The organism is Metabacillus sp. B2-18 (genome assembly GCF_021117275.1).
Lineage (GTDB): Bacteria > Bacillota > Bacilli > Bacillales > Bacillaceae > Metabacillus.
In genome coordinates, this window is record NZ_CP088245.1 from 3,381,103 (window position 1) to 3,438,773 (window position 57,671).

Annotated in this window: 63 protein-coding genes and 1 tRNA gene (1 of these 64 running past the window's edge); 9 read left to right on the plus strand and 55 right to left on the minus strand. The window is 33.7% G+C overall.

Annotated features, from left to right (window positions below; all coding sequences use genetic code 11):
* The 9 genes from LPC09_RS17205 to galU form a co-directional block, all read right to left on the minus strand.
* Positions 1–1,185, minus strand: partial view of a hypothetical protein gene (locus tag LPC09_RS17205; RefSeq protein ID WP_098797443.1) — the 5' portion only. 270 nt of this gene lie to the left of the window's left edge; only the first 1,185 of its 1,455 coding nucleotides appear in the window; it begins with the start codon at positions 1,183–1,185; its stop codon lies beyond the left edge, outside the window.
* A 295-nt stretch (positions 1,186–1,480) separates the two neighbouring features.
* Positions 1,481–2,239 carry an IS21-like element helper ATPase IstB gene (gene istB, locus LPC09_RS17210; protein WP_231307495.1) on the minus strand — a complete coding sequence of 253 codons (759 nt, stop codon included), beginning with the start codon at positions 2,237–2,239 and terminating at the stop codon, positions 1,481–1,483.
* Between the two features lies 1 nt (position 2,240).
* Positions 2,241–3,755, minus strand: a complete 1,515-nt coding sequence (gene istA, locus LPC09_RS17215; RefSeq protein ID WP_231307496.1) for an IS21 family transposase — start codon at positions 3,753–3,755, stop codon at positions 2,241–2,243.
* A 104-nt stretch (positions 3,756–3,859) separates the two neighbouring features.
* Positions 3,860–4,876: a glycosyltransferase family 4 protein gene (locus LPC09_RS17220; protein WP_231307878.1), complete on the minus strand. Its 1,017-nt coding sequence runs from the start codon at positions 4,874–4,876 to the stop codon at positions 3,860–3,862.
* A gap of 49 nt (positions 4,877–4,925) precedes the next feature.
* On the minus strand, positions 4,926–5,411 hold the full coding sequence (gene pssE / locus LPC09_RS17225; protein ID WP_098797445.1) for a PssE/Cps14G family polysaccharide biosynthesis glycosyltransferase: 486 nt from the start codon (positions 5,409–5,411) through the stop codon (positions 4,926–4,928).
* Positions 5,408–5,866 carry a PssD/Cps14F family polysaccharide biosynthesis glycosyltransferase gene (gene pssD / locus LPC09_RS17230; RefSeq protein ID WP_231307879.1) on the minus strand — a complete coding sequence of 153 codons (459 nt, stop codon included), beginning with the start codon at positions 5,864–5,866 and terminating at the stop codon, positions 5,408–5,410. The genes pssE and pssD overlap by 4 nt, the downstream gene beginning before the upstream one ends.
* 78 nt (positions 5,867–5,944) lie before the next feature.
* Positions 5,945–6,985 (minus strand): endo-1,4-beta-xylanase, encoded by a 1,041-nt coding sequence (locus tag LPC09_RS17235; RefSeq protein WP_231307880.1) that lies wholly within the window; start codon positions 6,983–6,985, stop codon positions 5,945–5,947.
* A gap of 144 nt (positions 6,986–7,129) precedes the next feature.
* A complete protein-coding gene (locus LPC09_RS17240; protein ID WP_442919995.1) occupies positions 7,130–7,798 on the minus strand; it encodes a sugar transferase in 669 nt (222 codons plus the stop codon).
* Between the two features lie 15 nt (positions 7,799–7,813).
* Positions 7,814–8,698 (minus strand): UTP--glucose-1-phosphate uridylyltransferase GalU, encoded by an 885-nt coding sequence (galU, locus tag LPC09_RS17245; RefSeq protein WP_098797447.1) that lies wholly within the window; start codon positions 8,696–8,698, stop codon positions 7,814–7,816.
* 164 nt (positions 8,699–8,862) lie between these two features.
* Between galU and LPC09_RS17250 the strand changes: the two genes are divergently transcribed.
* Entirely contained in the window at positions 8,863–10,302 is a 1,440-nt protein-coding gene (locus LPC09_RS17250; protein ID WP_098795475.1) for a DDE-type integrase/transposase/recombinase, read from the plus strand.
* A gap of 395 nt (positions 10,303–10,697) precedes the next feature.
* On the opposite strand, the gene LPC09_RS17255 is transcribed toward LPC09_RS17250, so the two are convergent.
* From LPC09_RS17255 to LPC09_RS17320, 14 genes are all read right to left on the minus strand, one after another.
* Positions 10,698–11,762 carry a glycosyltransferase family protein gene (locus LPC09_RS17255; RefSeq protein WP_098797448.1) on the minus strand — a complete coding sequence of 355 codons (1,065 nt, stop codon included), beginning with the start codon at positions 11,760–11,762 and terminating at the stop codon, positions 10,698–10,700.
* Positions 11,763–11,802: 40 nt separating this feature from the next.
* The gene (locus LPC09_RS17260) at positions 11,803–13,080 is read right to left on the minus strand and encodes an O-antigen translocase (RefSeq protein WP_098797457.1); all 1,278 of its coding nucleotides are present in this window, start codon (positions 13,078–13,080) and stop codon (positions 11,803–11,805) included.
* Positions 13,081–13,115: 35 nt separating this feature from the next.
* Positions 13,116–14,429, minus strand: a complete 1,314-nt coding sequence (locus LPC09_RS17265; RefSeq protein ID WP_231307881.1) for a type III PLP-dependent enzyme domain-containing protein — start codon at positions 14,427–14,429, stop codon at positions 13,116–13,118.
* Positions 14,422–15,639, minus strand: coding sequence for an ATP-grasp domain-containing protein (locus tag LPC09_RS17270; RefSeq protein ID WP_098797449.1), 1,218 nt, complete (start codon positions 15,637–15,639; stop codon positions 14,422–14,424). The genes LPC09_RS17265 and LPC09_RS17270 overlap by 8 nt, the downstream gene beginning before the upstream one ends.
* 91 nt (positions 15,640–15,730) lie before the next feature.
* Positions 15,731–16,831, minus strand: coding sequence for a DegT/DnrJ/EryC1/StrS family aminotransferase (locus LPC09_RS17275; RefSeq protein ID WP_098797450.1), 1,101 nt, complete (start codon positions 16,829–16,831; stop codon positions 15,731–15,733).
* Positions 16,832–16,875: 44 nt separating this feature from the next.
* The gene (locus tag LPC09_RS17280; protein ID WP_098797451.1) at positions 16,876–17,835 is read right to left on the minus strand and encodes a GNAT family N-acetyltransferase; all 960 of its coding nucleotides are present in this window, start codon (positions 17,833–17,835) and stop codon (positions 16,876–16,878) included.
* Positions 17,836–17,839: 4 nt separating this feature from the next.
* A complete protein-coding gene (locus LPC09_RS17285) occupies positions 17,840–18,259 on the minus strand; it encodes a sugar 3,4-ketoisomerase (protein ID WP_098797452.1) in 420 nt (139 codons plus the stop codon).
* Positions 18,244–19,287, minus strand: a complete 1,044-nt coding sequence (gene rfbB / locus LPC09_RS17290) for a dTDP-glucose 4,6-dehydratase (RefSeq protein ID WP_098797453.1) — start codon at positions 19,285–19,287, stop codon at positions 18,244–18,246. The genes LPC09_RS17285 and rfbB overlap by 16 nt, the downstream gene beginning before the upstream one ends.
* The gene (gene rfbA / locus LPC09_RS17295) at positions 19,284–20,186 is read right to left on the minus strand and encodes a glucose-1-phosphate thymidylyltransferase RfbA (RefSeq protein WP_098797454.1); all 903 of its coding nucleotides are present in this window, start codon (positions 20,184–20,186) and stop codon (positions 19,284–19,286) included. The genes rfbB and rfbA overlap by 4 nt, the downstream gene beginning before the upstream one ends.
* A 306-nt stretch (positions 20,187–20,492) precedes the next feature.
* The gene (locus LPC09_RS17300) at positions 20,493–21,632 is read right to left on the minus strand and encodes an IS110 family RNA-guided transposase (RefSeq protein WP_231307882.1); all 1,140 of its coding nucleotides are present in this window, start codon (positions 21,630–21,632) and stop codon (positions 20,493–20,495) included.
* Between the two features lie 260 nt (positions 21,633–21,892).
* A complete protein-coding gene (locus LPC09_RS17305; RefSeq protein ID WP_231307883.1) occupies positions 21,893–22,552 on the minus strand; it encodes an acetyltransferase in 660 nt (219 codons plus the stop codon).
* Positions 22,553–22,619: 67 nt separating this feature from the next.
* Complete coding sequence (locus LPC09_RS17310) at positions 22,620–23,318, minus strand: CpsD/CapB family tyrosine-protein kinase (protein WP_442919996.1); 699 nt, start codon at positions 23,316–23,318, stop codon at positions 22,620–22,622.
* Complete coding sequence (locus tag LPC09_RS17315) at positions 23,287–24,018, minus strand: YveK family protein (protein WP_098799163.1); 732 nt, start codon at positions 24,016–24,018, stop codon at positions 23,287–23,289. The genes LPC09_RS17310 and LPC09_RS17315 overlap by 32 nt, the downstream gene beginning before the upstream one ends.
* Before the next feature lie 935 nt (positions 24,019–24,953).
* A complete protein-coding gene (locus tag LPC09_RS17320; protein WP_098799162.1) occupies positions 24,954–25,166 on the minus strand; it encodes a hypothetical protein in 213 nt (70 codons plus the stop codon).
* 126 nt (positions 25,167–25,292) lie between these two features.
* Between LPC09_RS17320 and LPC09_RS17325 the strand changes: the two genes are divergently transcribed.
* A complete protein-coding gene (locus tag LPC09_RS17325; protein WP_121662817.1) occupies positions 25,293–25,607 on the plus strand; it encodes a DUF3889 domain-containing protein in 315 nt (104 codons plus the stop codon).
* A 149-nt stretch (positions 25,608–25,756) separates the two neighbouring features.
* Here LPC09_RS17325 and LPC09_RS17330 read toward each other — a convergent pair whose 3' ends face one another.
* Genes LPC09_RS17330 through comGA form a run of 9 tightly spaced genes read right to left on the minus strand, consistent with a single transcriptional unit; the run spans position 25,757 to position 30,506 of the window.
* Positions 25,757–25,951, minus strand: coding sequence for a YqzE family protein (locus tag LPC09_RS17330; protein ID WP_231307885.1), 195 nt, complete (start codon positions 25,949–25,951; stop codon positions 25,757–25,759).
* 52 nt (positions 25,952–26,003) lie between these two features.
* Positions 26,004–26,501, minus strand: coding sequence for a shikimate kinase (locus tag LPC09_RS17335; RefSeq protein ID WP_231307886.1), 498 nt, complete (start codon positions 26,499–26,501; stop codon positions 26,004–26,006).
* Positions 26,502–26,542: 41 nt separating this feature from the next.
* Complete coding sequence (comGG, locus tag LPC09_RS17340) at positions 26,543–26,923, minus strand: competence type IV pilus minor pilin ComGG (RefSeq protein WP_231307887.1); 381 nt, start codon at positions 26,921–26,923, stop codon at positions 26,543–26,545.
* On the minus strand, positions 26,920–27,423 hold the full coding sequence (comGF, locus tag LPC09_RS17345) for a competence type IV pilus minor pilin ComGF (protein WP_269217398.1): 504 nt from the start codon (positions 27,421–27,423) through the stop codon (positions 26,920–26,922). Before comGF ends, comGG begins: the two co-directional genes overlap by 4 nt.
* Positions 27,347–27,694, minus strand: a complete 348-nt coding sequence (gene comGE / locus LPC09_RS17350) for a competence type IV pilus minor pilin ComGE (protein WP_231307888.1) — start codon at positions 27,692–27,694, stop codon at positions 27,347–27,349. The genes comGF and comGE overlap by 77 nt, the downstream gene beginning before the upstream one ends.
* The gene (gene comGD, locus LPC09_RS17355; protein WP_231307889.1) at positions 27,660–28,115 is read right to left on the minus strand and encodes a competence type IV pilus minor pilin ComGD; all 456 of its coding nucleotides are present in this window, start codon (positions 28,113–28,115) and stop codon (positions 27,660–27,662) included. Before comGD ends, comGE begins: the two co-directional genes overlap by 35 nt.
* The gene (gene comGC / locus LPC09_RS17360; RefSeq protein ID WP_231307890.1) at positions 28,090–28,404 is read right to left on the minus strand and encodes a competence type IV pilus major pilin ComGC; all 315 of its coding nucleotides are present in this window, start codon (positions 28,402–28,404) and stop codon (positions 28,090–28,092) included. Before comGC ends, comGD begins: the two co-directional genes overlap by 26 nt.
* 10 nt (positions 28,405–28,414) lie before the next feature.
* Positions 28,415–29,449: a competence type IV pilus assembly protein ComGB gene (gene comGB, locus LPC09_RS17365; RefSeq protein ID WP_231307891.1), complete on the minus strand. Its 1,035-nt coding sequence runs from the start codon at positions 29,447–29,449 to the stop codon at positions 28,415–28,417.
* Complete coding sequence (gene comGA / locus LPC09_RS17370; protein ID WP_231307892.1) at positions 29,439–30,506, minus strand: competence type IV pilus ATPase ComGA; 1,068 nt, start codon at positions 30,504–30,506, stop codon at positions 29,439–29,441. The genes comGB and comGA overlap by 11 nt, the downstream gene beginning before the upstream one ends.
* A 567-nt stretch (positions 30,507–31,073) precedes the next feature.
* On the opposite strand from comGA, the gene LPC09_RS17375 reads away from it, so the two are divergent.
* Positions 31,074–31,145: transfer RNA gene (locus LPC09_RS17375), tRNA-Gln, on the plus strand.
* A gap of 44 nt (positions 31,146–31,189) precedes the next feature.
* Here the strand turns inward: LPC09_RS17375 and LPC09_RS17380 are convergent.
* The gene (locus tag LPC09_RS17380; protein WP_098799529.1) at positions 31,190–31,570 is read right to left on the minus strand and encodes a Spx/MgsR family RNA polymerase-binding regulatory protein; all 381 of its coding nucleotides are present in this window, start codon (positions 31,568–31,570) and stop codon (positions 31,190–31,192) included.
* A 342-nt stretch (positions 31,571–31,912) separates the two neighbouring features.
* Here LPC09_RS17380 and LPC09_RS17385 point away from each other — a divergent pair, with 342 nt between their 5' ends.
* On the plus strand, positions 31,913–32,161 hold the full coding sequence (locus LPC09_RS17385) for a DUF2626 domain-containing protein (RefSeq protein ID WP_098799530.1): 249 nt from the start codon (positions 31,913–31,915) through the stop codon (positions 32,159–32,161).
* 64 nt (positions 32,162–32,225) lie between these two features.
* On the opposite strand, the gene LPC09_RS17390 is transcribed toward LPC09_RS17385, so the two are convergent.
* Complete coding sequence (locus LPC09_RS17390) at positions 32,226–32,858, minus strand: MBL fold metallo-hydrolase (protein ID WP_231307893.1); 633 nt, start codon at positions 32,856–32,858, stop codon at positions 32,226–32,228.
* A gap of 251 nt (positions 32,859–33,109) precedes the next feature.
* Between LPC09_RS17390 and LPC09_RS17395 the strand changes: the two genes are divergently transcribed.
* The gene (locus tag LPC09_RS17395; RefSeq protein WP_098799532.1) at positions 33,110–33,283 is read left to right on the plus strand and encodes a DUF2759 domain-containing protein; all 174 of its coding nucleotides are present in this window, start codon (positions 33,110–33,112) and stop codon (positions 33,281–33,283) included.
* A 59-nt stretch (positions 33,284–33,342) separates the two neighbouring features.
* Here the strand turns inward: LPC09_RS17395 and LPC09_RS17400 are convergent, their stop codons facing one another.
* The 6 genes from LPC09_RS17400 to LPC09_RS17425 form a co-directional block, all read right to left on the minus strand.
* Positions 33,343–33,651, minus strand: a complete 309-nt coding sequence (locus LPC09_RS17400) for an MTH1187 family thiamine-binding protein (RefSeq protein ID WP_098799533.1) — start codon at positions 33,649–33,651, stop codon at positions 33,343–33,345.
* A 14-nt stretch (positions 33,652–33,665) separates the two neighbouring features.
* Positions 33,666–34,796: a YqgU-like beta propeller domain-containing protein gene (locus tag LPC09_RS17405; protein WP_098799534.1), complete on the minus strand. Its 1,131-nt coding sequence runs from the start codon at positions 34,794–34,796 to the stop codon at positions 33,666–33,668.
* A gap of 212 nt (positions 34,797–35,008) precedes the next feature.
* Positions 35,009–36,106, minus strand: a complete 1,098-nt coding sequence (locus LPC09_RS17410; protein ID WP_231307894.1) for a M14 family metallopeptidase — start codon at positions 36,104–36,106, stop codon at positions 35,009–35,011.
* A gap of 138 nt (positions 36,107–36,244) precedes the next feature.
* Positions 36,245–38,149, minus strand: coding sequence for an LTA synthase family protein (locus tag LPC09_RS17415; RefSeq protein ID WP_098799536.1), 1,905 nt, complete (start codon positions 38,147–38,149; stop codon positions 36,245–36,247).
* A gap of 403 nt (positions 38,150–38,552) precedes the next feature.
* A complete protein-coding gene (locus tag LPC09_RS17420) occupies positions 38,553–39,509 on the minus strand; it encodes an ROK family glucokinase (protein ID WP_231307895.1) in 957 nt (318 codons plus the stop codon).
* 59 nt (positions 39,510–39,568) lie between these two features.
* On the minus strand, positions 39,569–39,802 hold the full coding sequence (locus LPC09_RS17425) for a YqgQ family protein (RefSeq protein WP_098799538.1): 234 nt from the start codon (positions 39,800–39,802) through the stop codon (positions 39,569–39,571).
* 337 nt (positions 39,803–40,139) lie between these two features.
* Between LPC09_RS17425 and LPC09_RS17430 the strand changes: the two genes are divergently transcribed.
* On the plus strand, positions 40,140–41,570 hold the full coding sequence (locus tag LPC09_RS17430; RefSeq protein WP_231307896.1) for a carbon starvation CstA family protein: 1,431 nt from the start codon (positions 40,140–40,142) through the stop codon (positions 41,568–41,570).
* Between the two features lie 34 nt (positions 41,571–41,604).
* Here LPC09_RS17430 and LPC09_RS17435 read toward each other — a convergent pair whose 3' ends face one another.
* The gene (locus LPC09_RS17435; protein ID WP_098799540.1) at positions 41,605–43,068 is read right to left on the minus strand and encodes a spore germination protein; all 1,464 of its coding nucleotides are present in this window, start codon (positions 43,066–43,068) and stop codon (positions 41,605–41,607) included.
* 159 nt (positions 43,069–43,227) lie between these two features.
* Here LPC09_RS17435 and LPC09_RS17440 point away from each other — a divergent pair, with 159 nt between their 5' ends.
* Positions 43,228–44,097 (plus strand): hypothetical protein, encoded by an 870-nt coding sequence (locus LPC09_RS17440; RefSeq protein ID WP_098799541.1) that lies wholly within the window; start codon positions 43,228–43,230, stop codon positions 44,095–44,097.
* On the opposite strand, the gene LPC09_RS17445 is transcribed toward LPC09_RS17440, so the two are convergent.
* The 8 genes from LPC09_RS17445 to LPC09_RS17480 all read right to left on the minus strand — a co-directional run bounded on the left by LPC09_RS17445 (position 44,094) and on the right by LPC09_RS17480 (position 50,374).
* The gene (locus LPC09_RS17445) at positions 44,094–45,632 is read right to left on the minus strand and encodes a rhomboid family protein (RefSeq protein WP_098799542.1); all 1,539 of its coding nucleotides are present in this window, start codon (positions 45,630–45,632) and stop codon (positions 44,094–44,096) included. The two genes, LPC09_RS17440 and LPC09_RS17445, sit on opposite strands and share 4 nt — an antisense overlap.
* A gap of 166 nt (positions 45,633–45,798) precedes the next feature.
* Positions 45,799–45,966 carry a hypothetical protein gene (locus tag LPC09_RS17450; RefSeq protein ID WP_098799543.1) on the minus strand — a complete coding sequence of 56 codons (168 nt, stop codon included), beginning with the start codon at positions 45,964–45,966 and terminating at the stop codon, positions 45,799–45,801.
* A gap of 43 nt (positions 45,967–46,009) precedes the next feature.
* The gene (locus LPC09_RS17455) at positions 46,010–46,945 is read right to left on the minus strand and encodes an L-lactate dehydrogenase (protein WP_231307897.1); all 936 of its coding nucleotides are present in this window, start codon (positions 46,943–46,945) and stop codon (positions 46,010–46,012) included.
* 27 nt (positions 46,946–46,972) lie between these two features.
* On the minus strand, positions 46,973–47,800 hold the full coding sequence (locus LPC09_RS17460; protein ID WP_331275785.1) for a DUF92 domain-containing protein: 828 nt from the start codon (positions 47,798–47,800) through the stop codon (positions 46,973–46,975).
* Positions 47,751–48,308, minus strand: a complete 558-nt coding sequence (locus tag LPC09_RS17465; RefSeq protein ID WP_255301703.1) for a 5-formyltetrahydrofolate cyclo-ligase — start codon at positions 48,306–48,308, stop codon at positions 47,751–47,753. The genes LPC09_RS17460 and LPC09_RS17465 overlap by 50 nt, the downstream gene beginning before the upstream one ends.
* A gap of 177 nt (positions 48,309–48,485) precedes the next feature.
* Positions 48,486–48,635 carry a 50S ribosomal protein L33 gene (gene rpmG / locus LPC09_RS17470; protein WP_026558749.1) on the minus strand — a complete coding sequence of 50 codons (150 nt, stop codon included), beginning with the start codon at positions 48,633–48,635 and terminating at the stop codon, positions 48,486–48,488.
* A 97-nt stretch (positions 48,636–48,732) separates the two neighbouring features.
* Positions 48,733–49,917, minus strand: a complete 1,185-nt coding sequence (locus tag LPC09_RS17475) for a glycosyltransferase family 4 protein (protein WP_098799547.1) — start codon at positions 49,915–49,917, stop codon at positions 48,733–48,735.
* The gene (locus tag LPC09_RS17480) at positions 49,904–50,374 is read right to left on the minus strand and encodes a hypothetical protein (protein WP_098799548.1); all 471 of its coding nucleotides are present in this window, start codon (positions 50,372–50,374) and stop codon (positions 49,904–49,906) included. The genes LPC09_RS17475 and LPC09_RS17480 overlap by 14 nt, the downstream gene beginning before the upstream one ends.
* 177 nt (positions 50,375–50,551) lie before the next feature.
* Here LPC09_RS17480 and LPC09_RS17485 point away from each other — a divergent pair, with 177 nt between their 5' ends.
* Together LPC09_RS17485 and LPC09_RS17490 are read left to right on the plus strand one after the other, a co-directional pair.
* Positions 50,552–50,911 carry a hypothetical protein gene (locus LPC09_RS17485; protein WP_098799549.1) on the plus strand — a complete coding sequence of 120 codons (360 nt, stop codon included), beginning with the start codon at positions 50,552–50,554 and terminating at the stop codon, positions 50,909–50,911.
* A complete protein-coding gene (locus tag LPC09_RS17490) occupies positions 50,908–51,423 on the plus strand; it encodes an endolytic transglycosylase MltG (RefSeq protein ID WP_098799550.1) in 516 nt (171 codons plus the stop codon). Before LPC09_RS17485 ends, LPC09_RS17490 begins: the two co-directional genes overlap by 4 nt.
* Positions 51,424–51,467: 44 nt before the next feature.
* Here the strand turns inward: LPC09_RS17490 and phoU are convergent, their stop codons facing one another.
* The 6 genes from phoU to LPC09_RS17520 form a co-directional block, all read right to left on the minus strand.
* The gene (gene phoU, locus LPC09_RS17495) at positions 51,468–52,127 is read right to left on the minus strand and encodes a phosphate signaling complex protein PhoU (protein WP_231307899.1); all 660 of its coding nucleotides are present in this window, start codon (positions 52,125–52,127) and stop codon (positions 51,468–51,470) included.
* 118 nt (positions 52,128–52,245) lie between these two features.
* Positions 52,246–53,073 carry a phosphate ABC transporter ATP-binding protein PstB gene (gene pstB / locus LPC09_RS17500; protein WP_098799552.1) on the minus strand — a complete coding sequence of 276 codons (828 nt, stop codon included), beginning with the start codon at positions 53,071–53,073 and terminating at the stop codon, positions 52,246–52,248.
* Positions 53,074–53,094: 21 nt separating this feature from the next.
* Entirely contained in the window at positions 53,095–53,979 is an 885-nt protein-coding gene (gene pstA / locus LPC09_RS17505; RefSeq protein ID WP_098799553.1) for a phosphate ABC transporter permease PstA, read from the minus strand.
* Position 53,980: 1 nt separating this feature from the next.
* Positions 53,981–54,886, minus strand: coding sequence for a phosphate ABC transporter permease subunit PstC (gene pstC, locus LPC09_RS17510; RefSeq protein WP_098799559.1), 906 nt, complete (start codon positions 54,884–54,886; stop codon positions 53,981–53,983).
* A gap of 166 nt (positions 54,887–55,052) precedes the next feature.
* On the minus strand, positions 55,053–56,042 hold the full coding sequence (locus tag LPC09_RS17515) for a PstS family phosphate ABC transporter substrate-binding protein (protein ID WP_098799554.1): 990 nt from the start codon (positions 56,040–56,042) through the stop codon (positions 55,053–55,055).
* 219 nt (positions 56,043–56,261) lie between these two features.
* Complete coding sequence (locus LPC09_RS17520) at positions 56,262–57,551, minus strand: MFS transporter (RefSeq protein ID WP_098799555.1); 1,290 nt, start codon at positions 57,549–57,551, stop codon at positions 56,262–56,264.
* Positions 57,552–57,671: the final 120 nt, after the last annotated feature.

Here is a 57,671-nt window from a genome sequence, read left to right on the forward strand (position 1 = left end):
TGTTCCTAAATGAGAAAGATCCCATGCTGAAATTCCTGATAACATTGCATAGTAAATCCCACCAGCACCAACCCCATTACCAAGGGGATACTCATAAGAAGATATTAAAGGTAAAATAAAACCATTAAAATGGACAATAGCACTTGACCTAAAATCAATATTATAAGCAACGATAAAACAGACAGTTAAAACAATTAATAAAGGTAAAATAAAAATTTTAGGCTTTAATTTGATTGAGTAAAGAAAAAACACCCAAACAAGAACTATGCTGTATATACCTAAAGCCCCTTTACCTAATGTAAGAAAAAGTCCGAGCAATAAAAAAGCCCTGATAAAAATAAGTGAATTATTCCTTTTTAACATTAAAGAACAGCACAGTGCTACTAAAATAAAATAACTGAAGTTTATAACATCATAGAATATTGAAAACATCCTAGGTACAACAAAATTACCTAGTGGTGTACTCCAATTAGGTAATCCCCCCTGTACACCCTTTGCTTGTAGAACAATGTCGATATTCATCCATTCATTCCAAATATATGAATCCAAGTCAAATAAATTGAAAATAAAGCCTATGAAAACAGTAAAAACACCTAGTGCAATGATAAATTTAATTAACTTATATAAATCTTGTAAATTATTCTTTAATCCATAATAGATCAACCTGCCAATAAAGTAGCTAATAAATAGAATTGTAAATTGCCTTAAATAAAAAAGTTTACTTTCTAATGTTGGACTACTTGAAAGAACAAAACTTAAGGCGATAACTAGAAACAAAGGATAAATAACCTTTTCAAAACTTAAAAGTTTAATATTATTCTTATATTTTAAAAAAAGTAAGACAAGAACAATACTTGCAAATAGTTCTTTATAAACTAAAAGAAGCTTTATGTTGCTACCGTTATCTTGATAATCTGTAAAGTTATTACCCAATCCTATTAATATATTCTGAAAGACAATACAAAATACTAAATGATAAAGAAGATACACAGGCTTGTTTAAATAAAATATGGTAAACAAGGAAAAAAGCAAGCTAGATAATATTAGAATAGTATAGGTTAATTTCACCTCATGCAAATTTGCAATTAAGCAAAAGAGAACAGTATGTAACAAAAGAAAAAGCAAATAGATTGAAGTTTCATATTGATTACTTTCTCCTTTCATATCAATCGTCAATTGGGACACTCGCTTACCTCCTCTTTATTTAGGATAGCCATTTTCAATTGAAAAGCTGCAAATTTCTATTAAAATTTTTATCATTTAACATAATTTCAAAAATCCCCTGATTTCTTACACAGTCAAACTGAATGATTAGCTAGAAAGGTAGTTGTTTTTGTCAATATTAATTTGAGCCAGAGTGATCACTTCAAAAGTGAGCCACTTTATCATTTCTAGCCCCCATTACTGGGAGGGATTGGGTGTTTGGAGGTCTTGCCCCGAGGAGGGGCAAGACCTCCAAACACCTCGCGTTCACTCCTGGTTATGCTTTAGTTTCTCCATTTTGTTTCATACTTTGTCTAAATCGATAGGATTCTCCGTTCAGTAAGTGGATGTGTGATCGATGGGTGAGTCGATCGAGAAGGGCAGCTGTCATTTTTTCATCTCCGAAAAGACTAGTCCACTCCGTAAATTCAAGATTGGTAGTAATAATAACGCTTGCACGTTCATACCTACTTGAGAAAAATTGAAATAGGAGCTCTGATCCAATTTTTGAAAAAGGTACATACCCTAGCTCATCTACGATGATCACATCAAATTTGAGCCACTTCTTTTCTAAAGCACCGAGTTTATGCTCGTCATTCGCCATCAGTAATTCTTCTACTAATTTAGACGCTGTAATGAACTTGGTTTTATAACCATTCTTTATCATCTCAATACCGAGTCCTGTAGCTAGATGGGTCTTTCCAGTACCACTATTTCCGAGAAAGAGAATGTTTTCCTTTTTCTCAACGAATTCACCTTTAGCTAGTGTTAAAAAACGATTTCGATTTAGACTAGGCATTAAACTGAAATCATAGGTATCCAAGGTTTTCTGGACTGGAAAGTTTGCTTGTTTTAGTCGCCTCTGTTTTTGATTTTCATCTCTCATTTCTATCTCTACTTCAAGTAAGGCTAACAAATACTCTTCATAGCTAAGGTTACGTTCTTCAGCTTCTCTTGCGAGAGAGCGATACTGTTTGTGAATGGTAGGCATTCTAAGCTGCTTGGTTAAATGATCCACTAGTAATTCTGTTGTCATCTTACTGACCTCCTGTTAATTGTCCATATTGAGCTACATTCGATTTTTTAACTTTATAATCTACTAGATTAGTAGGCGTTTTCTCTTTCGAAAGGTCATGGATTTTGACGTTTGCGTTTGTCAGTTTTTGAATTATTTCATGAACCACTTCATACCTAAATATCTGCGTTTGTTCCGCCTGTTGTAAAGCTTGCGTGAGTTTCTCCATTCCTATCTCCCGATGGAGAAGGAGTAGACGAATAAACTTTCGATCTCCTGCAGCACCTTCTTGTTCACGCATCTTTTGATGGAAACGCCTGAACACTTCTGGTACTTTAGAAGATTGAAAGGCACGGGCATCTCTGACAGCACGTGGTTTCTTTAATAGAGCTTCTAGATAATGATCTAAAACGGTAACCATTTGATTTCTCTCATAGGAACGAGAATGTTCCGCGATCACTTGATTTTGAGCCACAACGATCACACGATCCACAAAAATTTTTGCCCACACAGCTTGACCGACATAGCTACATGGAACAGAGTATTGGTTGGTATCAACGGTTATTAAAGATGTTTTATTTACTTGGCATGAAACAAGCCTACACGCCTCAAAACGGTTCTCTGGCAATGGGTGAAGCTGTTGTTTCTCCTTTTCCCACATAGCTAAAACTGTTTCTTTTGAGTAAGGTACCATTCGTCTATCAGCCTCTTGTAGGCACCATTCTGAAAGGTATTCATTTAATTCCTCTAACGATTGGACTTCTGGTTTAGGTACAAGGGCATTTCTTCTTATATAACCTACTGTCCCTTCAATGCGTCCTTTTTCGTTTCCAGATCGTACATTACAAAATTCTGCTTTGAATAAATAATGAGCCTGGAGAGCGATAAAAGATTCTTGTTCGAGGCGATCACGCCCCTGAAGAATTTTAAGTACAGCTGTTTTTAAATTATCGAAGAGTCCTTCAGTTGGAACGCCTCCAAAAAACTCAAACGCATGAACAAAACCATCTAAGAAAGCTTCTTGTTTTTCATTTAGATAAGCTCTTACAAATCGTAGGCGGCTTGCCGAAAGCTGAATGCAAAAGAGGTAAACACGTTGCGTTCGACCCTGTAGAATAATGTCCGCCTCTCCCCAGTCGAATTGGAATTGGTGGCCGAGTTGAAAATCAAGTGGAATGAAGACTTCCTGTAGTTTCTTTTTACGTTTGGCAACGATTTTTCGAATATTGGATGCGGAACCTTTGAAATCATACTCGTCTTCTAGTCGATTGAAGATTCTCGCAGCTGTATGTTTTTGTTTTCCCCAGCTCTTTAGATCTTCCTCAAGCCATTGATCGATAATCGGCAATACTCGCTTTGTTTCATCAGAATACTGCTTTGTACCATAGACCTTTTGGCGTTGAATGGTTGTAGGAGCTACATTTTGTTTTAAGTATTTACTAACGGTGTTTCTTGAAATACCAAGTTTTTCTGCAATTTGTCTTTGTGATAATCCTTCAACCTCTTTTAAAAATTTGATACGATGAAATTGAGCCATATTGATCATCCTTTTGTTCCTCTTCTCTGATTGATAGTTTGGTCACTTACAATCATAAAAGAGGTTAATTAAATTGGAAATCGTGTGGCTCATTTTTTATGTGATCAAACTATTGAAAAGTGGCTCAAATCTAATTTATCAAATACACTATTATTTATCTCAAACTTCTTAATATTTTGTTGATCGTTCAATAAACAGATTATACTGTTTGCTATGGCTTCTATATCACCCGCTTTCACTAGTAAACCGTTTTCTCCCTTAACTACTGACGAGATCGAACCTACATCCGTAGAGACTACTGGCAATCCATAGCTCATAGCTTCCAGGATTGACATAGGCATCCCCTCATTGTAAGAAGGTAAAACAAAAATTATACTCTTGCGATAGATTTCATTGATTTTTACTTGATCTGAAATCCACCCCGGTATTTCAAACATATCTTCTAGATTTAATTCTTCTATTTTCTTCTTAACTCTCTCAACTTCCCCGTCACCAGCAATTAAAAATTTATATTTTGGGTCCACTTTACCTTTAATTCTTAAAGAAGCTTCTATCAAATCATAAGTTCCTTTTCTTTGAGAAAGGATTCCCATTGTGGTAATATATATTTTTTCATTTGAATATTCAGTACTTTTAGGGAATACTGCATTTTCAAAAGAAACAACCTTTGTTTGACTAATGGATTGATAGTATTCTTTCCAGAGTTCACCGAGAGCAAGAATTATTGTAGCTTTATTCAAAGTATCCCTAATCTCTTTTTTCTTAAAATCAGAATTGTTATTATAAAAGTCTTTAAATTGAGAGCCATGCATGTGAAGTATTATAGGTATATTTTTATATTTTAAAAGCTGTATTATATATTTTTTACGAATGAAGCTTCCCTTATAGGACATATGAATATGGGCCACATTATATTGCTGATTTATAAAGCTCAACTTTATAAATAGCTTAATAAATTGAAGAACAAAATAACATATATTTAAAAAATGATTACTTCCATAATAAGTAGGGAAATATTCGAGATCAACCTTTTGAGATAATCCAGCTTCAAAATAGTTTCTTACAACACGGGTTATTCCCCCATTTACTCGTAAATGAGAACCAATCATAATTACTTTCATATATATACTTCCCCTTTTCAATTTTAATAAATAATACTGCTCTTAATTATCAAGTAATTCTTTGCAAGAACTTTTCTATTATGCTAATTATATTTTTTGTATTTGATTCGTATTTCCTAAATTTCAAATTTTCAACTTGTTTTATCGCACTTTCGATATCGGTTATATCAGAAACTGCATAGATTATTTTTGAATTAGAGAACTGTTCTAATATTTCAGACTGATGATTATCTACATGCTCCCCAAATTCTTTTTTTCTAGGAACACCTATTACAACTTTCCCCTTTTTGACAGCAGTTATAATGGAGCCCGTCCCCCCATGTGTAATAATGATAGAACTCTTATCAATCATTTGCATAAATTCATCTTTATTAAGAAATGGTTTAAATGAATAGTAGTTTGGCTCGTATGTTGAATAGCCGATTTGGGCAAAAATTTCATCAGATTTAAGGACCTTTTTCTGAATTAAATGGTCTATCTCTTCTAATAGTCTATTAAATTGAAATTTCTGTGAACCAACAGTAACAAATATCAATAGATGCCCCCTCCATAAATTGCATTTGGATAAAATTCCTTCAAGTCTTCCCATTGAATGATAACTAAATCCGCAATCTTTGACATAATTTTTCCTGTTATCGTGGGAGTGCTAATTTTAGAGAAAGATTCTATAAAAATCACTTTAGTTTTAAAGAGTTTTGATATTAAGCAGATAGGGATAGTAGCTAAAGCACCCGTAGAGATTATAACCTCAGGCTTCTCTTTCCATAATATAATTAAAGATTTGATAATTAATATCAATAACTTAGCAACAAATAAAATCTCATGCCTATTAATTTGAGTTACATTATAAACCTTTATATTATTTGAATTAAATGTATATTTTGTTTTTTCAGTTAAGATAAAACTTTTATAACTATTCATTATTGGATAAAGCATCATTAGTTGCTCTAGATGTCCACCTGAAGATGCAGCAAAACATATTTTCACCATTCATCCCTCTTTCAACTGACAAGTAAAAAAGTCTCCCTAAAAAACTTAAGAGACGTTTCTAAATAATGCCAACTCACATTATTTTTTCAATTTTCCATATATTGATTTATAACTTAGCTTTTGCTCATAATCTCTATCAAAAAGCAACGGGGCATCTGGTTGCCCTGAATATTCTGGAATCCATGAATATTTATCAGTCACTCCCCAAGTTACCATTGCAGTACAATTAGAATACAGGAGACAGACATCTAAGATTTTTGAATACATCTCTGCTTGCTGCTGCAGCCTTTTTTTATAGGGTTTATCGCTATTTTGAATTGCTATATCCAATTCTGTAATATGAACTTCTAATCCTATGAGTTTATATCTATTAATATTCTCCTTAATCTTTTCCTCGTCTTTTGGGGACATGATGTCGGAGTGCATTTGAAATCCAACTCCGTCAATCGGCACTCCTCTTTTCATAAAATCTTCCAACATTCTAAAAATTGCATTCGACTTTTGATTTATCCCTTCATTACTATAATCATTATAAAATAGAAGAGCATTAGGATCAGCGTCATGAGCCCACCGAAAGGCTAATTCAATATACTCCGGTCCGATTGTTTGTAACCATATATTGTTCCTTAGTGTTCCATCATCATTAAATGCTTCATTTACAACATCCCAAGCATAAATTTTGCCTCCATAATGTTTTACAACTGTTTGAATATGATTTTTTAATATTAGAGAGAGTTCTTCCTTTGAATATTTTTCTTTACTAAGCCAGTCGGGGTTACTATGATGCCATACTAACGTATGACCTCTAACTTTCATGTCGTTTTCTTCAGCAAAATTCACCATTAGGTCTGGCAAAGAAAAATCATATGTATTTCTTTGTGGATGAATTCTTGAAAACTTCATATCATTTTCAATCGTTAACAAATTAAATTCATTTTTGAGTATGGTTTTATATTTGTCGTCATGTAAAAAAGGAGATGCTGAAACAGAGGCTCCTATTAAAAAATTTCTCTTGTCTGCCACCTCTCGTAAATAATGATTTTTTTCTCCATAAAGATACAAACAAAAGCATCCTGTAACAAATAATAAAATGAACAACAAAAACTTTCTAATTCTCAATAAAACACTCCCTTTTTTCTTCCGCTCCTTTTTACATAATTGATTAATATTTCTAACTATGAAATTCATGAGACTAATTAACCATAATCAGTTTCGTTAAGTGTTTCACTTATTTTTTTGAAGACAAAAATTATTATAAGACTACTAAAATGCACTATTAGGTGAAAAAATAACTTTTACCGTCTTACATATGATTTTCATGTCATTAATACAGGATCTTTCTTCCACATATTTCAAATCAAGTTCTACCATTTCTTTAAATCCTAGATCATTTCTTCCACTTACTTGCCAGAGCCCAGTACAACCTGGTTTTACCATCAACCTTTGTTTATCATATAATGAATATTCCTTAACTTCACGTGGAAGAGGTGGACGGGAGCTCATTTCACCCTTTAGTACATTTAATAATTGTGGAAATTCATCCATACTTGTTTTGCGAATGTATTTTCCAACTTTTGTAATACGGGGATCTTTCTTCATTTTAAACATGGCTCCTGACACTTCATTTAATAAGAGCAAATCTTCTAACCTCTCTTCTGCATCAGTTACCATTGATCTAAATTTATACATATAAAATTCTTTTTCATCTTTTCCTACTCTAACTTGTTTAAAAATTACTGGACCTTTTGGGTCTTCCATTTTAATCCAAATTGCAATTATCAAAAAAAGTGGAGATAATATAATAATCCCTAATAATGAACCAAAAATATCTGATAATCTCTTCATTATTAAATAGTGTACTTTAGAATTTACCTGACTGACTGTTAATAACTGATCAGGAATAGCTTTCTGCTTAACTGATGATCCCTCCAAAAAACAGCCTCCTCCTTACAAGCTAAATTCTTTCAACACTTTTTTTTGATTTTCTAAAAAGTGTATCACTTGGTCCTTGATTGTCTCATCCTTTAAAGCAAATTCAATAGTCGTTAAAATAAACCCTAACTTTTCTCCTACATCATATCGTTTCCCCTCAAAATCATAGGCAAAAACTCTCTGAATTTCATTTAACTTTTGTATTGCATCGGTTAACTGAATTTCTCCTCCTGCTCCTTTCTCTTGCTTTTCTAAAAACATAAATATTTCTGGAGTTAAAACGTAGCGACCCATAATTGCTAAGTTGGATGGAGCAGTTCCTGTCACCGGCTTTTCAACAAAATTATGAATCTCATAGCGCCTCCCTATCTGGTTACTAGGATCAACAATACCATAACGATGTGTCTCGCTTTCATGAACAGTCTGTACACCGATAACAGATGATAGAGTCTTTTCATATTCATTTATTAATTGTCTTAAACAAGGAGTTTCAGCTTGAATAATATCATCTCCTAACAAGACAGCAAATGGTTCATTTCCAATAAACTTTCTTGCACACCACACTGCATGACCTAATCCCTTCGGTTCTTTTTGACGAATATAGTGAATCTCTACTTTAGAAGGTGCTTGGACTTTCTCTAGCAGGTCAAATTTATGCTTTTCTATTAAATTATTTTCAAGTTCAAATGCATTATCAAAGTGATCTTCAATTGCACGTTTTCCTTTACCTGTTACGATAATGATATCCTCGATCCCTGATGCAACAGCCTCTTCAACAATATATTGAATTGTTGGTTTATCTACTATTGGCAACATCTCCTTTGGCATAGCTTTTGTTACAGGGAGAAATCTTGTACCAAGTCCAGCTGCTGGTATAATTGCTTTACGTACCTTTTTCATTTTTCCACCTCTCTAAATTGTTACGTATTGTCAAAACTTCTATAAGAAATAGGTTATAAAATATCTCCATAGAGGGCTTTATAGGCAAAAAAATTGCCACCCCCTAAATTCTTTGGATAATTGAGGTTACCACACACCCAACAACCAAGAATGGAAGTGACAATTTGTACCCTCAAATTATAACCTATTTATTAACTTTTATAAACTATCAAGAACAACTCATTCGAACATTGCTTACTTTATTGATTGGTAAAAGCATGTTCGATAAACCTACTGAACAGCCCGTAAATAAACCTTATCGAAAACTTCAAGTGGATGACCTTCCGGTCATTGAAGTTCTAGAACAGCTTGATTATCGAGTTCTTCTTAGTGAATATCTAGAGAAGAACGGGAAAGCTCTCAAACCTGTTCAAAGGCGTAAGAATGCAAAAGTTTCCGTACCTAAAGCCATGAACTGTCCAAAGTGTGGTGCTCCATCGGATTATCTTTATGCCAACAATGGAGATAAAGGTCAGTATCAATGCAAGGTGTGTACAGAACTTTTCAGTGAAAAGAACCGTTACTCTAAGGAGGCCATCCTGAAGTGTCCTCATTGTTCCAAGACTCTCGAGAAAATAAAAGAAAGAAAAGATTTTCACGTGTTTAAGTGCAAGAACAATGACTGTTCTTATTATCAAAAGAAGCTCAATGGGATGACTTCAAAAGAAAAGAAAAGGTTCAAAAAGGACCCTCAAGCATTTAAATTGAGATACATTTTCCGTCAGTTTTATATCGATTTCCAGCCGTTATCTAAGGAATCACCAGAACTGCCGGCCGTGGACTTATCAAAGATTTATGCATCCCCACATACATTAGGATTGATCCTAACCTATCATGTAAACTATGGCCTTTCGGCCCGTAAAACAGCTGCGATTATGCAGGACGTACACGGAGTGATGATTTCACATCAGACTGTATTGAACTACGAAAATAGCGTAGCTTTATTACTTAAACCTTATGTGGATCACTATCCCTATGAACTTTCAGACCAATTCTGCGGTGATGAAACGTATATCAGAGTAAACGGTCGATGGCATTATTTATTTTTCTTTTTTGACGCCGTGAAAAAGATTATTCTTTCGTATCCGGTGTCGCCTAATCGAGACACAGCAACAGCCATTCGAGCAATTGATGAGGTCTTAATCAAGATGAAAGAGATTCCAGAAAATCTGACCTTTGTGGTAGACGGGAATCCAATCTATCTTTTAGCCCAACATTTCTTCGCTCAACATGAGATTTTATTCGATGTGAAGCAGGTCATTGGATTAACCAATGAGGACCCTGTTTCAACCGAATATAGACCAATGAAACAAATAATTGAGAGACTTAACCGCACCTTTAAGGGCAATTATCGCTCCACTCATGGATTCGGCTCTGAACATGGTTCCATTTCATACGTCACCTTATTTACGGCCTACTTTAACTTTTTGCGTCCGCATGCCGCCTTAGAAGGAAAAGTGCCCGTAGTGAATCCAGAACTCAAGGGGCTTCCAACAATGCCAGCACGTTGGACAAAGCTCATTGGATTAGCACAACAATGGATAGTAGAACAAAGACAAGCCTAACTTTTTGTTTAGCTGAGCCCTTAAGCTAATTCAGCAATCGGCGGAGCGAACTCTTGACAAACCGAACTTGCCAATGGTTTAAAATGGAAACAACCAAGGGCTTATTTGGTATGCCTTCTTTTGTTCCCTTCGCCCTTGTTAAACAATCCACAAACCATTGGCGTGTTTGTCAAGAGAGATTGCGGCGCATCTCCATCCAGTAAATAGGAGAGAAGCTAACCCTTTAGGTAGTTTTCATAAATCTTTTGACACTACCAATTGTTAATCACCTAACCCTAAGTTAAAAAGAACAAAAAACGTTCATAATAAAGAACGTTTGAGCTAAAAAAATTTTCTTCTTTAATAAATATGAGAAATTTCTTTGATCCCTCTTCTCATTATGACTATTAGTATGTTTAACTTGACCAGGCTTGTAAATACTGTTTTGCAATTCTCTTATACCCATGTACTTCTTCAACGTACATTCTAGATTCATAACCTAGTTGGGCCAAGTTTTGCCTGTTATTCAATAAATATTCAAACTGACTAATAATTTGCTCAACATCCGGAGTTATATTGAAAACTGGGGATGATTGTACATTTAATTCTTGTAAAGCCTCTGGTTCCGCTCCACTCATTACAATTTTCCCTTTCGCCATCGAATATAAAGCATTCATACCATAGGTATATGCCTTACATTGATCAATCACGACATTTGATTTAGATATTACCTCTAAATATTCATTTAATGGTAAAAAGTCGGCATAAATCATTGTGACGTCATCTGGATATCTCTCTTGAAAAATCTTCATAGCTTTTACAATTGCATCTGTTCCTTTAACTTTAGGTCTGTTTGAAGCATGATAAAAAACCAATTTATTTTTTAGTGCGTTTTCATTATACTGAATTTTATCCGTGTTAATGGGCAAGGGTATAGTATTTTTAATTTTATTTGAATAGGGACCATTTCTATAACTCTCTGCATATTCCCACATTATAGGAATAATTCCATCCTGTTTACTAATAAACTTATGTTGCAAAATGAAGTCAAGTAGCGTTGTATGCTTTAATTTTGACTTTCTGAAATTTTCATATGATAAATACTCATCATAAGGTGAATATTTCATTTTCCCAGAAAAAAGAAATTTAAAAACCTCCACGTCGTCTCCTGCAGCTAAACAAAAGGTTTTTTTGTTGTTTTTATAAATTGATCCATATAACAAATTTGCTAATCTATGTGATAAATACGGATTGATAAATTGAACAATATCATATCCTCTCAAACTCTTTAAGATTTTATTTAGTTCGAAAAAACGAACAACTTTATTTTGAGATTTCCATGTTATGGATATATCACTATCAATATTTTTGTCTCCATCTCCACCTGAAACTACTAATGCTTCATGACCTAGTTCCACTAAACCTTCTTTTAAATTTTTATGAACCCCACTATATTCTCCCAACAATAGAATCTTACTCACGAAAACCACCTCCGAAAAAACTAAACAGATATTTACCCAATTAAGCGGTTTGTTTTAACTTTGAGTCATCTAAAACAAAAAGGGTTTTTGAAAACATCACAATCATTAAAACCATGTACGTAAAATAATTTAATGCATGAGCCTGTGTTACACCAATTAACCCATTCATATGAGTAAACAATACGGTCATTCCATAAAAATTCAATGCAAACAGTATCTCAGTAATAATAAATGTCTTAGTCATTGCTTTAGCAACCATTAAAAAAGACAATGTCCAACTTGCCATTTTAAAAAAATCTCCGATCAATTGGAACAGAAACAATGTTCTCATTTTAATAAATTCCGGAGTGAAAAGTACAACTATAATAAAATCTCTTAAAAAATATATTAATAGAGCTGAAGTAAAGACAAATGGTAAAATAATTTTATAACCAGATAATATCTCTTCTCTTATTTCGTTTTGCATTTGTAACTCTGATAACCTAGGCAGATAGTAAGTAGAGAAAGCAGTTGTTAATATCATTAAATACATTGTTGATATCATCCAAACTGATTGCCAATAACCAGCCTCTTCAATTGAAAAAGTATCTACTAAATAGTTTCTAATTAAGATTTGCGTAATTGTCACAGAAATCACTGAAACAATAGTCATTAAGGAGAATTTTAATAACCTTCGATAGTGTTTTTTTTCTACTACCTTAACAAATTGGAACTTAAATTCTACTTTTATTAGTGCAAGTGGTACTGTGATAAGTAAAATTATACCTTGGACAATAATCATTGACAGAAGAGCACCATATAATCCGTAACAAATGGTTAATAATGACGTTATTATAAGCGATAAAAGACTACTTGAGATATTTATAAAAATGAACAACTTTATTTTTTTTAGACCATTTATAATTGACAAGAACACCGTATTTAAGTTGATGAAAATCAATGTAATTCCTAGAAGCATAAATATTTTTTCATACTCTTCTGACTTTAAGATCCATGTTGAGAAATACGGACCTCCAAAAAAAATAATTCCTCCGACTATAATTGAAAATATAATTGTGATAATAAACCCTGCATTAATAACATCATTCCGTCTTTTATCATCACTTTCATTATATTCCGCTACATACTTTGTTACACCTGAGTTAATTGCCCCGTTTCCAATTGTGGTAACAAGAACAAGAAAATTTTGGAATTGACCTATTAAAGCAATTCCTGCTGGGCCAACATAACTCGCAATAATTTTATTAATTATTAAACTAGATAACATTTTAAAAATTGTTGATATTCCGGAAAGTAAACTAGTTTTTAGAAAGTTCATATTTTTACCTAATTTCTTATTAAAAATTATATTGCCTAGAAGCAATAAATTTCTTCATTAAAAAATTGTCTGAATGTCTCTTTTCTCCTCACTACACACATGTCGTTTTGATCGTATGCTAGAATAGCAGGTCTTTCTTTTATAAAGGGAGGATTAAACACAATTGTGTATGCTCCTACATTATCAAACATAATATAATCGTCCCTCTGTGGAATCTCTCCTATACAATTAGTAGCTAAGTAATCTTGCTCCATGCATGTATATCCAACAATATTATATTTTTGTTTACTGGGGTTATCTATCTTCTGTTGTTTTAAAATCTTCATTGGGAGATTCTTTTGATGTAACGTCGGTTTTATATTATGTGCACTACCATCAACTAAAACAAATACCTTATCTCTAATTTTTTTCACATCAATTACTCTAGTTACAAATACAAAAGCATTAGCAACCATAGATATTCCAGGTTCTAGAATCAATGTTGGTTTATTTTGATAATGACTAAATTCTTCATTCATGATCGCCCCCACTGCTTCAGCATATTCATCAAAAGTTGGTGCATGTTCTCTAAGAGATTTAGGAACCTCCCCAGAAATACCTCCGCCAATGTCTATATATTCTATATCAGTTAAATTATTTTCTTTTGCTGCTTTACACAGTCCTTGGGTAATTTTTGAATAAGTCTCAACACTTCTCTGTCTAGTGGAGAAATGAGCATGCAATCCCACAATTTTAACATTCTTCAATTGAGTTATTTCATTTATAGCATATTTTAAATTCCCATTTTCCACGCATATTCCAAATCTACTAATTTTATAATCATCTGTATGCAAATTAATACTGTTTTCCCAAATGTCAAAGTTTATTCGCAACCCTATTTTAACCTGTTTATTGGGGTTTCTATCACAATACTCTTTCACAAAATTAAATTCATAAATAGAATCTAAATTCACTTTACTTTCATTCTCTAAAGCATAATCGATATCCTCTTGACTTTTTAAGGGACCATTAAATACTATTCTTTTTGGATCAATTCCTATTTTTATAGCTAAGTCATATTCTAATCTTGAAACTACTTCGGAGTAGGCGCCACATCTTGATAATTCTTTACATAGATAAGGGAGATAGTTCGTTTTGTAAGAATATGCAATAATAAAATTATCATATTTTTTTTTAAAAGCATTATGAATTTTTTTGTAGTTTTCTTGGAGCTTTTTTACATCTAAAATAAAAAAAGATGAACCATAATCTTTCCTGAATTCAAATGACTTATCTACATTAAACAAATAATCTTCTATAGTAGTTTGAAATTCTAATTCTTTATTCTCATTTGTAGTTAAACTATACATAAATCTCCTCCTCAACTTGAACATTAATATATCGACCCATATTATGCATTTTATATCTTTGTTCTTCTAAAGAATCAAACTTTATAAAAATAAAACCAATTGCTTTATTTCCACTATTAAAAATGTCTATCTCGTCACCTTTATCTTTGTAAATGACTTTATATATAATTTTTTCTTTTATCTCATCAGAAAAATTAATATTTACTAATTTTCCTTTTTTTAGTGAGTGAATTGTATATGTAGAATAGTACCCCTCTTTTGGTGGTATAAAATTAAAACTCATTTCCTCATGATTACCTAATGCAGTTTCAACTGTTGCTTTTATAAAATCTATCCCAGTAATTGCTTTTAAAAATTCTGGAATTAAGTTCCCTCCATTCCTAGGGCCGATTTCTATGAAATAAACTTTATCGTTTTTCCCAAGTAACACTTCAAGATTCAAAGCACCATATTTTATATCTAACAATTTTAATATTCTGTTGAGTTCTTCACATACTATTTCCACTTTCTCTTGATTTATTAAAATAGGATAACTTTTCCCAACAGGAACATATGGATTTACCTCTGTATTTCTATGACAGTTTAAGAATCCACAGAATTCTAATTTTCCATCTTTGACAAATACATCTCCGCCAATTTGATAATCATGACTTCTTTCAATATACTCTTCAATGATTACTTCTTTTGATTTTGAATGAAAAGCTGCATTTTTAAAGGCACCTTCACATTCTTCTATTGAATCAATTCGAGATATCCCTTTACTCCCCGAAGAATCAATGGGTTTTACCATTAAAGGAAAATTAAATTGTTCTAGACCCTTCTTTGCTTCTTCGACTGTTTTATAGCTTTCTGCCTTTGGACAATGAAAACCATTTTTTTTTAAAAATTTTCTAAATAAGTCCTTTTGGACAAGAGTTAATACCGATTCAAACGGATTAGAAGGTAGATCCAATTTGTTTGCTACGTATGCAGCTGTTAAAGCGGCAGCATCACTAATATAGCCAATAATTCCGTCAATATGATTATCCTTAGCAACTTTCAAGACAGCTTCTTTATTATCTGTACTAACACAATGATACTCTTGTGAAAAGGGAATACCAGGGTTATCTGGAAGATAATCACAAAGTATAATGTAATATCCCTTCTCTTTAGCATATCTAATAACCGGTAATTGCTGTATAGAACCACCTAGAAACAAAATCTTTTTCATGGATTTGGCACCTCTAGTATCGAAAATTTTTAGCAACCTTATTTTAGATTGTTATAGACATTACAAAAGTTAGTTTTTACTTATTAATTATCTAGCTTAATTGAAAAGTATTAATAACTTCCACTATCCGCATTGTATCTTCTTTTGTTTGAACCGGAGAGATAGGTAAGCTTAGTACCTCATTATGAATTTGTTCCGAAATAGTATAACTGAGATCATTCCACTCCCTATAGGCTAATTGCTTATAAGGAGGAATAGGATAATGAATCAATGTTTGTATTTTTTGTTCTGTTAAGTACTTTTGAAGCTCTTCTCTTTCCTTGGTCCTTATGACAAACAAATGCCAAACATGAGATAACCCATCACTGTTTACAATCATTGGTAATGTGATATTTTTATTTTTTATATGTTCCATATAGTAGGATGCAATTTCTCTCCGTTTTTCATTATCATGATCTAAAGACTTCAGCTTCACACGCAAAATGGCCGCTTGAATTTCATCTAAGCGACTGTTTACTCCTTTATGAAGGTTTTCATATTTTACGTAAGAACCATAATTTCTTAATGCTCTGATTTTCTCAGCCAACTGAGAATCATTCGTAGTAATAGCACCACCATCTCCCAAAGCACCTAAATTCTTTCCAGGATAAAAGCTGAAACCAGCAGCATCTCCTAAATTCCCTGTTCTCTTGTTATGATAAACAGCTCCATGAGCTTGAGCAGCATCTTCTATTACTTTTAAATTATATTTTTTCGCAAGATGATTAATAGCTTCCATATTAGCCGCTTGCCCATATAAATGAACAGCCATGATTGCTTTTGTTCTCGATGTGATTTTTGCCTCTATTTTATCTGGATCCAGATTATAACTTTTTATATCGGGTTCAACTAATACTGGGATAGCTCCGTTAGCAGAAATAGATAAAATAGAAGCAATGTATGTATTTGAAGGAACAATCACTTGATCCCCAGAGCCAATTTCATATGCTCTTAAGATAAGTGTTAAAGCATCTAGTCCGTTGGCTACCCCAATACAATATTTTGTTCCACAGTACTCGGCAAACTCTTTTTCAAACAGTTCTAATTCCTCTCCAAGAATATACCAGCCACTGTTTATTACTTTATTGACGGCCTTCTCAATCTCAATTTGATAACTATTATTGACTGCTTTTAAATCTAAAAAGGTTAGCATTTTATATCTCCTTTATTTAACTAAGCTTAAATAATAACTCAATATCAATTAAGGTCATATTCAAAATATTGATAGACAACACCTCTTGCTCCAAAGCCTTGCTTTTGAAAGCTTAAACCTTCATTTAAAAAAAATCCCTGTTTTTCAACGGAAGTACCAAAGTCAAAATATCTAACATTTGAATATCTTTGATTTATTAAATAATCAAACAAAAAATCTAATGCAGAAATTTCTTTTCCTGATTGGTTTGCTGAAATATATTGCACATGAGCTACATTTTCAGTAATGTACATCAGGACTCCTGCCACGCATTCACCTTCCATATATACACTATAAAGCTCAATATTTTCTTTGAAGCGATTCTTTAGTTGAATTATTTCATTTAAAGTGTGTACAGGCTTTGTGTCATGTCTATATTCTAAATTTTCAGTTAATACTCTCCAAAAATCCTCGTAAGAATAGTCTTTTTTAATTTCTAAATTCCATTTTTTCGCTTTCTTTATACCTCTTTTTCTTAAAGTACTGAAAGGCAAGCAATTCTCCATTAGAATAGCTGATGAAATTCCACAACCAGTTAATTTAGCATTATGTCGAAACAAAGCATATTCATCCTCCTGAGCTGGTATACTCGAGTAGATATAAGGTATAGCTTTGTAAAATACTTTTTTTATATTTTTTTCTTCTCTTAAATATTGATTGAACCTATTAAAATAGATCATTACATCTTCTAGTTTTGTTTCAGGAAGTATTAAAAGCCCACCATACGTCAAGCCTTTGTGACTGTAAAAAAAATCCCCTTCTACATTACCGGGTAAAATCGCAACTATTTTATTTTTGGCATTTTTTAATATTAATGAACAATCATTAAACCTATCTAAGTGATAATGCATGTATTCTATCTTATGAAGAAATGTACCATTTTTTGACCTTTCAACAAAAGCATTCCAATCTTCTTTATCCTTTTCTTCAAACTCTTTAATAAATACCTCTTCCGAATTAATCAATTTATCATCCCTCAAAAACCTTATGTGTATTTTCAATCATCTGTAAAAAAACACCATAATCTCGAATATAATCAGCTTCATCATAATAGTCACTTGCTAGCACCATTAACACGCAATCCTCTGAAAAGTCATACATTTCACGCCACACCATTTTATTTACAATTAGTCCTTGGCTAGATTTATTTAACAGATGCTCCATTTTGGTTTCTCCATTATCTAGAACAACTCTACATGAACCACTCGTGCAAATAAGTACCTGCTTTAATTCTCTATGAGCATGAAACCCTCTTGGCAAATCATTGATGGTGTTGTAAATGTAATAAACTCTTTTTATTTCAAAGGGTATATTTTTAAGTGCTTCTAATGAAATTAACGAACCTCTATTATCTCCAATCACCGTAAAATTAATTAAGCAGTTGTCCATCTTCTTACTCCTGACTCAGTATATTTTTTGATATACCAATCCATTGTCTTTATTATACCGATATCAAAGGTATCTCTTGGTTTCCATCCGAGATCCTCTTCTATTTTGCTTGAATCAATTGCATATCGAAAATCATGTCCTGGTCGGTCTTGAACAAATTCAATTAAGTCTTTGTAACTACTTGTTTTCGGCATTATCCTATCAAGGTACAGGCAAATTGTATAGGCAATTTCCAGGTTGGTTCGCTCATTTTTACCACCAATTAAATACGTTTCTCCAGTCTTTCCTTTATGAAAGACAAGATCTATTGCTCTACAATGATCTTCTACGTAAAGCCAATCCCTAATATTTTGTCCATCCCCGTAAATAGGTAGCGGTTCTCCTTGTAAAGCTTTTCGAATCAGCGTAGGAATTAGCTTTTCATCATGTTGTTTCGGACCATAATTATTAGAACAATTAGATGTCACTACATTCATTCCATAAGTATGAAAATAACTTCTTACAATCATATCTGAACTGGCTTTACTTGCACTATAAGGACTGTTAGGAGCAAATGGTGTTCTTTCAGTAAAATATCCATCAGACCCTAAAGTACCATATACTTCATCTGTAGATATATGATGAAACCTTGATCGATCATAACCTTCTTTATATATAGATGTGTTTAACATCCAATGACTTCTTGCAGCTTCTAATAAATTAAGTGTTCCTAGTACATTTGTTTCTGTAAATGCAATAGGATTATTTATTGAATTGTCTACATGAGACTCTGCTGCAAAGTGTATGACATTTTGGATATCATAGTGTTTAAACAAATCTAGTAAAAACGACTGATTCCTAATGTCCCCTTTAATAAATTCATAGCGTTCATGTAATTGAATTTCTTGGAGATTCATAATATTACCTGCGTATGTTAACGCATCTAGATTAATAACATGATAATTGGGATATTTTTCTAATAAATAAGCGATAAAGTTTGAGCCAATAAATCCCGCTCCACCTGTAACTAATATATTATCTTTTTTCATAGGATACCAACCAGATTCCAAGTTGATTGCTTTGTTTCATTAGCAATATTCCATAAATAATTACCATATTCAGTTTTATTTAGTTGCCTTGCGAGATCAATCAGTTCTAATCTGTCAATATAACCCATTCGGTAAGAGATTTCTTCTAAACATGCCACTTTAAAACCTTGTCTCTTTTCAACTGTTTCAATAAAAAGCGAGGCCTCTAATAAAGAATTATGTGTTCCTGTATCCAACCAAGCAAAACCTCTACCTAACAATTCTACCTTTAATCTATTATTTTTCAGATAATACTTATTAATGTCAGTTATTTCTAATTCCCCCCGTATTGAAGGTGAAATGTTTTTTGCAATTTCCACTACCTCATTATCATAAAAATATAATCCTGTTACTGCAAAATCTGACTTTGGATTCTCGGGTTTTTCCTCAATGGATATGGCATTAAAATCTTGATCAAATTCCACTACACCAAAACGCTCAGGATCTTTTACGCGATAACCAAATACAGTTGCACCCTCTTTACGACTTGCAGCCCTTTGTAAAACAGCTGTAAAACCAGGACCAAAATAAATATTGTCACCAAGAATTAGTGCCACACTCTCTTTAGCAATAAACTCTTCTCCAATGATAAAGGCTTCAGCTAAGCCGTTAGGCTCCTTCTGAATTTTATATGTTAAGTTAATACCTAAAGAGCTACCATCTCCAAGTAACTGTATGAATCTTGGCAGATCTTCAGGGGTCGAAATAATTAATATTTCTTTTATGCCTGCTAACATTAAAACGGAAAGTGGGTAGTAAATCATTGGTTTATCAAATATAGGAAGCATTTGTTTCGAAATCGCTCTTGTAAGCGGGTACAATCTTGTGCCACTTCCACCTGCTAAAATAATTCCTTTCAATTCAAATCACCACTCTTTTTTATTTAGAATCCTAAACTACCATGTTTAATGAAGAATTTTATATCCTTAAATTAATACTTCCCAATAAATTAGTATAAGCAGAAAAGATGAGGTAAAACTATTTTATTATTAATTAACGTAAACAAATTCCTATTTTGTTCAGTCTTTTTTTCTGTGAAAATAAATTACTTGTTTAAACTTGATCAACTTTGATTAAGCTATAGATAATTAAATTTGGCAATAGGAAAGCAGAGCTACCGTACCTTACGGTTTCTCGTTTAACTTTTCTATTTTTTGTCTATAATGCTAATTTGAAGTTAACTCCTGGTAGGGTTCTTTGTTCTGAAGCATATGATAGACAATCGTAAGCATTCGATGCCCTATGGCAACGAGTGCTTTTTTCTTTCCTCTTCTCGCAGCCAACGACCAATATTTGATTCCCAACCTTTTATTACGACTCCTTGAAACAGCCCATGCAGCTTCGCACAATGCAGATTTAATATGTGGATTTCCTCTAACCGTTCTTGTACTTTTTCTTTTTCCTGCACTTTCATGATTTCCAGGTGACAACCCTGCCCATGAAGCGAGATGTTTAGAAGTTGGAAACTGTCCCATATCTACTCCAATTTCTGCAATGATGACTGCTGCTGTATCTTTTTTAATACCCGGCATTGTGATTAGAAGTTGAACCTCTTCCTGATAATCTAGTAAAATTTCATCGATCCTTTTCTCAATATCGGATATTAACGTTTCTAGATAGGTAATATGCATCCAGGATTGTTTAATTAGAAAAAGTTGATGGTCATTTAATGTACCGAATAATGAATCAGTAATCAATTGTTTTTTATGAGCCATTCTTCCATGTATCTTTTTTTCAACTTCTTCCTGATCAATAAAACCTTCAAATATTAGTTGTTCTAAGAGTTTCCTTCCTGAAACACCAAATACATCTGAAATAACTGTACTTAATTTAATGTTTGAAGTCTCTAACACTTTTTGAATTCGGTTCTTCTCAGATGTCATGTGCCCAATCCATTTCTTTCTAAGCCGTGTCAAATCTCGTAGATTTCGAAAGTCTTCTGGAGGGACAAAGCTTTTTTCAATTAGTCCATGTCTTAATAATTTGGCTATCCATTCTGCGTCCGAAACATCTGTCTTCCGACCTGGAACGTTTTTAATTCTTTGTGCATTAGCCAAAGTAATGTCAAAAAAATCTTCTAAGATGTTGTAAACTGGTTTCCAATAAACTCCCGTACTTTCCATTGCAATATGAGTAACTTCTTTTTCTTCTAACCATTTAAGAAGACGAAATAAATCCTTGGTTAAAGTTGGGAAAGTTTCAATCACTTTTTCCATATCAGTTTCTGAATCACCTAGTAATACACAAGCAACAATGGTTTCTGAGTGAACATCCAAACCGGCACAACATTTGTGTAAAGTCTCCACTTTATTCACCTTCGATAAGATTATTCCACAAACAGTGGAATGAATTTGAAATTAGACATTTTTCTGTTCGTAGTCATCTCTTAGAAAGAGAGCTAACAATAGGTTGTACACCAAATTCATTCCAACAGTTTTATTTACAGGGTAAAACCACCAATAAAAGACACGTTATATACTCACTGTTTGTGGTATCTACATTATGGGAGAGGGGAACCATTTTCATTCCTAGGTTGAGAGCGAAAGATCATAATTGTTTTATTTGCTTAAATACTAATTTGATTACTCTTTAACTTAGACAATTTAGAATAGTTAGCTTTATACAAATCATGTTGATTTGTATTCCTATTAATGTAACATCCTGCTCCAATTAACGTATAATTAGCAATTACTAACCCATCACGTAATGTAGCATTAACACCGATAAAACAGTTATCTCTAATAGTAACATTTCCACTAATTACTACATGTGAAGTAATAAAATTATTATTTCCTATTTCTGTATGATGTCCAATATGATTTCCACTCCACAAGACATTATTTTCACCAATTTCTACAAAAGGCTGAATATTATTATTTTCAAGTATAAAACAATGTTCACCTACCTTGACATTACTAGAAATATTGGCTTTAGTACTTATATAGCTCGCTAAACGAAACCCTTTTTCCTTCGCTTCTTTAATTTTACTCTCTCTAACCTCATTCATCTTTGTATAGGTTAAAGCAGCAAAAAAATAAACATCATCAGTAGATAATTGATTTTCGATGTTCTCGAAATTGTATACTGGGAGTCCACAATATTCATTACAACCAATGTACCCTGCATCCACCGTAAATCCCACTACTTCATAATCTGAATCCATTGTAAAAAAATAATGAGCTAACTCTGCTGTCTTCCCGGTTCCAAAGATAACCAACTTCTTCATAAATTCCCCCCCTAAATTATCTGTAAAGTAAAGATACATATTTGAGGCTAAATTGCTGATTTTTTGATTAATTGTACCTTCCATAGTAATTAGTCTCAGTATACTTAACTCCATTTTCGACGACACCAATCAATCGAGATTCAGCTTTTTCTAAAAGCTCTTTTGCTTTTTGTGCTTTATCTTTCTTAGTCTTTCCACGTTTCACCACCATAACAATACCATCACATTTATTTGCAATAATTTGCGGATCTGTAACAGTAATAACGGGTGGTGTATCAATAACAACGTAATCGAAAGTCGCTTTTAGTTCTTTGATTACTGACTCCATAGCCTTTGAGTCTAATAGTTCTGAAGGGTTCGGAGGAATGGGACCACATGTTAATATGTCAAGGTCTGGAACGTAGGTGCTACTAATTGCACCATTTAAGCTGATTTTCTTTGTTAATACACTTGTTAACCCATCGATATTACTAGAATTAAAAGTAAAATGAATAGAGGGTTTTCTTAAATCTGCATCAACAAGGACTACCTTCTTTCCCTGCTGTGCAAGAACAACTGCCAGGTTAGCAGCTGTCATAGATTTTCCTTCACCTGGTTCAGATGAAGTAATCATAATAGATTTAAGCTCTTTATCTACTGAGGAATACATAATACTGGTCCTAATATGCCGATATTGTTCAGTAATAGCCGTATTAGGATTACTATGTGCAATTAATTGAATTGTACTTTTCCCTCTATGCTTCAATTTTTGATTCAAGAGCTTCACCTCCTAGTGCCTTTGCTTTAGAACTTTTTTTATGAGAAACTTCTGGAATAGACCCTAAGACAGGGAGTCCAAGATATGATTCGATATCATGGCTATTTTTAAATGTATTATCTAGGTACTCCATTAAAAAAATTATTCCAAAGCTAATCATTAAGCCAATGACCAATGCAATAGTAACATTCAATACATGTTGTGGCTTTAAAGGTGTAGGGTTCTCATTTAGTTTAGCTTTCGCAAGAATACTAACGTTATCAACATTCATAATTCCAGTAACATTTTGTTGGAATGTTTCAGATACAGTATTTGCAATTTCGACTGCCTTTCTTGGATTTACATCTTCAACGAATATCGAAAAAACCTGCGAGTTTGCTTGACTGTTTATGGAGATATTACTATTTAGCTCCTCAACACTTTGTGATAGACTAAGTTTATCAATTACTTTGTCTAAAATTACAGGACTCTTTATAATATCGCTATAGGTATTAATTAAATCTACATTACTCCTTAATAAATTAGCATCTAACTGATTCTGCGTGTCTTTTTGATTTACTAGTAGTTGTGTAGATGCCTGATAAATTGGTGTTAATAAGAAAATTGAAATAGCACCACTAACTAGGGATGCAATTAAAGGAATAAGAACAATTAAGATCCAGCGTTTTTTTAGGGTATGAAACATAGCCCTTAAACTAATTTCATCCATTTTTTCCTCCACAAATATAGTCGTGTGAATCAAAACATTATATTTCACCTTTTTAATTGACCAAAAGAAATGTAGTATTTGATAATAAAAGGATTAAATATTAAGTTCTAGATATACAAGTTAAACTAGGGCATCTAACCCCTCCTCACATTACACTCTCGACAACTTGTGTCTAAGGTCAAAGATCATTAACCCACAGCATAACCGAGTACCTCCATTGACAATGGTAAGGAGATATCACCAAACTAGTATGTATAATTTTTTTCTTAATACTAACTGCTTACCACTACATCTCAATTATGTTCTCATTAAAGAACAAAACGATATACCTTTATTTAACTATATATGTATATACTGTAATTCATGTGATCATATGTAATCTTTTGGATTAGGTCTATTTTCATAATAGTACTTTATAAAGAACAAGTCAATGAACTTTTTTATTTTTGTAAAGAGAGGTATGTCTGGGTAATTAAATCCATTTCCATTATCTCCTATTGTTACTCCGACAATAGTGTCTTTATTCGAGTTGAAGTTTTTTTCACCCTCTAATTTATAAACAGAAATGATGAATTTTGTGTTTCATTTACTTCATAAGATTCTACCTCGCTCACACCATTTTTGACAAAAATTAATGCGTGAATCTCATATCCTTCACCCGTCTTCTTTCATGAAAACAATAGGGTATAGAATTGATCTTCTGTTGTAATGGGACTATATATATTAGACACATTATTTTTATTTCTATTTTTTATTATAATGTTTAACAACTAAATGAAGCTGATGATCATTTGAAAGCGAGATCACGTAATAACTAAGTATTTCTCTCCAACATTGATTTCTCTCTGCTTGTCATTTATGTTGTACTGATCGACATTTTAGATTGAGTGAGTTCAGAAGTACATCCAATAAGCAGGATACGTAATTGATCTTCTTCAATCTCCTCTATTATCTCCAAAGCTGTCAGAGGAATCATTTGCATCATGGTGATCATGCTTGTGGTGGGAATCACCAATAAAAAATGTTGGGATAAAGGACAATTTTCCCTTTCTATTCTTACTATTTTTCCTCGATTTTGTTCCAATTCCAACTGCTAGCCCAATGAAAAGAAGTGTAATAAATATTAACAACGTAATAAAACCTATCACTACTATTTCCCCCTTATTATTTTCTTTCTTCTTTCCCTCTTACTCCCTCCATATGATTAAACCTCTCAACCTATGTATGAATTTCAATGTATTGGTAAAAATATGTAGCAAGGATGGTGTTCATAGGTGAAGAAATGGATATTTTTTCTTACAATACTGTACGGATTAACAGCAACACAGGTTTCATTTTCGCCTGAAGTTCATGCTGTTTCTCAAAAAACATGGGAAGATGTTGCAGTAAAAGAAACAAAAAAACGTTACCCATTATCACAGGTATTGTTTTCTCAAAAGATTTGGGACAAAAAGAAGAAGGATTTTACAGTTAAGCAATATCGCTTAACATTACGTGAAGGTATGGACGATTTTGCTGTCTATACAACCATAACATATGATTCAAAAACTGGTGAAATTAAAAAGATTCAGGTTGTACCGGAGGCATAGGTGGTGCCTGTCACTTCCCGATATTTGTAAAATAATGTCGACCGGATTAGCTCTGTCATATAAATTAACTTTAATGACAGAGTATTTTTATGTTGCTAGTAAAAAGAAAAACAGCACAGTTTTTATAACTGCACTGTTCTCTTACCTCTTTATCGATCTTTTTTCTTATTCATTAACAATCTTACTGCAAAAGGCAAAACACCTAACCAACGATTACTGTAATAAGAAGAGGATGCATCAAGATCCTTGCGTTCCTGCCGTTGCTGTTTTCTTGTTTCTTTAGGCGTGTCCATAAATTTCACAATTTGTTGTGTAACATACTTAACGTAATCATTTGTAGACAAGGTAAAACACCTCAATTATTAATGGTATCTACCTCTATTTATTTCCAAAGTTCTAAGCATTTAATCGTATACTTATTTCATTCACAATATCTTCAATACTTTTTTGTGCCGTTTCAATTAACAAAGTACAATCTTCATAAAAGCTTACTCGTGATTGATATAAATCAGTAAGCTCTAGTTTTGATTTTTTACTTGCTAAAGGTCGACTTTTATCTGAGTGAACACGTTCGTAGATTGTATCAATATCTGCATGAAGCATCACGATCCTACCATGTTCTTTCATCCAAGCTCTATTTTCTTCCTTAATAACAATCCCACCGCCGGTTGTAATAATAATGTCCTTTGTTGGAAGTTCTTTTAAGACTTTCGTTTCTTGATCGCGAAAGAAGGCTTCACCATATTCTTCAAATATTTCTTTAATGCTTTTATTTAATTTTTTTACGATTTCTTGATCTGTATCAATAACAGGAAGTTGCATGTTTTGTGAAAGTTGTTGACCAACTGTTGTTTTTCCTGCTCCCATAAATCCAGTTAAATATATTGCTTCCAAAACCAGTTCCTCCACGTTTTCTTTCTACAATACCATAATTTTTAATATTCAGACCATAAAATCATTTCATTTATTGAAGAATCATATTGATAAGATGCTGTATATTCTTTTCCTTCATTTGTTTGACATGTGATAGAAACATGAAAAATCAGTGGTGAGACTTCCTGAACTAGGTAATTATATTGACCATTAAACGTGTTCACTGATATCTGTTCATTAAGTAAAGCAGTTCCATCCTTCACTTCCAATAGTGACCTTTCAACTGCAACTTGCATGATTGAATCAAGAGCATAATATTGTTTTGTTTCTTCATAAAAATTCTTTTCATTTACTAAGGACATTGAGATATGTGCTGTTATTAGTAAACAGAAAAACACGACCACCATCATACTTGGCAAAATGAACCCTTTTTCGTCCTTCATACTTTAACTAATTCCTTATACGTTCTAAATGTATAAGTGTAGACTTTCCCAGCCTCACTTATGACAGAAAGTTGAATACCCCTGTCAACCTGGTGAAAAGTCATTGTTTTTACTTTTAAAAGGAGGATTTCATGGCCTCTGTCAGCTATTTGTCTACGAATTAGGTTTTTATAGTGATTAATACTAACATGTTGTCCAGTATTATTAGTGAACGTTAATTCTGTATCCTGAATGGTAATGTTACTTGATTCTTTAAATTCCCTATGAAGTTGAATAATAAAAAGTTCCCATTCAAATGGTCTTAAGTCTTCAGGATGTTGAGAATGAGAAATTAAAAAGTGAAAAATAATGGTGAGAGTTGAAATAATGAAGGAGTAAATGAAAAAGGTTAGAAGCATATTCAAAAACGTATACCCCCGTTCGTTAAGATACAAGAAGGCAAACCGATTTTGTTTTTTTATACAAACTTGTCCATTCCATACAAGCCTTTTGATCCGCACCTTCCTCCTTCCATATTAAGTGATAAATCACAGAATCTTTTTCAATATCTTCGTTTACCTTGTCAAAGTCCGAAAAAGCTACCGATTGAATTTTCTCGTGTAATAATTTCAATGCATCAGAAGTTTGTTTTGTTGTAACTCGCTCTTGTGTGATAAGAACAAGCTGAGGGATAAGGATGGAGACTATTAATATCCACATACTAAATGCTGTGATTGTTTCAGCTAATGAATAGCCTTTATAGTTCTTGAAGAGCAAAACGACCCTTTCCAAGATAAAAAACCACCTTATAAGACTGATTGTAATAGGTAATGTGCATAGTTCCACTTGCTCGAATTGATCCGTTAGGATTATAAGTGATTCGGTTTGAAAATACTTCAGCCTCAAGTTTAATTCTGCTGTCATACTTTCTTTCAATAAGAATTGACCCAAGCTTTGTCCCTTCAATTGTATATTTGTTCTGACTCGGTACAAATACTATATATGCTCTTTCTTCATTTATCAGTGCGTGTTGCTGTGCATACATGACATCTTTTTCAAATGTATCTAAAAAAGTATCTAATACTTTTTGATTATAAATAGGGACAATATTCGCAATAAAAATCAAGCTCATACTGCTTACAATGGCCAACACAAGAACTGTTTCTAAAAGAGTAAAGCCATTTTTATTAATCTGCAGCCGGTGCTCCCCCATCAGAAACCACTCCATCTGCGGCAATTACAACCGTATTTCCATTTGGACATACTGGTGTGTTTCGTAAATAACCACCTGTTTCTAATTCTCCTACTGTAGGTATTTTTTTATGATCAATTTGATAAGATGTTACTTGAGCCTGCACCATATTAATAAGCCCATCACAGCCTTTTTTTTGAATACTGCTATTATGCTTCGTGACATTTGGAATCGTAATAAGCAGCAATACTGTAATAACGAGTAATACAATTAACATTTCAATTAACGTAAATCCTTTTTCATTCTTCATCGTATACCTCCTATAAGCTTTCCATCATCTTGTACATCGGTAAAAGCATAGACAAATAGACAAATAACACGATCATACCTACAAATCCATAAATAGCTGGCTGAACGACTCCCATTATTTTCACCATTTTTTGCTCAAGCTTATCGATAATAAGCTGGCTATACGTGTAAAGTTCTCGTGACAGCTGACCATTTGCTTGTCCATGCAAAATAACAAGGGAAAGCTCCTTTTCATAAAAGCATCGTTCACCAATAATGTGATGAAGTTGTTCACCAGCTCGTAATTGTTGAATGAGGTAGCCTGCCTCTACCTTAAAAAACGGCAATAGATTCTGACTTTCAAACACTTTTAAACTCTCAAAAGTAGACATCCCCCCTTTTAATAAATTACTTAATTGCAGAGCAAAAAAATAACTGTGTGAAATAACAAATATTCGTTTTAAAATGGGTATTTTAATAATGGTATTCATTTGTAAATCTGCTGACTGCTTTTTAAATATAAAAAAGAAATAAATAGCAATTATGATTACTGCTACCACTAGTAAGATTCCTGACAGCTTTAATGTATTAAAAACGATTATTAAGAAAAGTGAAAAAAAGGAGGTTTCAATATTCATAGAAGCATATAACTGCTCAAACTGAGGGGTAACAACAAATTGGATCATTAATAAAATAATTGCCACTGTTGATAATAAAAAGATGGGATATCGTAGTAGCTTTGCTAGCTTATCAAACTGTGTGAGTTTTTTATCCAAAATTCCACTGCATTCTTTTAGTGAGAATTCTAGGTCTCCATGCTGTTCGGCAAAATAAAGATAGCTTAACACATCCCGATGAAAACTTAAGCTTGAAAGAGCTGCTCGAAATGAGTTACCTGCTGATAGGTATATCATACATTGCTGTAAATCAGCTTTTTTATAACCCTGCTCATTAACATGAAGAAACTGTAAGGCTTCATTTAATGTATACCCTTTATCTAGCAAACTACTTAATCTTTTTAACAATGATAATTGATCTTTTAAATTCCATTTTTTATTAATCTTCATAACGAAACACCCAACGGTCATAAGAATTTGGATAAAGATATCCTAGTGCAATTCCCTTTTTAATAACATCTTTTAATGTTGGGTATTGGTAGGAAGCTAATTCTCCTTTCGCCTCCTTTACTACAGCTGTTAGGTTTTTTCCATATAAAAGCTCATAGATACTTAACCTTCTTTTTTGTCTTAGCTTCTTACAAAAAGGAGAGCATTGATCTTCACAGAATGGACATTTAAGTTGAACTAGTCTTTGAGCTGAGACCGCAATTAGAGTTTGTTCAATTTCAGATAAACTTACATCGAATTCCATTAATCGATATATCGCTCCTTTTGCATCTCTTGTATGCATGGTTGATAAAACAAGATGACCCGTTAGACTGGCGCGAATCGCAATTTGAGCTGTTTCTCGATCTCGTATTTCTCCAACCATAATAATATCAGGATCATGACGCAGAATTGCCTTTAACCCAGCAGCATAGGTAATCCCCGCTTTTTCATTAACTTGAACTTGCAATACTTCCTCACTTTTCGTTTCTACCGGATCCTCTAACGTGATAATATTTCTGTTAAAATGACGCTTTGCATAATGAATGAGAGAATAAAGTGTTGTTGTTTTACCTGAGCCAGTTGGGCCGGTAAAAATCATTAAACCATGTGAGTGATTCAAAATGGAGAGCAGTTTGTTTGTTGTGGCAGGAAACAATGATAAATGTGTTATTGGCGGTATTTTCTCTTGTGGCAAAATTCTAATCACAAGACTTTCTTCGTGAATGGTAGGGAGGGTGGATAATCTTAGATGAACATTTAGATTAGTAGTAGAAAGTGATAGTGATCCATTCTGAGGTCTTCGTCTTTCTCCAATATCCATCGAAGCCAGAAATTTTAGATGAGAGATGATCCGACCACAGATCTCTTTTTTCATCGTATGTTTTTCAATTAAATCATCATCAACTCGAAACTGAATGAGTGTGTCTTGTTCTCTGGGAATAATGTGAATGTCTGAGGCTCTTAATGCACAGGCTTCTTCTATAATACGTTCACTGATTTGTTCAATTGGTTTCACTTTTACTTCTCCTTTCTTCTTTGTACAACCATTGTACAGAATGGTAAGATTTTTTGCACATCGGTAAAAATGAATTTTAAGGGCGGTTTAATAGGTCATTATTCTTTATTCATAGGAAGAAGATAAATTTATTGTGATTTTCTGTTATAGAAAATGGAAAATCGAACATAATAGAGGTTGTAAGTCGGATTGAGGGAAAGTATTTCACTCAAGATATCCTCTTGCTGGGGTAGTGCTTTGAGATGGGGCTTTTAGTGAAACAGAATCTGGTTTACTTTTTACTTTGCACTTACTTTATCTCAAGTCATACTTAGTCGTCGACGATATTTCGTGATATTTCCTTCAGAAATATCACGAAATATCCTCTTGCTGGGTAGTGCTTTGAGATGGAGCTTTTAGTGAAACCAAATTTGGTCTACTTTTTGCTTAGCACTTACTTCATCACAGGTTCTACTTAGTTGTCGACGATATTCCGTGATATTTCCTTCAGAAATATCCCAGAATATCCTCTTGCGAAGCAATTTCATGAAGCAGCTTCGAAGAAGATGATTCATGAAGGTTAATCAATGGGCTATAGCCAAGCGGTAAGGCATCGCACTTTGACTGCGACATGCGTTGGTTCGAATCCAGCTAGCCCAGCTATCTGAAAAAGACGTTTGCCTTGTGGCAGACGTCTTTTTCTTTTATGATACTGATTTTTTTAGTTCCTGTTTTCTTGCTACCTTGCTTAGTTCCTGTGGGTTGTAGCCTACGATCAGTTTGTTTCCGTCTGTGATGATTGGACGGCGTAGGAGTTTTGGTTCTTGGTGCATAAGTGTAAGTACTTCAGATAGAGAGAGTTCATTTACGTCGATATTTAAGTCTTTATAGGTTTGGCTCCTTGTTGCAAGAATTTCATCTATGCCTTCTGTTGTTAAAGATAAGATTTGTTTAAGTTCATCTATAGATGGTGTGTCACGAAAAAGATGTCTTTCGTGAAAGTTTACATTGTGCGCTTTTAGCCAATGCTTTGTTTTTCTACATGATGTACAACTTGGGTAACTGTAGAACGTTAGATTATTCACGATACTTCCTCCTCAGGTAATAAGTGTTTGATCTATCATTGGCCCCTGATAACTTGTTGGTTTAATTGTACATCATTTGTATAGTTATTGTATAGTTATTTGTTTAATGATATTTTGAATTTTTTATTACAACAACCGTTTCTTTTTTAGTTTGTTGCAGCATGATTGTAAACGCTATTTACAAGTATATAAATGGTACATTATAATAATTAAAGTGATGGACTTGTATGTCAGATTATGATTTGTCAAAAGCTATCATATAGATGTTATTTTTGTGTAGTTCTAACATCAGGTTTATCTACCACTTTAGCTTATGGCAAAGTCAACAAAGGAGGGATACATATGGATCGTATGTTCCGAGTATTAGGTTTCTGGACGGGAATCTTCGCAGTAATGTTCTATCTTGGGGATATGAAGACGACTTCCTTACTCTTTTTCGGACAAACTGGATTTTTTGTTTTCTTATCTTATTTAAAATTATCCGAACGCATGTACATTTATATTTTTGGTGCTTACCTAACTATTTTCTTTGTCGGATTTACGTACTGGACAACATTTATGATGATTCCAGGACATAACATGGGACATTAATTAAAACACCAATGTAAATGAAAAAACAGGCAGCTATTTTGTATAGCTGCCTGTTTTTCTATTATTAAAAACCATTTAAAAAAGGATTGCTTTCCATCTCTTGTTCAATACTGGTTACCGGACCATGTCCTGACAAAACAATTGTTTCTTCTGGTAGATTCAATAGCTTGTTATGTATGCTTTTTATTAGTTGCTCATGATTGCCACCCGGCAGGTCAGTTCTGCCAATGCTACCTGCAAATAATGCGTCTCCTGAAAAAACGATCCCTGCTTCTTCTACATAAAAAGAAACGCTTCCCGGGGAATGACCAGGTGTTTCATATACTTGTAAAGAAAACTCACCTATCTCTAATTTTCCTTCACCTTTAATTAATTTATCAGGCTCTGCCACACTAACAGCACCGGCCATAAAAAATTGAGAACCATTTAGAGATGAATCTGACAACCAATCTTTCTCCTGTTTATGTACATAAACAGGAATTCCCCATTGCTTTCTCACATCATCTACTGCGCCAATATGATCAAAGTGAGCATGTGTAAGTAAGATCGCTAATGGTTTTATATGTTGCTGCTCAAGTAAGCTAATCAGCTTTTTCCCGTCACCACCTGGATCAATAATTAAACATTCCTTCCTTTCATTGAAAAAAAGATAACAATTCGTTTGCAGTGGTCCTAAAGGGAGTTGTCTCCATTTCATATTCTCATCCTCCAAATTTTTTACTTGCTTTCATTTTACACTATCTATCAACATGATGATAACCACATGATGGTTAATAATAGAACATGATGGAAAATATAGTGGTATCTGTTGAATCAAATAGAATCGAAAATAAACTCGACAAACGTCATGAAACCGATTAAAATATTAGAAGGACTTGTTATTGTATTTGTTTTTTAAACAACTGATTCAACGAAAAATGATCTACATAGAGTAAGGGGGCTTTATTAATGGGCTTAGTGATTATTTTTGCACTTGTAACCATTCTAGGGATTTTCGGACTTATTCGTTCACTGAAAGATAAAAACCTTCTTGGTGCAGCATTTGCGTTTGGTACTTTAGCTGTATTTGGATGGTTTGCCGTAATGACCTTTATTCACCACGGTTACCCAACTGCACACTAATAATTAAAAACAGAACAAACCCCTTGGCAATATGCTAAGGGGTTTTTTACTGATTATTTTTAAAAATGCTTCTGTACACTTTCTAGTTTACTTTCCATTGTAGACTTTTTATCTCGTCGATCATCGATTCGAATATTGGTTGCTACCCTCTGAATTCCTTTATTAAAAGGGGCTTCATGAATGTCTTCAACCACTTGAAGCAATGTATGTAACTCCCCTTCAATAATGGTATTCATTGGAGTTAGCTGATACTTTATTTTCCCTTCAGATTCGTATTTTTTAAGGATTTGTTGAATATCTGCTACATATTCACTAACACTTGGTGTATTTGTTCCGATTGGAATTACTGTTACATCTACTATTGCCATATTTGTCATCCTTCCTACTTTAAAGAAATTAGCTTTAACATCTTTTGTGAGTCCAAATTGATTAGATGCTCATATCTAGCACCATATAGTGCATAGTCCCCGTTTGGTGATAATTTTATTGGGAGATTTTCCATTTTTTCTATAACAGTTTGTTTTTCACCAGAGTCTAATGAAAAAGAAATTAGAGAAAACCCTGTTTTTTCTTTATTCACTTCTAGCATGTAAAAATGGTTATTATTATCCATATCATGATATGGAATTGACCAATCAGAATAAAGGGCAACTAGACGTGTCGGCATCTCCGAAAGTTGTTGTTGACTTGTTGAATCATAAAAACGAACAGTTGCTGTACCATCCTCATCCACTATTTCAATCGTAGACATTATGTTTGTGTAATTAGTATTAGCAACAACCCCATCAGAGACAGAAGTCTCCTCTTTGCTATCAAGGTTATAAATATATAATGGAGCAGTTAAAGCCGGTGCTTCTTGATCCCACTTTAAATAGCTCACTTCATGATCATTTATCCATTGAATGAACGGGATATCAACTGGATTTTCAACAAGTGTTTGCTCTTTTGTATCAATTATGTACGTATTATAGGTCCAATCTTCATTAAAACTAGATACAAAAAGCTGATGTTGATTTTGCTGATTCCAAGTGTACTGAAGCTCATATGATTCAATTGTCGTCTGATATTGCACCTTTGCCTCGTTGTCCACAATTATTAATTCTGCTTCATAGCTTGAAGGACTAGTATGAATTAATAAAAGACTATTGTCTTCATTTGCTTCCAATTGAACAATTGGTGCCTCTGATGTAAAAAACAATGTTGAATCTCCAGAGTATATATTATACGTATATACTTTAGATCCATCTGAATCATTGAGGATATAAAAAATGGTCTTGTCATCCTTCCAATCAGCAACTGAGTGGAATTGCGCCTCCTCTGTTTCTAACGGTAATGTGAGTTGTTTTCCCTGAAGTTGATTTCCTGAGCCCTTTACAGGAGTTTCTTGTTCCCTCATAGATAGTAACTCTTCATCATTCTCTTGTTGATGAGATGGATTACAACCCGATCCAAAAAGCACGATTAACAAGAAACATAAACATAATTTAGTTAATCTCATCAACTTTTCTGTCACCTGTCTCTCCTAATTTTTTCTCTATTATTTCATACGTTTTATCATGTTAAAATGTTTCATTTTATTATTAGATTATTCCTCATTAAAAAATAACATACTGAGGTGTAAAAAAAAATCAAAGCCGATGAACTTTTTTTGAATTTCTTAACTTTAACACTATATAAAAAAACGAGTGAATGAATATTGTTCAATCACTCGTTTTAAAAAGCTTGCTACATATATAATCCTGCGTAGAAAATACCCTTACTCTTTTTATAAATTTCATCAAATTGGTCAAACGGTAAAGGGTTCACACCATTTCCTAGCTCAATTGTGTAGCCTGGTTTTCTATAGTCATGAACGAACCAATCTCTGAAACCCGCATGACTGTCTATGTCTCTTACTGCTTTGTATCCACTAAGACGTTCAAATTCTCTTACAATCGCTTCTGCTTCTTCAGGTTCTTTCCTTAGATATCCCCAGTAAATCTCTTCTCCTTGTGTATGAAATGCCAATACACGATCAAAATTTTGTTTTTTAACAAGATTTGACAAAGCCATTGCTTCAGGCTCAGTTAAAGGAGCATCTCCAGGGTAATCACGTGGTGCTGGTGTTTTTGGAATTTTACGGGCTTTTTCAATATCCCAGTTAACAGGGTATTGATTATTCAAATCAATACCTCTAATATTTGCCTTCCACTGTGAAAAATCGATGCTTAAATCATTCATTTGCAAAAGACCTGCTTCGTAAGTGTTATCATGTGGTAATCCATTTAAAACAAGATCTACTCCATCAGGATTGACCATCGGGACAAATGAAAGAGTTGTTTCTTTATATATAGATTGGACATCATGCCCATTTATTCGCGTTGAACCGTTCCCTAAGGCATCAACATATTCATGTAACCAATACATCATCACACTCGTAGTTATCCATTCATTTGCATGAAAAGAACCGTTCATATGAATCTTTTTAGGACCATTCCCGATTGTTAATTGATAAATAGGTTTTCCTAACACACTATAGCCAACTATATCCTTTTTTATAAAAGGATACAAAAAAATTAATTTTTCTATTTCCTTTTCTAACTCATTTGAATCATAAGGTTTCTTCATCTTTAGTTCGGATTTTATTATATCGTCACCAACTAACTCCACGATATCACTACATTCAACAATAGATAGGCAGTTAACAGGAATATTTAACTGAGTGTTTGCTTCTATTTCACCTCTCAGCTCAACATCATTGCTCTCATGTAAAAGCTGATTGTCGAGTTGCAAATGAGTTGAAAGATCATTAAGTGAAATGCTCTTAATTAAGCGGATAATCATCATTGAACCTCCAATTTGCCTATTTAGTTATAGCTTATGTTAGGTTGGTTCAATTGTTGTTAAGTTCATTACTGTTTTTCAATATCAAAAAGGGCTGACTCTCTAAGACTAGCACCTTAGTTTGAGTCAGCCCTGTTATTAATTTTCTTCTTCTACTACTGTTTCTGCTTTTACTTCTGTTTCTTCTGCGTTTTCGCCATAAAATCGTAATAAGTCACCGTAAATGATTTCATCAGAGTAATTTAGCTCCTGCTTTGCTTTTTCCATATACGGATCACATACAGCCTGATCTGTAGGCTGGCCTGTTTCTTTATCATAGCAAATACCACGTGTGTAAACATTGTTTTCAGTGATAAAGCTTCCATCTCTTAAAACTGTGAACGATAATTTATCATCTGATAACGCATCTGTACCAAACTGTATTTGCTCACTAGTATCAATACCTAATAAACTCATAATTGTTGGACGGATATCAATTTGTCCTGCTACTTTCGTAATGTTCTTAGGATCTTTATCCGTTACACCTGGTATGTGAACAATGAAAGGAACACGTTGTAATTGTACTGTTTCAAACGGAGTAATCTCTCTGCCAATAAACTTCTCCATTGCTACATTATGGTTTTCTGAAATACCATAATGATCACCATAAAGGATGATGATTGAGTTCTGATAAACATCTGTTTTCTTTAAGTCCTCAAAAAATACTTTTACTGCCTCATCCATGTAGCGAACAGTTGGAATATATTGATTTAACGTTTTACTATTAGAATCAAACTCGTCAATCATACGATCCTCTTCCCCAAGTTCAAAAGGAAAGTGGTTTGTTAATGTGATTAATCTTGTATAGAATGGCTGTGGAAGATTATCAATATGTTGAACTGACTGTTGGAAAAAGTCGATATCCTTTAAGCCCCAACCAATTGAATTTTCTTCAGTTACATTGTAATCATTAACATCAAAGAATCGGTCATAGCCAAATCCTTGATACATCAAGTCACGATTCCAGAAACTCTTATTATTCGCATGAAACACTGTTGAATAGTATCCAAATTCTTTTAAAATTTCTGGTGTTGCATTGTATTCATTATTGCTGTTTGTAAAGAATACGGCACCACGACCTAATGGATATAAGGAGTTATCTACAATAAATTCTGAGTCAGATGTTTTCCCCTGACCTGTTTGATGATAAAAGTTTTCAAAGTAGTAACTCTCATTGATTAGATCATTTAAAAATGGAGTAATTTCTTGTCCATTTAATTCTTCATTTAGTACGAAGCTCTGTAACGATTCGAGTGAAAGTAAAATTACATTACGACCTTGTGCTATTCCTTGTAGGTCTTCATTTGAAGCTTTACGGTTAGCATTTACATAGTTCTCTATCTCAGTCAAGCTATCACTGTCCGCTAAAGCACGTTGGGCAGATGTTTTTGACTGCAATACCGCATCATAAATATGAAAGTTGTAAACACTGATGTTTTTTACCAGCATTTCTCTATCAAATGAACGTGTTAATAATTGTGGTCTTTCTGTTTCAGCTAATCCTAAATTAAAAAAGAATACAGCGGCTACTAGTAGAAAATAAGCGGACTTTTCTTTTCTAGTCAGTAATGAAGCGGATCTGAAAGTTGGCTTTTTTAATAACCAATATAAAATAGCTAAATCAACAAACATTAATAAATCACTAGGTAAGAAAAGATTTGTAATACTACTTCCTAAATCTCCCATATTGCTTGTCTGAAACAATACTGGAATTGTTAAGAAATCATTGAAAAATCGGTAAAATACCATGTTTGCCAGGAGCAAACCTGTTACAAAGATACTAGCACCAAATATATAGCGGTTTCTGTTCTTCTCCTTCATGAAAAGTCCAAAACCAAACATTAGTAACAGAAAACTTAATGGATTAATGAATAATATAAACTCTTGTGTGAAGTTTTCAATTTTAATATCAAAGCTAGTTTTATAGACAATGTATGTTTTTATCCATAGAAATAACGTTGCTAATAGTAAAAATGAGATTTTTGAAAATGTCTTTTTGCGCATCTAACTACCTCCTCATCCCATGGGACAATTACGCTACCTTTTATCTCTAATTTTTTCCATTTATTAGGTTAGTATTAAACAACTAAAACATATCTTAATACTTTCTTTACAAAAAATCAATGTTTTTTCATACGCCCCTTACAATAGCCTGCTAGAATAATAATGTTAAGCTTATTCTCTATACCCTAGTATTAGACGTCCTAAAACATAAAAAGTTTCGTTTTCTTTAAAAGTAAAATAATTCTGAAAATAAACTCAGGAATATAGTTCTACTTTTGATTACATACAAACGATTCATTTAACTCAGTAATTTTAACATTAAAAATAAAAGGAGCTCTCTCATGGAGGCTCCTTTTTCCTATCACCTATCAGTATAGTTTATAGGTCTTTTTACGTGTTAATTTTATTTATTTAGTAATTTTGTCTTTACTAACCATGCTCCACCGATTACACCTGCATCATTCCCTAATGTTGCAACCGAGATGGACGCTGCTTTAGCAACTCGTGGGAAAGCAAAGCGTTTAAAATATTGCTCAACTCTAGAGATAAGATGGTCGCCTGCTTTAGATACTCCACCACCGATTACAATCTTTTCAGGGTTTAATCCATTGGATAAATTTGCAAGTACAAGTCCTAGTTGAAATGTAACATAATCAATTACTTCTACAGCTAAAGAATCGCCTTTTTCAGCAGCCTCAAATACATCTTTTGATGTTAAATCAGCGATTGTCTTAAGAATGCTATCCTGATCAGATGATTGAAGCTTTTCCTTTGCTATCCTTACGATTCCAGTGGCTGATGCGATTGTTTCAATACATCCAGTTTTACCACACCCACATTGAGCTCCACCTTCAGGGACAACCGTAACATGTCCGATTTCACCACCTGCTCCATTTACACCGTGGATAACCTCTCCATTTGAAATAATACCGCCACCAACACCAGTACCTAGTGTTACACAAATTAAGTCCTTAGCGCCGTCTCCAGCACCTTTCCACATTTCACCTAGTGCTGCAATGTTTGCATCATTATCAATAACAGCAGGTAAACCGGTTTCCAGCTCTAAATGATCTCTTAATGGATAGTTTACCCAGCCAAGGTTTGGTGTTTCATAAATAAGTCCGCTCTCTAAATTAACTGGACCAGGAGCGCCCATCCCTACTCCACCAAGTCTTGATTTATCCATTCCTAGTTCTTCAAGCTTTGTATCAATTGCTTTAGCGATATCGGTTGTAATTGCCTTCCCTGATTTATCAGTAGGAATTTCCCATTTCTCTAAAATCTCTCCATAGTAATTAATAAATGCCATTTTGATTGTTGTACCACCTAAATCTACACCCACTAATATTTTCTCATTCATTTAAAATCACCTTTTTCTACTATTATATATGTGTTCATTAGTAAACGTTTTCAACCCTATTACTTTTTACTTATACAAATCACTAAACGTAGATTATCCTTATCTTTTAAGTTTTGTATTTCTTGTCTTAAGAGTAGAACTGCCATTTGGTAATCCTTTGGCTCTAACAAATTTGATTGATACAACTGTTTCATTTCTTCTTCCATTAATTCTAGGTCAGAAACTCGATCGCCTATGTAAATGATCGTTCCAAATTTTTTTAAAAGCTGCTGAACGTCATATATCGTTTTCAAGGTATCACCTACTTCATTATAACTAACATTTCTAAGCACTTAGTTATAAGCACTACTTTCAAGTATAAAGGAATTGAAAAAAGCGTCAAGAAAACGTTTATAATTTGTAAGGTTTTTTGACAAGATTATTTTTCTAGCATTCCCCATACTATATTTCAATATATTAAAAATCATCAAAAACCCTCTAATTCTCCTTATTTTTATTGGATCCAATAATATAATTTATTTTATTTATCAGAATAATTTATTTTTTCTAAAAAATATATTGTCATTTCTAAAAGACAAGTTTAAAATAGGGTTACTTATTAATTGGAAGTTTTATTAGGGGGAACAAGTAATGGTAACTTTTATTTTATGTGTACTTATTTTAATCGTAGGATATTTCGTTTATTCGAAAGTAGTTGAGCGCGTATTTGGTATTGACGATCAACGTGTAACTCCTGCCTACGCAAAAACAGACGGGTTAGACTATATGCCTATGAGCTGGTGGAAGGCATCACTTATTCAGCTACTAAATATTGCAGGCTTAGGTCCAATATTCGGGGCGATTATGGGAGCTCTTTATGGACCAGTTGCATTTATATGGATTGTTGCTGGATGTTTATTCGCTGGCGCTGTTCATGATTATTTTTCCGGCATGCTTTCTATTAAACATGGCGGTGAACAATATCCAACACTTGTTGGACGTTACTTAGGAAAATCAGTTAAAACAATCATAAATTTAGTATCACTTGTGTTAATGATTTTAGTTGCAGCAGCTTTCACAGCGGGACCAGCTCAATTAGTTGAGCAGTTAACACCTTTAAGTTATTCAGCTTCTTTAATACTTATTTTCGTTTATTTCGTATTAGCAGCTGTTTTACCTATTAACAAACTAATCGGAAAAATTTACCCAATTTTCGGACTTATCTTAATCATCATGGCTGTTTCTATTGGGTTTGCTTTATTCTTTATGGATCATTCCATTCCAAATCTAACCGTAGAAAATTTACATCCAGGTGAATTACCAATTTGGCCATTACTAATGGTTACAATCTCTTGTGGAGCCATTTCTGGTTTTCATAGTACTCAAAGTCCAATTTTAGCTAGAACGTTAAAGAAAGAAAGCAATGGACGTAAAGTATTTTTTGGTGCAATGGTTGCTGAAGGTATTATTGCAATGATTTGGGCAGCAGCTGGTATGACATTCTTTGGAGGACCTGATGGACTTCAAGGAGCTCTTGCTGAAGGTGGTACAGCAGGTGTTGTAAACGAAATTAGTAAAACAACATTAGGGCAATTTGGTGGAATTCTTGCCGTACTAGGCGTCATTATTCTTCCTATCACAACAGGAGATACAGCATTAAGATCATCAAGAATGATGCTTGTTGAATTATTAAGTAAATTTGGAAACTTTGATTCTAAAATGAAAACTGTATTAATGACAATTCCAGTTATCGTTCCAACTTATCTTCTAACACAAATGGATTATTCATTCTTATGGCGTTATGTTGGTTGGACAAATCAAGTAGTTGCAACAGTGATGCTATGGACAGCTGCAATGTATTTACTACAGAACAACAAATTCCACTGGATTTGCAGCCTTCCAGCATTGTTCATGACAGCAGTAACTGGCTCTTATATTTTCTATGCACCAGAAGGATTCCAATTATCCTATCAAACTTCTATGATCATCGGTTCACTTATCTTTTTAGCTGTACTAATTTGGTTCTTAACTCAAATGAAAAAATATAAAAACAATCCTCTTCCATATGAAAAGGTTGCTTAAACCCTAAAAGGGCTGACAAATTGTCAGCCCTTTTTTAACGATCAGGATCTTGTGGATGTAAAAATGTTGGTCGACGATTTTTCAATGGCATTGGTGAACGGAATAAAACATCCCTTAGAGCACGTGCATTAAATGGGATAAACGGATATAGGTATGGAACATTGAAGGACTTCATACGCGCAAGCATAATAATCCAGCCAGTAATTCCAGCTACTAATCCTATTACTCCTAACCATGCGGTAAATAGAAGTAACACAATACGGTAAATTCGATTAGCTAGGCTTAATTCGTAACTAGGAGTTGCAAAGGTACCTATTGCTGCAATGGCTAAATATAAAATCACTTCGTTTGTTAGAAGGCCAACTTCTACCGCTACTTGTCCAACCATTAAGGCGGCAACAAGCCCCAGAGCGGTTGCTAACGATGATGGGGTATGAATGGCAGCCATCCTTAAGATATCAATTCCAACTTCAATCAGAAGAAACTGTAGAAGTAATGGTACTTGACCTGGATCTTCAATACCAACAAATTTCATACCAGGTGGCAATAGACCAGGATTATCAGCAAATAAATACCACAGAGGTAAAATAAAAATTGAAGCCCACACTGCGATAAATCGAACCATTCGTAAGTAAGCTCCGACAATCGGCTTATTTCGATATTCCTCAGCATGCTGCAAATGATGCCAAAATGTTGTTGGAGTGATAAGTGCGCTAGGAGACCCATCGACAAAAACAATCACATGTCCCTCATATATATGAGCTGCTGCTGTGTCAGGACGTTCTGTGTATCTTACCATGGGATATGGGTTAAGATGTCGACCTGAGATAAATTCCTCAACTGTTTTTTCTCCCATAGGAAGACCGTCTGTATCAATAGCCAGTAGCGACTTTTTTAAATCCTCAACATGTTTCATGTCTGCAATATCCTCTAAATAGCAAACAACCACATCTGTTTTCGAACGTCTACCTATTTGTAAATACTCCATTCTGAGAGATCGATCTCTAATTCTTCGTCTTGTTAATGCCGTATTAAATACGATTGTTTCCACATACCCGTCTCTTGAACCTCTAACAACTTTTTCCATATCCGGTTCCTGTGGCCCACGGACAGGATATGTACGGGCATCAATTAAGATGACTTGATCAATACCTTCTATAACAAGAGCTGTTGGCCCTGCCAAAACGGTTCCAACAACAGTATTTAAATCATCTGTTTTCTCAATTTCAACGTACGGGATATACGTTTTGAGTAGCTTTTCAAGAGTATTTTCCTCGAGCTGCTCAGGTGTAAGCTCAGATAAATATCTCATTAAATAATGTAAGATATCATCTTTTACAAAACCATCCACCATAAATAACGCCATTTTACGTCCAGCATACTCAACATCGAGCTGAATTACATCAAAGCTTTTCTTTACACCCAGTCGTTCATTTAAGTACGATGTATTTTCCTGAAAATCCTTCGTTACAATCTTTTTTTCTACCTCATACGCCATAAGATTTCTCCATTTCGTATCACGATTTGTTACACATCTTTGACGTATTATTGGTAAAACATACCTATATTCCATTAATTTGTTATTTTTAGCTTGTACTCATAAAATCGTAAATTGAATCATACAATTTAGCAACCTGTCCTTCTCGGAGTTGATAAAATGAAAACAAAATGGATGATTGTCATCATTCTTGCCCTTATAACGTCTGGTATTCTTTATTTCTCACATGGTCAACGTGTTCGTGAGAGCATCATCTTTTTTCCCATTACCGATTCTGTAGCTTTTACAACAGCTTCAACTTCACTTGAATTTGTTGAAAATATGGATGATGATGAGTATGTCATTGAATGGGATGTTACCTCGTTTACAGACAAAGTCATTTTTCTTAGACAAGATTTATCTCTTCTTTTCTCTGATGGTAAATTAATTGATACATTATCAGAGTGGGAAGACCAAAGCCAAAAGCTAGCACAGTTTAAAAAGGTAAATGGTGAAGACAGTAGCCATTATGAAGCCATTAGTCTTCATTATGGAGAGATCCATTTGGAAGATGATCAAATCCGTAGTACACAGCAGATGACAAGTGATCATTTATATGTCATAGATTCGGAATTCACAAATGCTTTTTCATTTAAGAACGCACAAACAGAGGAAGAACTTGAGTGGAAAGATATTTTAGACAAAGTAAAGGCACAACACCTTGAATATAGCTGGAATCATTTAATAAATCATTATCAGATAAATAAAAATGAGTACGAGGCTATTCCATTAACGGAGCTTGCTAGATATAACACTGAACCTCTTTTAGGTCTTTCTAAGGCAAAAACACAAGAAGTCATCGGAAGTCTTTGGGAGGGTTTATATAAAAACTACTTCTTAGGTTTAAAAACAAAAGAAGGTAAGGTCATTGAACCAATTGGTAGTGCAATGCCTCTCCTTCTATTTGCAAAAGATTATTCACATATTTTAGTACTAATTCAAGCAGAAGACGGTACTCCTTTTAAATTTATTCAAAACATTAAAAGTTAAGGAGAAAGCTCATTCTGAAAAGCTTTGTAATTTTCATTGTTCGGATCATATTCTAGAGCTTTTGACACTTGTTCTAGCGCTAAATCCAATTTATTTTGGTTAGCGTATAATACTGCTAAATTAAAATGTGCTTGGTGGTAGCTGTCATCATTTGAAATGACTTGTTGCAGGTGTTCCGCCGCTTCATCGTATTTTTCCAATTGAATGGCAGCTACAGATAATAAAAACAAGATATCATTTGAAGTCTGATCACTTGAAATGGCTTCTTGTAAATATGTGTAAGCTTCTTCAAACTCTTCATTTTGAATAAGCTCCTGCCCCTTCATCGCTCTATACTCACTATATTGTGCTTGTGATTGGTCCATTCCGTACAAGAATAACCCTATTAACAATGCGATTGTTATGATAAGTCCGCCAACTCTAAGAAACCATTTTTTTTGGTTGGGCAGCTGAACGATGCTTGCAGCGAGAAATCCGCCTATTAACCCTCCTATATGCCCTGCATTGTCTATATTAGGGATTACAAATCCCAGCGCCAGGTTAATACCAACAACCACTAAAATATTTGAGCCCATCGTTCGGAAAAACACTTTTCGATTATAGACACCAATAAATAGTAGAGCACCAAAGCAGCCAAAAATAGCTCCCGAAGCTCCAGCGGACAGAAATGGACTGAAGGCAAAGCTGACAATTGAACCAGAAACCCCTGCTACAAGATAAATGAATAAAAATTTTCCTCTTCCATAAGCCCTTTCAACTGCCGGCCCAATATAAAAGAGAGCAAAGCTATTCATAAGCAGATGAAGAAACCCGATATGTAGAAAAACAGGTGTTATAAACCTCCACCATTCTCCATCGTAAATAAGCGGATTAAATTTAGCTCCGAACTGAATAAGTGTATTCGTATCTGTACTTCCTCCAAAAAGCTCAAGCACAAGAAACATAAGAATTTGAATGCCTAGAAAGATATTAGTAAAGAAAGGCTTGCCATTTTGAAAGAGCCTTTTTTCTTCCTCTCTTAGTTTATTTTGATGAGAAATAACTCGTGTCCTAATTTCATGAAGCTGAGATTCAGACACATCGGGAGAATCAAAATCTTTTACGGTGTCTAAAGGAAGATGTAGAGTATCTGACAACTTATCTAATCCTGGTTTCAGTTCAGCTTTCACAAGTATCATTGAGGTAATGTCAATGCTGCCCTTTCTTCCACCACTATAGCCCTTTAAAAACACTTCAGGATAATCATCTACAGGCGGCAAGCTAGAAAAATAGATATTTAAAACCGTCAAAGGACCTCTAACCCCTGTTTTTAAAAGCTGCTCAAATTTTCGACCGGCTTGTTCAATATCAATAGCAAGTGTATTACCCCAATCAACATCAGTTCTCTTTACCCTAATAATTGAAAACTGTTTCTTTCTAAAAGGTTCGAGCATAACCTCATTTCCATCTTGGGAGATAGCTAAGATTGTATACTTATGCTCAATAACTAGTTGTTCAATAAACGACCAGTAGACGTAATCCTGTTCTAAGACCATTTTAATCCGCTCCGCTTTAGTTTTCTTTATTATATCAATACATAAAAAAGAAAAGAAAGATTCTGCCTTTACAGATGAAAAAAAGCTGACAGTTCACAAGAAAGTCAGCTTTTATGATGGATTTTTTATTACGTTTTGATTTCTAAAAATTGTTCTTCTTATAAAATTAATGGAAAGCACGATTAACAAAACGATCTCTAATAAATGGTATTCTCATCGATAAATTAATAAAATATCTACGCAATTGCGGTTGACCTAATACAAAATTTACAATGCGATATCGATAACGATAAACAGCAAATGAACCTGCCGCAAGCATAAGTAATCGTCTCATGATCATCCCTCCTACACTTTATCATTAGTAGGAACGGCCGATTTTATCCTTTTAAAAAAGGTAACATTGTTTCCTTTAATACACTAACTGAGTGTTTGAATTGTTTCGTTTCTTTTTCATTAAGCTTTAAATCCAAAACCTTTTTAATTCCTTTACTGTTTACAATTGCTGGTACACCTATGTAAACATCTTTTTCTCCGTATTCTCCATTCAAGAAACAAGAAACGGTTAAAATAGAATTTTCATTATGAATAATGGCTTTTGTTAATCGAACAAGCCCCATTGCTATTCCATAATAGGTAGCACCTTTACGTTCAATAATTTGATAAGCCGCATCCCTTACACTAACAAAGAGGTGATCAAGGACCTCTTGGTCTGTTACCGTATCTAAGATTGGCATACCTCCTATATCTGCATGACTCCATACAGGAAGCTCTGTATCTCCATGTTCACCAATGATATAGGCATGCACATTACGGGTGTCCACATCAAAGTGTTCAGCCAATAAATATCTAAACCTGGCTGTGTCAAGAATTGTCCCTGATCCAATTACCTGACTCTGATGTAGACCCGAGTATTTCCAAACAGCATATGATAAAATATCAACTGGATTTGTCGCTACAATAAAAATACCGTTAAACTCATTGTCCATAACGTTTTTTACAATGTTTTTAAAGATTTTCAAATTCTTATCAACTAAATCCAATCTGGTTTCGCCCGGCTTTTGATTCGCACCAGCACATAAAACAACAATGTCAGCATCTTTACAATCCTCATAATCCCCAAACCAAATACGTGTTGAACTGGGAGCAAACGCAAGACCATGGTTAAGGTCCATTACATCTCCTTCTGATTTCTCCTTATTTAAATCAATTAAAACAAGCTCTTCTGAAACTCCTTGATTCAGCATCGCAAAGGCATAACTAGATCCAACTAAACCAGTGCCAATAAGAACAACACGATTAACATGCACAGCCATTATGTCAAATCCTTTCAATTGAGATATTTAAGTGAAAATTAGAAAAGCTAGGCACGTTGTCAATACAATTGCTGTAAAATTAACGGCATCATTGTTCATAAAAGCATAGTGATTAGATTTTCTCCCGATTTTCGAACAATGAATTCTTTTTTCAGTTACCTTTTGACAAACAGTACATTTGTATTTTATTTGAACAGTTTGCCCTAGAACAGTGTCAAAAATATTTCCAAGGAAACCAAACAGGGTCATTATTAAAACGTCTAGTATAGATAAAGAAAATACGAAACCTGACATGATACTAATAAAGAATGCCCCAACCAAACCAGCAAAAGAACCTAGCAGAGAAACAGCACCAGATGTACCCCTCTCCACTTGTTTTAGAGTAAACAACATCCTTGGACGTCCTTTACTTAATGTACCTATTTCCGAAGCCCATGTATCTGAATTTGCAGCCGCTAATGAAAGAGAAAACAATGTGATGTACAGTGTATCGTTTGTACCTTGGAAATAATAAACAACCGCAATAATTGCTGGTAAGCCTCCATTTGCTGCCACCTGCATGATATCTCTTTGATCTCCTTTAGAAAGGATATCCTGTAAAAAAGATTTTTGCTTAGCTTTAACCTTACTTAACAGGCTTGAACTTACAAAGAAACAGCCCAATAAAAATAAACCTTTCCAAGTAAATCCTAAAAAAATAGCTGACCCTACCAAAAAAGCACCAATCATTCCGCTTATCGACAATGACCTCATTTTCCAAGCCCTATAAGAGAGGAACAATATAAATAGTAATCCTAAAAGCATCTTACTTAATAACTCCTTGCTCAGTAATAAGGGTGGATACAGGAACATCATGTGCTTCTCTAGGTACTTCGTCAGTTACTTGACAAGAAAAAGCTAATGAAACAGTATCATTTTTATAATCCGCAAGATATCGATCATAATATCCCCCACCAAAACCTATTCGATAACCATTTTTATCAAAACAAATACCTGGGACAAGGATAAGATCAATTACAGAGTTTTTTACAGCTGATGTTTCTGACATGATGGGTTCTTTTAATCCGTAAAAGACCTTCTCAAGCTGATCAAAAGAGGTAATGCTTCTAAATTCCATCGTATTGGTAGCTGGATCGCATTTTGGAACAACAACTGTTTTCTTTTCAGTCCACGCTTGTTTTATAATCGGAAAAGTATCAACTTCTCTGCCTCTAGAAACTGTAACAGCTACTGTATTTGCCTTATTCCATTTTGAGAAAGAAAATAAATGCTTATGTATTTCGTTTGAAAGCTGTTGGTATTCTTTATCACTGAGTTCGGTAAGTTGTTTTAGCATAATGCTTCTAATTTCCTTTTTCTTCAAGAATATCCCTCCTTTTGTTTATAGTAGCATATTAGAAAACTCGCTGACTGGCGAAATTAAAAGGTGAAGAAAGAAGTGTTAGTTGCAAATTAAATACTACGTCGAGCAGTCTCCTGTGCTACTAATTTATACTGTAATAACGCATAAAAAAAACAGTAGGATAAAAAATCCTACTGCTTACTTTGTTTCACGGTGTACTGTCATTTTTTTCTCTCTTGAACAATATTTCTTAAGTTCAAGACGATCTGGATTATTACGTTTATTCTTTTTAGAAATATAGTTACGTTCGCCACAATCAGTGCAAGCTAATGTAATATTCACACGCATGTTTCTTTCCCTCCAAACATAAAAAACTATAAAACAAATCAGACTTTAATATAATAGCATTTTTATTTGACAAATTCCACATCTATTTCATTATATTTTAAAGATATTGTAGAAATTCAGGCTTTTTATAGATAGAAATTAAATTTTTTATAAGAATTGACCACTGATACTCCTTTATGATAGCAAAATATCCAGTATGAGCTATCTCATCGGCCTGCTTAGGATGTGAGAGAATAAAAAGTATCGTTTCTGCTAAACTTTTGCTGTTAATTTGTGCAGTTAACATGCCACGGTCATGTAACAACACTTCTTCTAGGCCTCCAACTTGAAATGAGATGATTGGTTTATGCAAAACCATTCCTTCTAAAGCAACGATCCCAAATGGCTCATATAAGCTTGGTACAATAAGTGCTTGGCAATTGCTAAGTAATGTATTACGTTCCTCATCTTTCACAAAACCTGTAAAAAAAACGTTGCTCTTGATTTGAAGAATTGTTGCCATTTGTTTTAAATGTTCTTCATAAGGTCCTTCACCAGCTATAACAAGGTTTAATTCAGAATACTCTTTATGTATCATCGAGAAGGCCTCAAGGAGAAGGTGAAATCCTTTTTCTTTTACTAATCTTCCCATCGAAAACAAAAAAGGAGAATTGATAAAAGAAAACTTTTGTAGTGCTTGTGAAGACTCTAGCATTTTTTGATAGTTTTCGATAATAACACCATTTGGTATTACCTCTATTTGAATTTCTCGTTTTACTGCTCTGTTTTCTATTATATTTTTCATATACAGACTGCAAACGATTAGCTGATCTGAAGCTTCAATAAGCTGTTCCTCATATTTGGTTATTTTGGAAAGCTCTATTCCATTATTAAATTGTTTTCGTTCATGTTCAGTAGAATGAATCGTCGTAATTAATGGTTTATGTAAATCCTCCTTAATTTGACAAGCTGATGCTGAAAACATCCAATCATGTACGTGAATAAGATCAAATGAAATGTGCAGCTCCTGAAGAACAAATTGACTAAACCGAAAATTAATGTTCCGAATAAAATCGAACAAATCTGACGAGTTTTGTTTCCATGGCAGCAAGTGAAAGATGTGAACATTTTCCTTCTTTATATAACGTTCTTTGTTACTTTTGGAAGGCGTTAAGATAATAAATGTAAGATTATGTTTAATCCCTTCCTCCACGAAATCATTTACATGCCTGCCAAGTCCCCCAACTAGATGTTCTTCAAATTCAGGTGTTAAAACTAAAATTGTTCGATCACTCTTCATCATATTCTGTATATGCTGAGAACATTGGCACCCACGTCTCGCTCTCCTTCATTTCAACTACTTTTCTCCAGTTAAGCTGATTCTTTATTCTGTTATGATTATGGTACTCTTTTTTAGTAGAGCTTTTAATGACTATAGATTCGTTTTTAGAATTGCTTACGACGAGGTCACAAGAGTATATAGCAGTCTCAAGATCTCGAACTTCTAAAACACCACTGCATTTATCTACGTTAAATGAAAATTCTTCTTTGAATTGATTCTGCCGACAAAGAATAACTCTTACTAATAAATCATTAAAATCTTCTCCAAGTAACGAGGAAACTGCTATCTTAGTAGAAGAAACTAGTTTCCAGGAAACGAGTACAACGTCTGGATAAGTGAAAATTTCTATAGTATCGACACAAACCGGCGATTGATTTCGAATAATATGTTGGTGATTAAGAAGATGATATGTTTCCATAAAGATTCCTCTCTTATTTTCATACTCCATTTATCATACCATGTGCGAAATGTATTCAAACTTTGCTTTTTTAAAGAAATATCGTCAAAAAACTACATTTTCCTCAAAATATCCCTTCTTTACAATGAAAAATTATGATATAAAGGTAAAGGGAAATAATCAAAGAAGGTGAAATTGATGACAATTGTGATTATTATTTTATTTATTATAAGCATTGCTTTAATTGGATTATCTTTTTTCCAACGTGACAATGTTAAAGAACTAGAACAAGAATTAGACCATTTACAATTATCTGCAATGCAAGAAATTTATAAATTGAAAAAGAAAATGCGCATTGTAGAAGAAGAATTATTACAAAATGATGTTCCTTTAAAAGAACAAGCAAAACCTTATCAAGAGGATGAGGGCGCAAACCCTAAACGTATATTAGCAAAGTATCGCCAAGGTATGTCACTTGAAGCTATCGCTTTATCAGAAGCTTCTTCTGTTGAAGAAATTCGCTCAATTGTGGAACAGAATGAGAGGGCATTAACATGAGTAAATTAGGCTTTCAAGCATTTGCAGCAGGCATGATTGTTGCAACTTCTGTTCTTGGCGGAACCTATCTTCTTTCAGATCATCAATCTGCAACTGCTGATAGTGAGAAAAAAGAAGTAACAGAAAAACAAGTCAGCCAATTTCTTAAAAGCAATGGACAAGTTTCCATCACATCTGAAGAGTATGAAGAGCTTTTAGCACTAAAAAAAGAAGAAGTAGTACAAGAGGACTCTCAAAATCAACAACAAACTGAGACGGCTAAAGAAACTGAACAACCTAAAGAAGCTGAAGAAAAGAAAGAAGAAGTAATAAAGTATAATATTACGATTAAGGAAGGCATGACAACTAGTGAAGTTTCTGATCTTCTAGAACAAAATGCCATAATTGCCTCATCTTTCGAATTTGATCAATATTTAATCAAAAACAACTTTCATACAAGAGTCCAGCTTGGCACGTTTGAAGTCCAAAAAGGAATGACGTTCCAGCAACTTGCAGAAGCAATTACTAGGTAACGTAAAACAGCTAAGATTCTTATTCTTAGCTGTTTTTTATTTACTTATGAATTCAAATCGTATCTCTGTCCTTTAATCAAGTACATAATACTCTCAGAAATATTTGTTGCATGATCTGCTGTTCTTTCAATATAGCGACAAATGAACATAAGCTGAGTAAGTTGCTGATAGCTATCTTTTTTAGATGACATGAGATCTAATATATCTCGAATTGTTTCTCCATATAATTCATCAACCTGATCGTCCATATCAGCCACTTCTTTTGCTAATACAAGGTCTTCTTCATTAAAAGCCTTTATCGATAATGAGAGCATTTTTGTAGCAATTTCATGCATCTTTCTAATATGTTTAATTGGTTTAACAAGAGGTTCATCACCGATTCTAATTGTTGACTTAGCTATGTTTACTGCAAAATCAGCCATTCTTTCAATATCACTTGAAATTTTAATTGCAACAATAACTCTTCTTAAATCTGTTGCAACAGGCTGTTGTTTAGCAATTAAAAGAATTGCTAAATCATTAATTTCTTCATCAAGGTCGTCCACTCTATAATCATCCTCAATAATTTGAAGAGCTTCATCAATATTTTGTTTTTCTAATGCATCAATTGACTTGTTAAGTGCAACTTCAGTAATACTTCCTATTTCAATTAGTTTATCTCTTAAGTTTTTTAAATCGATCTCGAATCTTTCTCTTATACTCATAATGATTACCTCCTATGTAAATACAGTTATATATTCCCCAAAACAATGCTTTATAACACTAATATAAGTTTATAGATAAAAAAAGTCGTGCACTTTTGGAAATGCACGACTTTTTTTATTAACCGAATCGACCTGTAATATAATCTTCAGTTCTCTTATCAACAGGATTTGAAAAGATTTTATCCGTCGCATCAAACTCTACAACTTCTCCGTTTAAGAAGAACGCTGTTTTATCTGAAATACGAGCAGCTTGTTGCATGTTGTGAGTTACTATGATAATGCTATAATCTTTCTTTAAATCTTGAATTAATTCCTCTACCTTAAGAGTTGAAATCGGATCAAGCGCTGAAGTTGGTTCATCCATTAAGATAACATCAGGCTCAATTGCTAGGCAGCGAGCAATACATAAACGCTGTTGTTGTCCCCCAGAAAGACCATATGCATTTTCTTTTAATCGATCCTTCACTTCAGACCAAATTGCAGCCCCACGTAAACTTCTCTCAACAATTTCATCTAAAATACGTTTATCTTTTATACCGTGAATTCTAGGTCCGTAAGCGATGTTATCATAAATTGATTTAGGGAATGGATTAGGTTTTTGGAAAACCATACCAACTCTTGTTCTTAAATCTTCAACCTTATAACTCTTATCAAGGATACTTTTTTCTCTATATCTGATATCTCCTGATATACGAACAACAGGTATTAATTCAACCATTCTGTTTAATGTTTTAATAAATGTCGATTTCCCACAACCAGAAGGTCCAATGATTGCAGTTACTTCATTTTCATGTATAGAAAGGTTAATGTTCTTTAATGCCTGATCTCCACCGTACCATAAATTTAAATCTTTTGTATCATATACAACACTCTTTTTATCCACTGACTTCTCTGATCTTTCAATAGTCGTTACATTGTTCTTTTCACTATCAGATAAAACTGCCATAGTTTGAAAACCCCCAAGAAATTAAAATCTATTTTGAAACTTATTTCTAATAATGATTGCAATTGAATTCATTAAGAATAATACGATTAAGAGTATAACGATTGTAGCTGCAGCAAGGTTTGCATATTCAGCAACAAGAGCAGAGTCAACAGTCCAATAATAAATTTGCATAGGTAAAATTGTAAATTTATCAAAAATTCCATCTGGAAGTGGAATTAACAAAGCCGGAATACCTATAACAACTAGAGGTGCTGTTTCACCTATTGCTCTGGAGAGAGAAAGTATTAGACCAGTTAACACCCCTGGAATGGCTGCAGGTAAAACGATATTTTTTATGGTTTGCCATTTAGTAGCTCCCATTCCATAAGAAGCTTCTCTAAGGTATTGTGGAACAGCACGAATCGCTTCCTGACTTGCAACAACAACAATTGGAAGTACTAATAAAGACATTGTTAGACCACCAGCAAGAACAATATTCCCTAATCCAAAGCTTCGTACAAATACAGTCAATCCTAATATACCGAATACGACCGATGGGACACCAGCTAAGTTAGAAATATTAGTTTGAATAATAGATTTTAATTTCCCGTTTTTCGCATATTCCTCTAGGTAGATTGCAGTTCCGACTCCTAAAAACATTGTAACAGGTGCAACAACGACCATTAACCATAAAGTACCCATGATCGCACCCATAATACCTGCTCGTTCTGCATCTGTTGAAAGTTTATTCGTAATAAATTGAAAGTCAATCCATCCAATACTATCTGAATATACACGATAGATTAATGTTAACAATACGACTAATCCAAATAGGGTAGCTAATAGAAAAACAACGTTCGCAAGGTTATTTGCAAACAATCGCGATCCCATTTTTTTCTGTACCTGTTCAACATCTACATATTTCATCTTAATATTCCTCCCTATATTTACGAGAAATATACTGAGCAACTAGGTTCATTATAAGAGTAAAAACAAATAATGTCATAGCAACAGCGTATAAACTGTAATAAATAGTTGAGCCTGCAGGAGCTTCCCCACCAGTTACTTCAACGATATAAGCAGTCATTGTCTGCATGGATTGTGTTAGATCAAAGGTAAAGTCCTTGTTACTTCCACTTGCAATTGCGACGATCATAGTTTCACCAATCGCACGAGAAATTCCTAATACAAACGAGGCGATTATACCAGATATAGCAGCTGGAATGACAACTTTCCAAGTTACCTCAAGTTTTGTCGAACCAAGGGCAAGAGCACCTTCTCTCATTGTGTTTGGTACAGAACTCATCGCATCTTCAGAGAGTGAAGCTACCATTGGAATGATCATAATACCCATCACTATACCAGGGCTTAAAATATTAGTTGGTTCTAGAGCCGGTATAAATGATCTTAATAAAGGTGTTACAAAGGTGTAAGCAAAAAAACCATATACGATTGTAGGAATACCTGCAAGAATTTCTAATATAGGCTTTAAAATTCTTCGAACTTTATCTGAAGCATATTCACTCAAGAATACAGCTGCCATTAAACCAACTGGAATAGCCACTATCATGGCAATAACTGTTGAATAGAGAGTTCCCAATAATAATGGAAGTACACCAAATACTGCATCATCACCTAATGGCTTTAAAATTGTTCCAGTATAAAAGTCTAAAAATGGAACATCTCTAAAAAAGTTAATTGTTTCAGTTAATAGAGTAACAACTATACCAATTGTTGTCAGTATTGATATTGTTGCAATTGCTAATAAAAATTTAGGCATGAACTTTTCTGTGACTGAAGTTAAATTTGTCGTGCTTCTCTTTTTTTCAATCATGTCACGGATGCTCTCTTTATTATCCAAGATCGAAAACCCCTTCCATCCTCCACATATTATGTAAGGTGAAATTTTATTGTAGATAGTTTTAATAGAAGAAAATACATAAGAAGATGAGAAGCTAAAACTTCTCATCTTCTTACAGTTAGGAAAACTTCGAGGATGATTATTTTAATCCTTCTAAGAAGCTGATTGATTCTTGAATTACTTCATCTTTTAATGGAGCAAATCCAGTTTCAGCAGCTACATCTTGAGCATTTTCCATAGTGTAGATTGCATAATCAAGAACTTGTGGCTTTTCTTTTGCCATATCAACATTTAGGTATGTGAATACTGGACGAGTAAATGCTTTGTATCCAGCTTCATCATCTAAACCGATTGTATCTAAGCTTGGAGCAACAGGACCGTTACCAAAGTCTACAGAAACTGCGTTTAATTTATCTTTATTGCTATCGTAGTATCCATATCCAAAGAATGCAATTGCATTTTTATCTTTTGAAACAAGATCTACAAGAGTAGAATATTCTTGTTGTAGGTTTACACTATCAACGAAATCTTTTTCTTCCATAATCGTTTCAAACATGAACTCGTTAGTACCATGGTTTTCGTTAGGACCCATAGGCTTGATTTCTTCAGCTGGCCATTCTGGGTTAATATCAGACCATTTTGTTACTCCACCTTCAGCAAGGAAGATTTTAACAACTTCTTCTTGAGTCATTTCAGTTGCCCAATCATTTTCTTTGTTGATAACAAATGTTAAACCATCAAGAGCAACTTGGAATTCTTTAACTTCAATACCAAGCTCTTCAGCTTTAGCTGTTTCTTCTTCTTTAATATGACGAGATGCATCATTGAAATCAGTTCCGTTTTCAGCTACAAGAAACTTTTCAAAACCAGCAGAAGTACCCGCACGACTTACTTCAACAGAAACTTCTTCATTTTCACCCATATAGTTTTCAGCCATTCTTGCCATGAAAGGATATACAGTACCAGAACCATCAATTACAACGCTACCTTCTAAAGTTGCTTCTTCTTCAGTAGCTTCTCCGTTACCAGTGTTAGTTTCTTTTGTAGTTTCTCCGCCACCACAAGCAGCTGCGAATACAACTAAGATTCCCATTACGATAAGTAATGCCAGGTTTTTAAAGCTTTTCATTGCCAATTTCCCCCTAAAGAGTGTTTTTTGTTTTGTCCTACGAGTATTAGAATAACGCTCTAGTATTAATAACGTTTTAACTGAATGTAAAGGTTTTGTAAATTTGTGATGGAGTTTGTCATATTTTGTGTAAGGATGGGTATTAGGGTTATTAAAACAATATTCAATTTTTATTTTTATACAAGGAAATTGTTACATACATAATATTACGAACCAAATTTACCCACTACTATCACCATCAACAAGATTGTTCTTTAGAACTGGTTTTCGACTAGTTTGATCTATGCTTTCTTCGCTTTCTTCTAGTTGCACATTTTTCACAAAAAAGTATATTACGAAGTGACCTGCTCCAATAATGGCAAGTAAAACAGGAATACTTTGTTTTTCATCAAAGAAAGAAATAGCAATGATAAACCCTAGTATTGATACAATTCTTCCTGCGTTTAGAAAAATCTCTTTTACTACAATGTACTCTATTCTTGCTTTTGCAGCGCTCCACGCCTTTCCAATCACATCAAATGTTAATGACATATATGGAACGAGCAACATCGGATACCCAATAGCAATGAGTACAGCATATATAAGTAGCTTTTGATAAGTCAAATCAAACAAAATTAAATAAATTGAGAAATATAGTAAAGTTCCACCTATCAAAATGAAACGTTTACGCTTATTTTTCTTTATCACTCTTGATGCAAGATAATAACCTATAAAAGCTACACCTGAATTGACTAAACCGAAAGTCCCTAACGCTAATTCACTGCCTGTTGTAATAAAGACGAAAACACCAATGACAAAAGCAAATGTTCCTTCCCTTAAGCCTTGAAAAAAATGCGCTCTTGTAATATGTCGCCAATTTTTATTATTCTTTCTTTCATGAAAAATTCGTCTTAATATATAATCTCCTTCGGCTTTTCTTCTCTTTAAAAAAAAGCTCAGTACTACAGCGCCTGAGAATAATAAGAGAGAAATTGTAAAAATTGTCGTATAACCAGTAAAGTTTTTTAGCCTAGAGATGACAAAACCGGCCACTATAGGACCAACCATTCCTGCTGTAGAGTTCATCACACCTAAAAATCCATTAAAGAAATCTCTTGTTTCAGGTTCAGTAATCTCAAATGTTAAAACATTAAACGCAAGCCAGTAGAAACCATAACCAATCCCTAAAGTACCTCCTAGAAGGATAAGAAATTTTGCGGCAGATCCTCCAATCATAAGAACACTTAAGAAAAATACAGCTAAAAAAATAACACCTAGCCTTAATACGATTACACGATCTACTTTTTTAGCCAGCCTTCCTGCAAAGATAAAGGTTATAGGCTGCATCACTACAATTGATAAGTTGTAAATTGCTAAATCAATAAACTTTCCGGATTGTTTCCATAAGTATACGTTCACAAATGTATTAGAAAGTGCAATACTTAGGGAATATAATCCTCCTATTACTAATAATAAAATCAAATCCTTACTTACATCTACATCACCGATAATTTTTTTCATTTTTGACATAAAAACTACTCCCCTTCAACTTCTAGTACATAGTTTGTCTTATCGGTTTGTAGTTATGTATATATCTTGCAATTAGTAAGTTGAGTGGAAAAAGCCATACAAAAAAGGACTAACAAGTTT

Coding starts and splice junctions, on each gene's coding strand:
- istB (WP_231307495.1), bottom strand. CDS start 2,239: ATGACAACAGAATTACTAGTGGATCATTTAACCAAGCAGCTTAGAATG.
- istA (WP_231307496.1), bottom strand. CDS start 3,755: ATGGCTCAATTTCATCGTATCAAATTTTTAAAAGAGGTTGAAGGATTA.
- LPC09_RS17220 (WP_231307878.1), bottom strand. CDS start 4,876: ATGAAAGTAATTATGATTGGTTCTCATTTACGAGTAAATGGGGGAATA.
- pssD (WP_231307879.1), bottom strand. CDS start 5,866: ATGGTGAAAATATGTTTTGCTGCATCTTCAGGTGGACATCTAGAGCAA.
- galU (WP_098797447.1), bottom strand. CDS start 8,698: ATGAAAAAGGTACGTAAAGCAATTATACCAGCAGCTGGACTTGGTACA.
- LPC09_RS17260 (WP_098797457.1), bottom strand. CDS start 13,080: ATGAACTTTCTAAAAACTAGTTTACTTTCCGGAATATCAACAATTTTT.
- LPC09_RS17265 (WP_231307881.1), bottom strand. CDS start 14,429: ATGTATAGTTTAACTACAAATGAGAATAAAGAATTAGAATTTCAAACT.
- LPC09_RS17270 (WP_098797449.1), bottom strand. CDS start 15,639: ATGAAAAAGATTTTGTTTCTAGGTGGTTCTATACAGCAATTACCGGTT.
- LPC09_RS17275 (WP_098797450.1), bottom strand. CDS start 16,831: ATGCTAACCTTTTTAGATTTAAAAGCAGTCAATAATAGTTATCAAATT.
- LPC09_RS17285 (WP_098797452.1), bottom strand. CDS start 18,259: ATGGACAACTGCTTAATTAATTTTACGGTGATTGGAGATAATAGAGGT.
- rfbB (WP_098797453.1), bottom strand. CDS start 19,287: ATGAAAAAAGATAATATATTAGTTACAGGTGGAGCGGGATTTATTGGC.
- LPC09_RS17305 (WP_231307883.1), bottom strand. CDS start 22,552: ATGAAGAAGTTGGTTATCTTTGGAACCGGGAAGACAGCAGAGTTAGCT.
- LPC09_RS17315 (WP_098799163.1), bottom strand. CDS start 24,018: ATGGATGAAATTAGTTTAAGGGCTATGTTTCATACCCTAAAAAAACGC.
- comGG (WP_231307887.1), bottom strand. CDS start 26,923: ATGAAGGACGAAAAAGGGTTCATTTTGCCAAGTATGATGGTGGTCGTG.
- comGD (WP_231307889.1), bottom strand. CDS start 28,115: ATGGGGGAGCACCGGCTGCAGATTAATAAAAATGGCTTTACTCTTTTA.
- comGC (WP_231307890.1), bottom strand. CDS start 28,404: ATGAAGAATGAAAAAGGATTTACGTTAATTGAAATGTTAATTGTATTA.
- comGB (WP_231307891.1), bottom strand. CDS start 29,449: ATGAAGATTAATAAAAAATGGAATTTAAAAGATCAATTATCATTGTTA.
- LPC09_RS17385 (WP_098799530.1), top strand. CDS start 31,913: ATGGATCGTATGTTCCGAGTATTAGGTTTCTGGACGGGAATCTTCGCA.
- LPC09_RS17390 (WP_231307893.1), bottom strand. CDS start 32,858: ATGAAATGGAGACAACTCCCTTTAGGACCACTGCAAACGAATTGTTAT.
- LPC09_RS17395 (WP_098799532.1), top strand. CDS start 33,110: ATGGGCTTAGTGATTATTTTTGCACTTGTAACCATTCTAGGGATTTTC.
- LPC09_RS17400 (WP_098799533.1), bottom strand. CDS start 33,651: ATGGCAATAGTAGATGTAACAGTAATTCCAATCGGAACAAATACACCA.
- LPC09_RS17410 (WP_231307894.1), bottom strand. CDS start 36,106: ATGATTATCCGCTTAATTAAGAGCATTTCACTTAATGATCTTTCAACT.
- LPC09_RS17415 (WP_098799536.1), bottom strand. CDS start 38,149: ATGCGCAAAAAGACATTTTCAAAAATCTCATTTTTACTATTAGCAACG.
- LPC09_RS17420 (WP_231307895.1), bottom strand. CDS start 39,509: ATGAATGAGAAAATATTAGTGGGTGTAGATTTAGGTGGTACAACAATC.
- LPC09_RS17430 (WP_231307896.1), top strand. CDS start 40,140: ATGGTAACTTTTATTTTATGTGTACTTATTTTAATCGTAGGATATTTC.
- LPC09_RS17435 (WP_098799540.1), bottom strand. CDS start 43,068: ATGGCGTATGAGGTAGAAAAAAAGATTGTAACGAAGGATTTTCAGGAA.
- LPC09_RS17440 (WP_098799541.1), top strand. CDS start 43,228: ATGAAAACAAAATGGATGATTGTCATCATTCTTGCCCTTATAACGTCT.
- LPC09_RS17445 (WP_098799542.1), bottom strand. CDS start 45,632: ATGGTCTTAGAACAGGATTACGTCTACTGGTCGTTTATTGAACAACTA.
- LPC09_RS17450 (WP_098799543.1), bottom strand. CDS start 45,966: ATGAGACGATTACTTATGCTTGCGGCAGGTTCATTTGCTGTTTATCGT.
- LPC09_RS17455 (WP_231307897.1), bottom strand. CDS start 46,945: ATGGCTGTGCATGTTAATCGTGTTGTTCTTATTGGCACTGGTTTAGTT.
- LPC09_RS17460 (WP_331275785.1), bottom strand. CDS start 47,800: ATGATGTTCCTGTATCCACCCTTATTACTGAGCAAGGAGTTATTAAGT.
- rpmG (WP_026558749.1), bottom strand. CDS start 48,635: ATGCGTGTGAATATTACATTAGCTTGCACTGATTGTGGCGAACGTAAC.
- LPC09_RS17475 (WP_098799547.1), bottom strand. CDS start 49,917: ATGATGAAGAGTGATCGAACAATTTTAGTTTTAACACCTGAATTTGAA.
- LPC09_RS17480 (WP_098799548.1), bottom strand. CDS start 50,374: ATGGAAACATATCATCTTCTTAATCACCAACATATTATTCGAAATCAA.
- LPC09_RS17485 (WP_098799549.1), top strand. CDS start 50,552: ATGACAATTGTGATTATTATTTTATTTATTATAAGCATTGCTTTAATT.
- LPC09_RS17490 (WP_098799550.1), top strand. CDS start 50,908: ATGAGTAAATTAGGCTTTCAAGCATTTGCAGCAGGCATGATTGTTGCA.
- phoU (WP_231307899.1), bottom strand. CDS start 52,127: ATGAGTATAAGAGAAAGATTCGAGATCGATTTAAAAAACTTAAGAGAT.
- pstB (WP_098799552.1), bottom strand. CDS start 53,073: ATGGCAGTTTTATCTGATAGTGAAAAGAACAATGTAACGACTATTGAA.
- pstA (WP_098799553.1), bottom strand. CDS start 53,979: ATGAAATATGTAGATGTTGAACAGGTACAGAAAAAAATGGGATCGCGA.
- pstC (WP_098799559.1), bottom strand. CDS start 54,886: ATGATTGAAAAAAAGAGAAGCACGACAAATTTAACTTCAGTCACAGAA.
- LPC09_RS17515 (WP_098799554.1), bottom strand. CDS start 56,042: ATGAAAAGCTTTAAAAACCTGGCATTACTTATCGTAATGGGAATCTTA.
- LPC09_RS17520 (WP_098799555.1), bottom strand. CDS start 57,551: ATGTCAAAAATGAAAAAAATTATCGGTGATGTAGATGTAAGTAAGGAT.